Source organism: Variovorax sp. DXTD-1 (assembly GCF_003984625.1).
Taxonomy (GTDB): domain Bacteria; phylum Pseudomonadota; class Gammaproteobacteria; order Burkholderiales; family Burkholderiaceae_C; genus Variovorax.
This window is the reverse complement of the sequence record NZ_RWKH01000010.1, coordinates 110,877-166,652: the sequence shown is the minus strand read 5'-3', so window position 1 is coordinate 166,652 and position 55,776 is coordinate 110,877. Positions and strand designations below refer to the sequence as shown.

The 55,776-nt window shown below is 62.3% G+C and carries 52 protein-coding genes, 3 pseudogenes and 2 riboswitches (1 of these 57 cut by a window edge); of the genes and pseudogenes, 21 read left to right on the top strand and 34 right to left on the bottom strand.

Features of this window, described 5'->3' with window-relative positions; translation table 11 throughout:
• The 5 genes and pseudogenes from hemE to EJI00_RS11900 form a co-directional block, all read right to left on the bottom strand.
• On the bottom strand, positions 1 to 459 hold the 5' end (the start) of the coding sequence (gene hemE / locus EJI00_RS11920; protein ID WP_126747739.1) for a uroporphyrinogen decarboxylase. The gene continues 648 nt to the left of window position 1, outside the view; only the first 459 of its 1,107 coding nucleotides appear in the window; its start codon is at positions 457 to 459; the stop codon falls past the left edge of the window.
• A gap of 177 nt (positions 460 to 636) precedes the next feature.
• A complete protein-coding gene (locus EJI00_RS11915) occupies positions 637 to 2,016 on the bottom strand; it encodes an MFS transporter (RefSeq protein WP_126747704.1) in 1,380 nt (459 codons plus the stop codon).
• A gap of 103 nt (positions 2,017 to 2,119) precedes the next feature.
• Positions 2,120 to 2,812: a redoxin domain-containing protein gene (locus tag EJI00_RS11910; protein WP_185868119.1), complete on the bottom strand. Its 693-nt coding sequence runs from the start codon at positions 2,810 to 2,812 to the stop codon at positions 2,120 to 2,122.
• 94 nt (positions 2,813 to 2,906) lie between these two features.
• The gene (locus EJI00_RS11905) at positions 2,907 to 5,126 is read right to left on the bottom strand and encodes a protein-disulfide reductase DsbD family protein (protein WP_409514015.1); all 2,220 of its coding nucleotides are present in this window, start codon (positions 5,124 to 5,126) and stop codon (positions 2,907 to 2,909) included.
• A gap of 61 nt (positions 5,127 to 5,187) precedes the next feature.
• Positions 5,188 to 5,684 (bottom strand): annotated as a pseudogene (locus tag EJI00_RS11900) (alanine--tRNA ligase-related protein).
• A gap of 139 nt (positions 5,685 to 5,823) precedes the next feature.
• Here EJI00_RS11900 and EJI00_RS11895 point away from each other — a divergent pair.
• Positions 5,824 to 7,188 carry a PQQ-dependent sugar dehydrogenase gene (locus tag EJI00_RS11895; protein ID WP_126747702.1) on the top strand — a complete coding sequence of 455 codons (1,365 nt, stop codon included), beginning with the start codon at positions 5,824 to 5,826 and terminating at the stop codon, positions 7,186 to 7,188.
• A gap of 19 nt (positions 7,189 to 7,207) precedes the next feature.
• Here EJI00_RS11895 and EJI00_RS11890 read toward each other — a convergent pair whose 3' ends face one another.
• Positions 7,208 to 7,792 (bottom strand): GNAT family N-acetyltransferase, encoded by a 585-nt coding sequence (locus tag EJI00_RS11890; RefSeq protein ID WP_126747700.1) that lies wholly within the window; start codon positions 7,790 to 7,792, stop codon positions 7,208 to 7,210.
• 14 nt (positions 7,793 to 7,806) lie between these two features.
• Positions 7,807 to 8,340, bottom strand: a pseudogene (locus EJI00_RS11885) (zinc-binding dehydrogenase); the annotation flags it as partial.
• An 866-nt stretch (positions 8,341 to 9,206) separates the two neighbouring features.
• Here EJI00_RS11885 and EJI00_RS11880 point away from each other — a divergent pair.
• The 9 genes from EJI00_RS11880 to EJI00_RS11840 all read left to right on the top strand — a co-directional run bounded on the left by EJI00_RS11880 (position 9,207) and on the right by EJI00_RS11840 (position 15,203).
• Positions 9,207 to 9,533, top strand: a complete 327-nt coding sequence (locus tag EJI00_RS11880; protein ID WP_126747698.1) for a hypothetical protein — start codon at positions 9,207 to 9,209, stop codon at positions 9,531 to 9,533.
• A 166-nt stretch (positions 9,534 to 9,699) separates the two neighbouring features.
• Positions 9,700 to 10,083 (top strand): hypothetical protein, encoded by a 384-nt coding sequence (locus EJI00_RS11875; RefSeq protein WP_126747696.1) that lies wholly within the window; start codon positions 9,700 to 9,702, stop codon positions 10,081 to 10,083.
• 93 nt (positions 10,084 to 10,176) lie between these two features.
• Positions 10,177 to 10,377 (top strand): hypothetical protein, encoded by a 201-nt coding sequence (locus EJI00_RS11870; protein WP_126747694.1) that lies wholly within the window; start codon positions 10,177 to 10,179, stop codon positions 10,375 to 10,377.
• 11 nt (positions 10,378 to 10,388) lie between these two features.
• On the top strand, positions 10,389 to 10,592 hold the full coding sequence (locus tag EJI00_RS11865; RefSeq protein ID WP_126747693.1) for a major capsid protein: 204 nt from the start codon (positions 10,389 to 10,391) through the stop codon (positions 10,590 to 10,592).
• A gap of 123 nt (positions 10,593 to 10,715) precedes the next feature.
• Positions 10,716 to 12,230, top strand: a complete 1,515-nt coding sequence (locus EJI00_RS11860; RefSeq protein ID WP_126747691.1) for a hypothetical protein — start codon at positions 10,716 to 10,718, stop codon at positions 12,228 to 12,230.
• 2 nt (positions 12,231 to 12,232) lie between these two features.
• A complete protein-coding gene (locus tag EJI00_RS11855) occupies positions 12,233 to 12,532 on the top strand; it encodes a DUF2523 domain-containing protein (RefSeq protein ID WP_126747689.1) in 300 nt (99 codons plus the stop codon).
• A complete protein-coding gene (locus EJI00_RS11850) occupies positions 12,532 to 13,725 on the top strand; it encodes a zonular occludens toxin domain-containing protein (protein ID WP_126747688.1) in 1,194 nt (397 codons plus the stop codon). The genes EJI00_RS11855 and EJI00_RS11850 overlap by 1 nt, the downstream gene beginning before the upstream one ends.
• Before the next feature lie 216 nt (positions 13,726 to 13,941).
• Positions 13,942 to 14,184, top strand: coding sequence for a hypothetical protein (locus EJI00_RS11845; RefSeq protein ID WP_126747686.1), 243 nt, complete (start codon positions 13,942 to 13,944; stop codon positions 14,182 to 14,184).
• Between the two features lie 68 nt (positions 14,185 to 14,252).
• Positions 14,253 to 15,203, top strand: a complete 951-nt coding sequence (locus tag EJI00_RS11840; protein ID WP_126747684.1) for a hypothetical protein — start codon at positions 14,253 to 14,255, stop codon at positions 15,201 to 15,203.
• Here EJI00_RS11840 and EJI00_RS11835 read toward each other — a convergent pair.
• A complete protein-coding gene (locus EJI00_RS11835; RefSeq protein ID WP_126747682.1) occupies positions 15,200 to 15,397 on the bottom strand; it encodes a hypothetical protein in 198 nt (65 codons plus the stop codon). The genes EJI00_RS11840 and EJI00_RS11835 overlap by 4 nt on opposite strands.
• A gap of 145 nt (positions 15,398 to 15,542) precedes the next feature.
• Here EJI00_RS11835 and EJI00_RS11830 point away from each other — a divergent pair, with 145 nt between their 5' ends.
• On the top strand, positions 15,543 to 16,157 hold the full coding sequence (locus tag EJI00_RS11830) for a recombinase family protein (RefSeq protein ID WP_126747680.1): 615 nt from the start codon (positions 15,543 to 15,545) through the stop codon (positions 16,155 to 16,157).
• Here EJI00_RS11830 and EJI00_RS11825 read toward each other — a convergent pair.
• Positions 16,153 to 16,650 (bottom strand): annotated as a pseudogene (locus EJI00_RS11825) (alcohol dehydrogenase catalytic domain-containing protein); the annotation flags it as partial. The gene EJI00_RS11830 and the pseudogene EJI00_RS11825 sit on opposite strands and share 5 nt — an antisense overlap.
• 86 nt (positions 16,651 to 16,736) lie before the next feature.
• Here EJI00_RS11825 and EJI00_RS11820 point away from each other — a divergent pair.
• Complete coding sequence (locus EJI00_RS11820; RefSeq protein ID WP_126747679.1) at positions 16,737 to 17,648, top strand: LysR family transcriptional regulator; 912 nt, start codon at positions 16,737 to 16,739, stop codon at positions 17,646 to 17,648.
• On the opposite strand, the gene EJI00_RS11815 is transcribed toward EJI00_RS11820, so the two are convergent.
• Positions 17,645 to 18,442 carry an SDR family oxidoreductase gene (locus EJI00_RS11815; protein WP_126747677.1) on the bottom strand — a complete coding sequence of 266 codons (798 nt, stop codon included), beginning with the start codon at positions 18,440 to 18,442 and terminating at the stop codon, positions 17,645 to 17,647. The two genes, EJI00_RS11820 and EJI00_RS11815, sit on opposite strands and share 4 nt — an antisense overlap.
• Positions 18,443 to 18,532: 90 nt before the next feature.
• Between EJI00_RS11815 and EJI00_RS11810 the strand changes: the two genes are divergently transcribed.
• Positions 18,533 to 19,360 (top strand): creatininase family protein, encoded by an 828-nt coding sequence (locus EJI00_RS11810; protein ID WP_126747675.1) that lies wholly within the window; start codon positions 18,533 to 18,535, stop codon positions 19,358 to 19,360.
• A 328-nt stretch (positions 19,361 to 19,688) separates the two neighbouring features.
• Here EJI00_RS11810 and EJI00_RS11805 read toward each other — a convergent pair whose 3' ends face one another.
• From EJI00_RS11805 to EJI00_RS11760, 10 genes are read right to left on the bottom strand one after another with little or no spacing between them, the layout of a single operon-like run.
• Positions 19,689 to 20,666, bottom strand: coding sequence for a threonine dehydratase (locus tag EJI00_RS11805; protein ID WP_126747673.1), 978 nt, complete (start codon positions 20,664 to 20,666; stop codon positions 19,689 to 19,691).
• Positions 20,667 to 20,701: 35 nt separating this feature from the next.
• The gene (locus tag EJI00_RS11800; RefSeq protein ID WP_126747671.1) at positions 20,702 to 21,334 is read right to left on the bottom strand and encodes a LysE family translocator; all 633 of its coding nucleotides are present in this window, start codon (positions 21,332 to 21,334) and stop codon (positions 20,702 to 20,704) included.
• Positions 21,335 to 21,339: 5 nt separating this feature from the next.
• Positions 21,340 to 22,032, bottom strand: coding sequence for a VOC family protein (locus EJI00_RS11795; protein ID WP_126747669.1), 693 nt, complete (start codon positions 22,030 to 22,032; stop codon positions 21,340 to 21,342).
• 12 nt (positions 22,033 to 22,044) lie between these two features.
• Entirely contained in the window at positions 22,045 to 22,968 is a 924-nt protein-coding gene (locus EJI00_RS11790) for a PhzF family phenazine biosynthesis protein (RefSeq protein WP_126747667.1), read from the bottom strand.
• A gap of 4 nt (positions 22,969 to 22,972) precedes the next feature.
• Positions 22,973 to 23,614 (bottom strand): glutathione S-transferase family protein, encoded by a 642-nt coding sequence (locus EJI00_RS11785; RefSeq protein WP_126747665.1) that lies wholly within the window; start codon positions 23,612 to 23,614, stop codon positions 22,973 to 22,975.
• A 5-nt stretch (positions 23,615 to 23,619) separates the two neighbouring features.
• Positions 23,620 to 24,294 carry a LysE family translocator gene (locus tag EJI00_RS11780; protein WP_126747663.1) on the bottom strand — a complete coding sequence of 225 codons (675 nt, stop codon included), beginning with the start codon at positions 24,292 to 24,294 and terminating at the stop codon, positions 23,620 to 23,622.
• Positions 24,295 to 24,319: 25 nt separating this feature from the next.
• Entirely contained in the window at positions 24,320 to 24,946 is a 627-nt protein-coding gene (locus tag EJI00_RS11775) for a DJ-1/PfpI family protein (protein ID WP_126747661.1), read from the bottom strand.
• A 33-nt stretch (positions 24,947 to 24,979) separates the two neighbouring features.
• Complete coding sequence (locus EJI00_RS11770) at positions 24,980 to 26,182, bottom strand: PLP-dependent aminotransferase family protein (RefSeq protein WP_126747660.1); 1,203 nt, start codon at positions 26,180 to 26,182, stop codon at positions 24,980 to 24,982.
• Positions 26,183 to 26,219: 37 nt separating this feature from the next.
• Entirely contained in the window at positions 26,220 to 27,176 is a 957-nt protein-coding gene (locus EJI00_RS11765) for a DMT family transporter (protein WP_126747659.1), read from the bottom strand.
• Positions 27,173 to 27,772 carry a LysE family translocator gene (locus EJI00_RS11760; protein WP_126747657.1) on the bottom strand — a complete coding sequence of 200 codons (600 nt, stop codon included), beginning with the start codon at positions 27,770 to 27,772 and terminating at the stop codon, positions 27,173 to 27,175. Before EJI00_RS11760 ends, EJI00_RS11765 begins: the two co-directional genes overlap by 4 nt.
• A 103-nt stretch (positions 27,773 to 27,875) precedes the next feature.
• On the opposite strand from EJI00_RS11760, the gene EJI00_RS11755 reads away from it, so the two are divergent.
• The 3 genes from EJI00_RS11755 (at position 27,876) to EJI00_RS11745 (ending at position 31,465) form a co-directional block, all read left to right on the top strand.
• A complete protein-coding gene (locus EJI00_RS11755; protein ID WP_126747656.1) occupies positions 27,876 to 29,291 on the top strand; it encodes a PLP-dependent aminotransferase family protein in 1,416 nt (471 codons plus the stop codon).
• Between the two features lie 97 nt (positions 29,292 to 29,388).
• Positions 29,389 to 30,135 carry a PhaM family polyhydroxyalkanoate granule multifunctional regulatory protein gene (locus tag EJI00_RS11750; RefSeq protein WP_126747654.1) on the top strand — a complete coding sequence of 249 codons (747 nt, stop codon included), beginning with the start codon at positions 29,389 to 29,391 and terminating at the stop codon, positions 30,133 to 30,135.
• A gap of 49 nt (positions 30,136 to 30,184) precedes the next feature.
• Positions 30,185 to 31,465: an FIST C-terminal domain-containing protein gene (locus EJI00_RS11745; RefSeq protein WP_126747652.1), complete on the top strand. Its 1,281-nt coding sequence runs from the start codon at positions 30,185 to 30,187 to the stop codon at positions 31,463 to 31,465.
• A 16-nt stretch (positions 31,466 to 31,481) separates the two neighbouring features.
• Here the strand turns inward: EJI00_RS11745 and EJI00_RS11740 are convergent, their stop codons facing one another.
• Entirely contained in the window at positions 31,482 to 32,783 is a 1,302-nt protein-coding gene (locus EJI00_RS11740; protein ID WP_126747651.1) for a D-amino acid dehydrogenase, read from the bottom strand.
• A 91-nt stretch (positions 32,784 to 32,874) separates the two neighbouring features.
• Positions 32,875 to 32,980, bottom strand: a riboswitch (glycine riboswitch).
• 34 nt (positions 32,981 to 33,014) lie between these two features.
• Positions 33,015 to 33,113: riboswitch (glycine riboswitch) on the bottom strand.
• 94 nt (positions 33,114 to 33,207) lie between these two features.
• On the opposite strand from EJI00_RS11740, the gene rfbB reads away from it, so the two are divergent.
• The 5 genes from rfbB to EJI00_RS11715 all read left to right on the top strand — a co-directional run bounded on the left by rfbB (position 33,208) and on the right by EJI00_RS11715 (position 41,117).
• Positions 33,208 to 34,290: a dTDP-glucose 4,6-dehydratase gene (gene rfbB / locus EJI00_RS11735; protein ID WP_126747649.1), complete on the top strand. Its 1,083-nt coding sequence runs from the start codon at positions 33,208 to 33,210 to the stop codon at positions 34,288 to 34,290.
• Positions 34,287 to 35,177 carry a dTDP-4-dehydrorhamnose reductase gene (gene rfbD, locus EJI00_RS11730; protein ID WP_126747647.1) on the top strand — a complete coding sequence of 297 codons (891 nt, stop codon included), beginning with the start codon at positions 34,287 to 34,289 and terminating at the stop codon, positions 35,175 to 35,177. Before rfbB ends, rfbD begins: the two co-directional genes overlap by 4 nt.
• Positions 35,178 to 35,224: 47 nt before the next feature.
• Complete coding sequence (rfbA, locus tag EJI00_RS11725) at positions 35,225 to 36,124, top strand: glucose-1-phosphate thymidylyltransferase RfbA (protein WP_126747645.1); 900 nt, start codon at positions 35,225 to 35,227, stop codon at positions 36,122 to 36,124.
• On the top strand, positions 36,121 to 36,669 hold the full coding sequence (rfbC, locus tag EJI00_RS11720) for a dTDP-4-dehydrorhamnose 3,5-epimerase (RefSeq protein WP_126747644.1): 549 nt from the start codon (positions 36,121 to 36,123) through the stop codon (positions 36,667 to 36,669). Before rfbA ends, rfbC begins: the two co-directional genes overlap by 4 nt.
• A gap of 197 nt (positions 36,670 to 36,866) precedes the next feature.
• Complete coding sequence (locus EJI00_RS11715; protein ID WP_126747643.1) at positions 36,867 to 41,117, top strand: glycosyltransferase; 4,251 nt, start codon at positions 36,867 to 36,869, stop codon at positions 41,115 to 41,117.
• An 88-nt stretch (positions 41,118 to 41,205) separates the two neighbouring features.
• Here EJI00_RS11715 and gmd read toward each other — a convergent pair whose 3' ends face one another.
• From gmd to EJI00_RS11650, 13 genes are all read right to left on the bottom strand, one after another.
• A complete protein-coding gene (gene gmd, locus EJI00_RS11710; RefSeq protein ID WP_126747641.1) occupies positions 41,206 to 42,243 on the bottom strand; it encodes a GDP-mannose 4,6-dehydratase in 1,038 nt (345 codons plus the stop codon).
• Between the two features lie 224 nt (positions 42,244 to 42,467).
• Positions 42,468 to 43,907 carry an FkbM family methyltransferase gene (locus tag EJI00_RS11705; RefSeq protein WP_126747640.1) on the bottom strand — a complete coding sequence of 480 codons (1,440 nt, stop codon included), beginning with the start codon at positions 43,905 to 43,907 and terminating at the stop codon, positions 42,468 to 42,470.
• Between the two features lie 35 nt (positions 43,908 to 43,942).
• A complete protein-coding gene (locus tag EJI00_RS11700) occupies positions 43,943 to 44,971 on the bottom strand; it encodes a hypothetical protein (protein WP_126747638.1) in 1,029 nt (342 codons plus the stop codon).
• Complete coding sequence (locus EJI00_RS11695; RefSeq protein ID WP_126747637.1) at positions 44,964 to 46,562, bottom strand: glycosyltransferase family 1 protein; 1,599 nt, start codon at positions 46,560 to 46,562, stop codon at positions 44,964 to 44,966. The genes EJI00_RS11700 and EJI00_RS11695 overlap by 8 nt, the downstream gene beginning before the upstream one ends.
• A gap of 265 nt (positions 46,563 to 46,827) precedes the next feature.
• A complete protein-coding gene (locus tag EJI00_RS11690) occupies positions 46,828 to 48,573 on the bottom strand; it encodes a hypothetical protein (protein WP_148110633.1) in 1,746 nt (581 codons plus the stop codon).
• Positions 48,574 to 48,665: 92 nt separating this feature from the next.
• The gene (locus EJI00_RS11685) at positions 48,666 to 49,394 is read right to left on the bottom strand and encodes a glycosyltransferase family 2 protein (protein ID WP_260590686.1); all 729 of its coding nucleotides are present in this window, start codon (positions 49,392 to 49,394) and stop codon (positions 48,666 to 48,668) included.
• Between the two features lie 113 nt (positions 49,395 to 49,507).
• Positions 49,508 to 49,864 (bottom strand): DMT family transporter, encoded by a 357-nt coding sequence (locus tag EJI00_RS11680; RefSeq protein ID WP_126747634.1) that lies wholly within the window; start codon positions 49,862 to 49,864, stop codon positions 49,508 to 49,510.
• Positions 49,861 to 50,715, bottom strand: a complete 855-nt coding sequence (locus EJI00_RS11675; protein WP_126747632.1) for a sugar phosphate isomerase/epimerase family protein — start codon at positions 50,713 to 50,715, stop codon at positions 49,861 to 49,863. The genes EJI00_RS11680 and EJI00_RS11675 overlap by 4 nt, the downstream gene beginning before the upstream one ends.
• Entirely contained in the window at positions 50,712 to 51,497 is a 786-nt protein-coding gene (locus EJI00_RS11670) for an NAD(P)-dependent oxidoreductase (protein WP_126747631.1), read from the bottom strand. The genes EJI00_RS11675 and EJI00_RS11670 overlap by 4 nt, the downstream gene beginning before the upstream one ends.
• Positions 51,498 to 51,517: 20 nt before the next feature.
• Complete coding sequence (locus EJI00_RS11665; RefSeq protein WP_126747629.1) at positions 51,518 to 52,657, bottom strand: FAD-dependent oxidoreductase; 1,140 nt, start codon at positions 52,655 to 52,657, stop codon at positions 51,518 to 51,520.
• Positions 52,654 to 53,658 (bottom strand): glycosyltransferase, encoded by a 1,005-nt coding sequence (locus EJI00_RS11660; protein ID WP_126747628.1) that lies wholly within the window; start codon positions 53,656 to 53,658, stop codon positions 52,654 to 52,656. The genes EJI00_RS11665 and EJI00_RS11660 overlap by 4 nt, the downstream gene beginning before the upstream one ends.
• A gap of 185 nt (positions 53,659 to 53,843) precedes the next feature.
• Complete coding sequence (locus EJI00_RS11655; RefSeq protein WP_126747626.1) at positions 53,844 to 54,587, bottom strand: ABC transporter ATP-binding protein; 744 nt, start codon at positions 54,585 to 54,587, stop codon at positions 53,844 to 53,846.
• 3 nt (positions 54,588 to 54,590) lie between these two features.
• Complete coding sequence (locus EJI00_RS11650; protein ID WP_126747625.1) at positions 54,591 to 55,394, bottom strand: ABC transporter permease; 804 nt, start codon at positions 55,392 to 55,394, stop codon at positions 54,591 to 54,593.
• Positions 55,395 to 55,776: the final 382 nt, after the last annotated feature.

The following is a 55,776-nucleotide window of genomic DNA, read 5'->3' as shown; positions in this document are numbered from 1 at the left end:
GGCGAGCGTCCAGGGGCTGCCCGAAAAACCGATGAGGGGCACGCGGCCGTCGAGCGCTTTGCGAATCGACGCCACGGCATCGAACACATAGCGCAGCTTGGCCATGTCGGGCACTTCGAGCGCGGCAACGGCGGCTTCGTCGCGCACGGGTCGTGCAAAGCGCGGGCCTTCGCCGGCCTCGAACGAAAGGCCCAGGCCCATGGCGTCGGGCACGGTGAGGATGTCGGAAAAAAGAATGGCGGCATCGAGCGGATAGCGTTCGAGCGGCTGCAGGGTGACTTCAGTGGCGTAGTCTGTGTTGGTCGCCAGCCCCATGAAGCTGCCGGCCCTGGCGCGGGTGGCCACGTACTCGGGCAGGTAGCGACCGGCCTGGCGCATGAGCCAGACGGGGGTGTGGTCGGTGGCCTGGCGCCAGCAGGCCCGCAGGAAAGTGTCGTTTTGCAATGGGGCGAAAGGCATGTCCTGATTGTCGCAGGGGGAGGCGCTGTTGTTCTTGGCGCTGCTGTTCAGGGCGTGTGCCCAGGCCACCGGGTACTCCCCTCCGCGAATGTCCCCCGCCTTCGGCTCCTCCTTTATTTCGCTGCGCGGAGCACCCGATGCCCTGTGCACCGGGGCACGCTGCTCGTGAACCAGAACTTAGACCACCGGCACCCGCCCCGAATCCGCAGGATTCACCTGCCGCCGATACAGCAACAACGTGGCCATCAGCCCGCAGACCGCAGCGGCAGTCATCCATAGACCCGGCGCGCCCTTGTCGCCCGTCATCTCGATCAGGCCGGTGGCGATGGCCGGTGTGAAACCGCCGAAGAGCGCCGTGGCAAGGCTGTAGGCCAGTGAAAAGCCGGCGGTGCGCACGTTGACCGGCATCACCTCGGTGAGTGCCACCACCATCGCGCCGTTGTAGCTCGCGTAGAGGAACGAGAGCCACAGCTCCACTTCGAGCATGCGCGCGAAGCTCGGCGCACCTACCAGCCACTTGAGCGACGGGTACGCGGTGAGGATGGTCAGCGCCGTGAACAGGATCAACAGCGGCTTGCGGCCCACACGGTCGGAGAGCGCGCCCATGATCGGCAGCCAGATGAAGTTGGAGATGGCCACGCAGAGCGTGACGATGAGCGCATCGGTCGTGCTCAGGTGCAGCACCGACTTGCCGAACGTGGGCGTGTAGACCGTGATCAGGTAGAACGACACCGTCGTCATCGACACCAGCATCATCCCTGCGACCACGAGGCCCCAGTTGGCGATCATCGACTGGAAGATTTCGCGCGCATCGGGCCGGTGTTTGCGCGCCATGAACTCCTCGGTCTCTTGCAGCGAACGGCGGATGACGAACAGCACCGGCACGATCAGGCAGCCGACGAAGAACGGAATGCGCCAGTAGAAGTCGCCGATCTCCTGCGAGGTGAAGGTCACGTTGAGCCAGTAGCCGAGCGCCGCCGCCACGACGATCGCGACCTGCTGGCTGGCCGATTGCCAGCTCACATAGAAGCCCTTGCGCCCCGGCGTGGCCATTTCGGAAAGGTAGACCGACACGCCGCCCAGTTCCACACCGGCCGAGAAGCCTTGCAGCAGCCGGCCGACCAGCACCAGCAGCGGTGCTGCAAAGCCGATGGTGGCGTAGGCCGGCACGCAGGCGATAAGCAGCGTGCCGAGCGCCATCAGCGCGAGCGTGACGATCAGGCCCTTGCGGCGGCCCACGCGGTCGACATAGGCGCCGAGAAAAATCGCGCCCAGCGGCCGCATCAGGAAGCCCGCGCCGAAGGTCATGAAGGTCAGCATCAGCGAGGCGAACTCGTCGCCTGCCGGGAAGAAGGCCTTCGAGATCTGCGTGGCGTAGAAGCCGAACAGGAAGAAGTCGAACATCTCCATGAAATTGCCGCCCGTCACGCGCAGGACGGTGGCGAATTTCGAGGAAGAGGAGGAAGAGGACGTCGAAGCAGCGGCTGTGGCGGCGGCGGTGCCTGGAGCGGGGCGGGCGGCTGGCCCCGGTTGCGCGGCGGTGTGCGCAGGATTCATCTCGTTGTCCCCTTGGGCGAAGTAGTTCGCCCAAGGGTAGGCCGGGGTTCCCGACCGCTGCCTGACCACCGCGGTCAGGTACCTGTCATTGCCGGTTTTTACTTCAGGTCTTGTATTTGACCGAGCAGCCGTACGGCCGCGTCGAGGCTGCCGAGATCGGCTTGCCGCCGAAGGCTTCGCCGAGCGCCTGGTTCACGTAGTTGGTCGCGCTCTTGATGTCGTCGGGCCGGGCCGAGGCAATGCTGTCGATGCCGCCCGCGTACACCAGCACGCCCTTGGGATCGATGATGAAGATGTGCGGCGTGGTGCGCGCACCGTAGGCCTGGCCGATCACGCCGTCCTCGTCCATCAGCACCGCGGTGGGCGCGGCCTTTTGCGACTTCATCCATGCATCGAGCGCGGCGGGCTGCAGGTAGTCGCTGGCCGCGCGCTCGGTGGAGTTGACCGACAGCCAGACCACGCCCTGGGCCGTGGCCGATTTTTGCGTCGCGGGCATGTTGCCGCTGTTGTAGTGCTTGCGCACGAAGGGGCAACCGGGGTTGGTCCACTCGAGCACCACGAACTTGCCGGCGAAATCGGAGAGCTTGTGCTTGGCGCCGCTGGTGTCCACGGCAACGAAATCGGGTGCCTGCTGGCCCACGGCGGGCGCTGCAAAGGCGTTGTTGCCCATCAGGAAGGTGGCGCCGAGCGCCACGGCCGCTGCCACGACGGCGCGGCGCGAGGCACGGGTGAGGGCGGCGCGGGCGTGGCGCGCGGCACGAATGGAACGCGAGTCGGACGATGGCGAAAGTGACATGGCCAGCTTGAACTCCAGAATAAAAAAACAAACAACGGCGACAGCTTAGAGCGCTTTGCTCAAGTGCATGTGACAACCCATGTCACGCCGGGGGTCAAAGCGCGGCCAGCGCTGCGCGAACCTCGTCCTTGCCCAGGATTTCGGTCAGGACGACCGGCGGCTTGCCGGGCGCCTGCAGCACATACAGCGGCACGCCGCTGCGCCCGAGCGAGGTCAGGGCGGCGGTAATCGCGGGGTCGCGGCGCGTCCAGTCGGCGCGCAGCATCGCGACCTTCTTGCCGTCGAAGTCGGCCAGCACCTCGGCATCGGCGAGCGTGGCCTTCTTGTTGTACTGGCAGGTCACGCACCATGCGGCCGTGAAGTCGATGAACACCGGCTGCCCCGCGCCCGTGAGTTCGGCCACGCGTTCGGCCGACCAGGGCTGCCAGCGCTGGCCGGTGCTTGATGCGAGCCTGGCCGGCTCCACCGTCTGCAGCACGTTGCGGCCGATGGCCGCGGTGAGCACCGCGGTAAAGGCGACCAGCACCGTGGCAATGACCAGCCGCGTGCGGCCGCGCAGCGTCAGCGCCCAGACGATGGCGGCCATGCACACCAGCAGGGCGAGCAGCGTGCCCGCGCCGTCGATGCCGCTTTGCTGCCCCAGCACCCACACCAGCCACGCCACGGTCGCGAACATCGGAAACGCCAGCAGCCGGCGCAGCGTGTTCATCCACGGGCCGGGCTTGGGCAGCAGCCGCGCAATGGCCGGAACGAAGCCCGCCACCAGGTAGGGCAGCGCCAGCCCGAGGCCCAGCGCCGCGAACAGCAGCAGGGCCTGCGCGGCGGGAAGGCCGATGGCAAAGCCGAGCGAAACGCCCATGAACGGCGCAGTGCAGGGAGACGCGATCACCACCGCCAGCACGCCCGAGAGAAAGTCGTTGGCAATGGGGTGCTTGGCCTGGGCGGAACACACCGACAGCGGTGCCGCGCGGCCGAACTCGAAAACGCCCGCAAGGTTGAGGCCGATGAGCGTGAACAGCGCCGCCAGCGCCGCCACCACGGCCGGCGATTGCAACTGGAAGCCCCAGCCAAGCTGCGCGCCCGCCGCGCGCAGGGCGAGCATGGCGCCGCCGAGCGCGAGGAACGAGAGCATCACGCCCCCCGTGTAGGCCAGGCCCGCCGTGCGGTGGGCGCTGCGGTTGCCCGCCTGCCGCGCGAAGCCCAGCACCTTGATGGCCAGGATGGGGAACACGCAGGGCATGAGGTTGAGCAGCAGGCCACCGAGCACGGCGCCCAGCAGCGCGACGACAAAGGTGCCGGCGGGCTGGGCCGGCAGGTCCGCGGGTGGCGCCGGGGCGGCAACCGCATTTGCCGCATTGGCGGCAAGCGCGGCCTGCAGCGCGGGCGACACCTCGGCGCGCGGCGCGGCGGTGGGCCAGGTGCCGCTGACCGGCGCCTCGGTCCGCCAGGCCACCGGCTGGCCGGGCTGCCTGTCGGCTTCGGCCAGCGTCACCACCAGCGGCAAGGTCGTGGGGCTGGCGCTGCGCTGGTCGGCCAGCGGCAAGGTGGCGGTCCAGGTGCCGCCCTGCCAGCTTTGCGTCCAGTCCTTGCCCGAGACCGCCGCGGTGCGGATCAGCTCGGGCGTTTCAGGGAAGAAGCCAAGGGTCTTGCCCTGCGCGGCCGCCGGCAGGCCTTCGAGCCGCACCTGCAGGTTGTTGCCGCTGACTTCCACGGTGCCCGGCTTGTCGAGCGGCTGCGGCTGTGCGGCCTGGGCCGCGTCGAACTCGGCCTTGTGCAGCGCGGTCGAGCCCTGCAGCGGCAGGGCCAGCGTGAACTCGCCTTCCTCGGGAATGCATTCCTTGCGGCACACCAGCCAGGTGGCCTTCAGGCGGATGTCCAGGCCCGACGCGCCCGTGCCCAGCGCCAGCGGCGGCTTGAAATTGCTCGACACCTCGAGCGGCACCGGCAGCAGCACTGTGCCCTCGTAGCCGTAGTTGGCCAGGTTGCCGATCGGGATCTTCTTCGGCACCGGCCAGGCGATCTCGCCGGCGGCGACGCCCGCCGGGAGTGTCCAATTCAACTCGGTCGGCAAGCCGGAATCGCCGGCGTTCTTCCAGTAGGTGTGCCACTCGGGCTGGTGGGTGATCTGCAGCCCGACCCAGACCGGTGCGCCCGGGGACACGCCGTCGGGCGCATGTGCGACCAGTTCGGCGCGCACGTGGGGGGTGGTGACGACAGCACCTGGCTTGGAGGCCAATTGCGCGGCAGCCGGCATGTAGGCTGCGGCGGTTGCTACCAGAAACGTAGCTAGAAAATGAAAGCGGGAGAGGATCATGCCGATCAGTCGGAGCGGGCGGGCGGTGCGAAGTTCCAGGCGGTAGGGCGGTCTGGGGCGCTCAAGCGGCCCAGCCCAGCACCACGCGGCGGCTGTTGGCGCTCTTTTTCTCGATCTTGGTGACCATCACCGCGCCAATCTCGGCAGTGTTTGCAACATGCGTGCCGCCGCAAGGCTGAAAGTCGATCTGCGCCTCGGGTGGCACAGCAGATGGCTCGCGGTATGAAAGCGCATCAGCCGATGGCGGCGCTCCCAGTCCAAGCGCGCCGTCACGGTGCCGCCCGGCCTCAGCGCGGCCAGCAGTTCGGCTTGCCCGGGCGCCGGCACATGAACGAAGTCACTGGTGGGCTGGCCGTCTTCATCCTTGGCCTTGCGGGTATCGGCGATGACCACTTCGCGGCCGTCGGCCAGCGCCAGCACGCCTGTGTCGCCGGCCTGTCCGCCGCCCAGGGGGTAGAACACGGTGCGGTCCAGCACGATGCCGGTGTCGTCGATGCGCAGGATGCGGGCTTCGCAGGCGCGCAGGTACGCGTCGGCGCGGAACAGGTCGTCGGTCATGTGGCGATGGTAGCGGCGATGCGTGAATGAGGTGCGCCCACGCCAAAAAGCGCCCATGACCGACAGTCCATGCAGGCGCCGTCCGCATGATTTGTCTGGATGCGGCCTGGTTGCCGCACGCAACAACCAAGGAGAGCGAATGAAGGTTCCTGACATCGCCGTTTCCTCGCTGGCCTCCAAGGCCACTGTGACCGCAGCGGCGGCCGCCGCGCTGGCGCTGGCCGGCTGCGGCGAAACCGCCAAGCTGGCGCCCGAAGCCACCGTCGGGCCGCGCCCGCAGCTGGCTGAGCCCAACAAGACGCTGATTCCCACCGTCAACGTAGCCCCCGCCGTCGGCTGGGCCGATGCCGCCGCCCCGAAGCCCGCCACCGGCTTGCGCGTGCAGGCGCTGGCACGCGGGCTGGACCATCCGCGATGGGTGTACACCCTGCCCAACGGCGACGTGCTGGTGGCCGAAAGCAACAAGCCGCCCAAGCCGGAAGGCGCCGACAGCAACAGCGGCCCCATGGGCAAGATCCGCAAATGGGTCATGGACAAGGTCATGAGCCGCGCCGGTGCCGGCGTGCCCAGCCCCAACCGCATCACGCTGCTGCGCGATGCCGACGGAGACGGCGCCGCCGAGGTGAAGCAGGTGTTCCTGTCGAACCTGAGCTCGCCGTTCGGCATGGCGCTGGTCGGCAACGAGCTTTTCATTGCCAACGCCGATGCGCTCGTCAAGGTGCCCTACACCGAAGGCCAGACCTCGGCGAGCGCAGCGCCCACGGTGGTGACGCCGCTGCCCGCGGGCATCAACCACCACTGGACCAAGAACGTGATCGCCAATGCGGAGGGCACCAAGCTCTACGTGACCGTGGGCTCCAACAGCAACATCGGCGAGAACGGGCTGGCCGCCGAAGAGGGGCGTGCCGCCATCTGGGAGGTGGACGTGAAGAGCGGCGAGAAGCGCCTGTTTGCGAGCGGCTTGCGCAACCCGAACGGCTTGGCCTGGCACCCCGAGACCAAGGAGCTCTGGACCGTGGTCAACGAGCGCGACGAGATCGGCAGCGACCTGGTGCCCGACTATCTCACCTCGGTGAAGGATGGCGCCTTCTACGGCTGGCCCTGGAGCTATTTCGGCAACCATGTAGATGCGCGCGTCACGCCGCCGAACCCGCAGATGGTCGCCAAGGCCATTGCGCCCGACTACGCCCTGGGCTCCCACGTCGCGCCGCTCGGCCTCGTCTTTTCGGACGGCCGGGGCATGCCGCCGCAATTTGCGAGCGGCGCCTTCATCGGCGAGCACGGCTCGTGGAACCGCAAGCCGAAGTCGGGCTACAAGGTGGTGTTCGTGCCCTTCACCGGCGGCAAGCCCAGTGGCCCCCCGGTCGATGTACTGACCAGCTTTCTCTCGGCCGACGAGAAGGCGCAGGGCCGGCCCGTGGGCGTGGCGCTCGACAAGAGCGGCGCGCTGCTGGTGGCCGACGACGTGGGCAACGTGGTCTGGCGCGTGTCGGCTGCGAAATAGCGGCGGGCGCCTTTCGCGCTTATCGGCGTTGTTGTTGCGGAGGGCGGCCGATGCGGTAGAGCCGATGCCGGCGCAGCGGGTGCCCCTCGGGCACGGCCGGGTGGTCGAAGGCGCCTGCCACGTCTTCATGCATGCCGATGCGTTCCATCACGGCGGCCGATCGTAGGTTGCCGGCGGCGGTGAACGCCACGATTTCGTCGAAGCCGAGCCGTTCGAATCCGACTTGAAGTGCGCCGCGCGCAGCCTCGCTTGCGAGCCCCTGGCCCCACCACTTTCTGGCGAAGCGCCAGCCGATTTCCACGCAGGGTGAAAAGGGCAGCGTGGCCAGCGGCACGTTCAGGCCCGTGAAGCCTGCAAATTCGCCGGAATCCTTGTGTTCGACGGCCCAGAAGCCCCAGCCGTTCTCATCGATGCGCGCCTTCAGGCGTTCGGCCATTGCATCGCTGTCGTCCCGCGTGGGGAGCGGCAGCAGAAACGCCATGACTTCCGGGTCGGCCGCGAGCGCGGCAAAGGGCGCGAGATCGCTCTCGCGCCACTGCCGCAGCCGAAGGCGCGGGGTTTCGAACTCGATCAGGGGCTGGAGCTGGGTGATTTTGTCGGCCATGCAGCCGATTGTGCTCAGAACCCCGCGAGCACCACCTTGCCCTGCGCGGTGCCGCTTTCGATCAGCGCATGCGCCTTGCGGAGGTTGGCCGCGTTGATGGTGCCGAAGCTCGCGTTTGCCGTGGTGCGGATGCGGCCCGCGTCGACCAATGCGGCCACTTCGGCCAGCAGCGCGCCTTGCTCGGCGATGTCCGGCGTTTCGAAGCGCGAACGCGTGAACATCATTTCCCAGTGCAGCGAGATGCACTTGGTCTTGAGCGGCATCGCGTCGAGCGTCGGCAAGTCGTCGATCACCGCCAGCTGGCCCTGGGGCTTGAGGCTTTCGATGATCTGCGCGTAGTGCTGGCCCGTCTGCGTGAGGCTTGCGACCATGTCGACCTCGCCGATGCCCGCGGCCTTGAGCTCGGCCGCGAGCGGCTTCGAATGATCGATGACCGCGTGCGCGCCCAGCGCTAGGCACCACGCCCGCGTCTCGGCGCGCGAAGCCGTGGCCACCACCCGCAGTTGCGTGAGCTGGCGCGCGAGCTGGATCAGGATCGAACGCGCGCCGAGAGTCGGTTGATCAGCGTGTCGCGCAGTGGGCCTGCGGGCTCGGCCTCTAGGCCAGCAATTGCTATCCAGTCGCGTTCGTCTTCACCTAGCTCATGGGCGATTGATCCTGCGAGTGTTGGGCTGAGCCGACCACGCTTGGCGGCGTTGGTGAGCGCTGAGGGATGGATGTTCAGGGCTCGTGCGAGGTGAGACGCTTTGCGGGCGGTCAAGGCTCGATTGAGTAGTTCGATGGTGTGCGGCATAGGCGAAGTTTCTCACGGGGTGTGAAAAAAGTTGTTGACAGGGTGTGAAAGTCGCAACTACATTAGTTTCACACCCTGTGAAATTAGGAGCCGCCAATGTCCCTGTCTCAAGTCTCTTTCGCTGCGCACGCGCAACGTCTCGTCTGTCCTCCCCCACCTGCTTCGGCTAACGGCTCGGTTCTGAGCTTGGCGGCTCCTGCTGAGCCCGGGGTGGGGGTGGACACCTCTCACGTGCGTCTTAGTGGCACTCAGCAGTGGGCCTATGACTGGCTTCGTTTGGTTGGCCCGGCTGGTGCGAGTCGGCGTGCTTACCGTGGTGCTCGCGTTACTACCGGGACGATGGCTTCTCTTGTCACGCGAGGGCTTGTCGAGCCGTTTCGGGATGAAGACGGTCGGTATTTCTGGCGTGTTGTCGGGTGTGCGTCGTGACCCCCGCTCAACGTTGGTCCCTCATCCGCAGCCGCGAGTTCTGGCTGCAACGCTGGTTGTTCTGACGTGCCAGCGTTGCGCCCTGTGAGGGCTATCCCGCTCACCCACGGAAGGCTTCGGCTGGGGTGCATCGGGCGCAACGCTGGCACGTCGCCGCAACCCGCCGCAAACAGCGGTTTTTAGGAGCCTCTCATGTCTCAATTCAGTTCCATCATTGAAGTCCTCGCCGTCGAAAACGAGGAGCGCAAAAGCAAGCGCACCGGCAACACCTACACCCACTTCGCCGCACGCTGCGTGCTGCGTGACGACAAGGGCGGGGTGGTCACGGTCGGCACGCTGCGTAGCGATCAGATCGTTCCTGAGCTTCGCGACCAAGTGAAGGTTGGCCTCTACGCCGCAACCTTCTCCCTGCGCGTGGCCGACTTCGGCGACCAGAAGGGCGACATTGTGTCGATCCTCACCGGCTTTGTGCCCGCACAAGGCCGCATGCCGCAACCCGTCGCACAGAAGGCCGCGTAATGCCCGCCGCGCTCGCCTTGCTGCTCGCTGGCTTCCTGGTCGGTATGGGCCTCTGTGGGTTCATTTGGGCCGCTGGTGAGCGTGCTGCGCGTCGAGAGCGCATCGAACGCGCCCGCCGTCGCGATCACAGCAAGGTTCCCTCGCTCAACCGTTTGTAGGAGTCGCCATGGCCGCTATCGATATCTCGCCTGTCGCTGATTTCGTTCTGGAGAACATCCAGGCTGTCTCGCTCGTCGGTGTGGCGTGCCTCGGCATCTGGGGTGCGATCAGTGCCTTCAAGGTACTGCGCGAGATGCTGAGCTTGGGCGGTGGTGGCGGTGTTCCCTTGTCTGCTGCGGGGCGTATGACGCGTGCACGTGAGCATGCTGAGTCGCTGGCCGCGATGGGGCACGGGCAATCGGCGGCATATGCCGAGAACGCGGCCGTGAGCGCATATGACGCCGGCTACATGGGGCGTGCGTTCGATGAGTCGTGGGGTGATGAGGCGCGTGAGCGTTACTCACAGGCTCAAGCGGACCGTTCGGGGGATGTGGCGAAAGGCTGGAAGTGATGCGCTGGCTCATCCGAACCTTTGGCCGTAGCTTCGTCTGGAAGCTCGGCGCACTCGCCGCAGTCGCGGTGGTCGGTGTCGTCAAGGCCTTCTATGGCTGATCCCACCGTCATCGATTGCGCATCTGCGTGCACCGTCACCGTGGTGCACGAACTCTCTTTGCCTCCGCTCCAGCTCACGCTGGAGGAAGGCGCACAAATCGCGCTCGCCATCGGCGCGGTCTGGGTCGTTGGATGGGCCGTGCGAATGGTCCTGAAGACGCTCAGTACTTCTGATGGAAATCAACCTGAGTAGGAAAAACTGAAATGAACGCAAACGTCATTCGCGGCCTCGTTGCCGCTGGTTCGCTGGCCCTCGTCGGTGGCGCAAACGCTGCTGCTGTGGACGTCGCTGCTGTCGTTACCGACATCGGCGCACAAGCCGCGCCCGTGGGCCTGATCGGTGTGGCCGTGCTGCTGATCTACGGCGCTGTGAAGGCCTTCAAGTGGGTGCGTTCGGCCCTGAGCTGATCCCCCGCTGAGCGCATCTGCGGGGACGCCTGCAGGTGCCTTGTTCAAAGCAGCCGCACCGGCTGCTTCGCACAGGGCAGGCACCATGGGAATCTTCATCCTCATCGCAATTCTTCCGGCGCTATGGCTCATCTTTACCGCCTGATCATTGCCGTCGTCTTGGCGGCTTTTTCGTTCTCGGCGCACGCGGTGATCCCTACGCAAACGGGGTGGCATGTCGATCTGACGTTGTTTGGTCGTTATGTTGAGGCGACGGGTGTGACTATCGATGAGGCGTGTGCGGCGTTGGTGCCGAAGACGCAAGGTGCGTACGTGGCCGGTGGCGGCGATCCGGCTAACGCCTATACCGCGTCGAAGATTTTTAACGGGGCCTGCTATCAGACTCTCACCCAGAATTCGAATTCAGCGGTGTTGGCTAACTCTTTGGCCAATGGCTATACCGTTGCTGGTGTGTGTCCTGCGAACAGCACAGCGGTCACGGGTGGGTGTCAGTGCACGAGCCCTTACGTCGAGAACGCTGCGCATACAGCGTGCGAGGCTCCGCCTGATTCTTGTTTCGCGTTGAAAGGTGCGATTGTTGGGGAGATTGAATGGGCGTCTACGACGAAGGCAGCTAATTGGGCCTGTCTCGGCGGGGCTGGTGGGAACGCGACGTGCCAGACCGTGGCGGTGTGTGACTACACCTCTCAGGTGCCTGGGCAGACCGGTTGGACGTGTCGCGGCATTGCCTACATGAGCGGCGCTAGATCGTCTGCGTGTACGGGGAATGGTGAGACGGCGGAGAGTCCCTCCCCTGCGCCGGTAGCTGATCCGGTGAATCCTGACAAGGTGCCTGTGCCCGGGCAACCTGCACCGGCGCGTTGTCCTGCAGGTCAGGCGCCGGGCACGGTCAACGGCACGCGTATCTGTGCGCCAGTCGGGCCCGACACTGGCACAAGCACTCCCGCGCCGGGCAGCGGAACCACGACGACGAACAACAGCGACGGTAGCTCTACCACGAGCACGACGACGGGTCGCACTGAGTGCAAGAACGGGCAGTGCACGACGACGACGAACAACACCACCACCACGATCAATGCGCCGGGTAATGGCACCTGCCCTGCGGGTCAGACCTCGGGGACGACGACGGTCAACGGTGAGAGTCGCACGACGTGTACAGGCACGGCGACCAGTGCGTCGACGGGGTCGCAGTCCGGGTTCTGCGAAAAGAATCCGAAGGACAAGCAATGCGGTGGCGATGGCGCTGACACGAGCTTCGGTGGATCGTGCGCAAGCGGCTTCAAAGCAGTAAGCGATGACGCGGTGTTGAACGCCATGGCCGAGGAACAGCACAAGCGCAATTGCGAGGTGATGCGCACCGACACTGAGCCATCGACGTGGGTTACTGCCGAAGGACAGAAGACGGATAACGCCATGAAGGACAACCCGAACAACAGCACCGTGAGCATCGGGCCGGGCAACTTCGATACGAGCGATGCGCTCGGCGGTGGCGGTTGCAATCTGAACAAGACAGTGGTGGTGCGCGGCTACTCGGTCGCGCTGCCCTTCAACGTGCTCTGTGATCCGCTTGCGGTCCTCGGGCAAATCCTCGTCGCCGTGTCTCTGTTGCTTGCGGCGCGCATCGTCACTAGGGGGTAGTCATGCCGGCCATCATTGCGCTATTGCTGCGCGGTCTTCTCTGGGTTTCGGGCAGCATCGCCGGGCAGGTGCTGTTGCGCTTGGGTATCGGCGTGGTGACCTTCACCGGGGCCAATGCGAGCCTTGCGTGGTTGAAGTCGCAGGCCGTCTCCGCACTACAGGGCATGGGTGGTGAGTACGTCGCGTTGCTGTCGCATATGAAGGTGGGCGTGTGCATCAGCATCATCACGAGTGCGATCGTTGCACGTGCTGTCATGCAGGGCATCACGAGCGACATCGTGAAGCGTTGGGTAGTGAAGTAATGCTCTACCTCCGTACCGGTGCCAATGGCTCCTGCAAGTCCCTCTTCACCCTCAAGGACGTGCGCGACAAGCAGCTTGCCGAGCTTCGTCCGGTCTGCGTAATCGTCGGCGATGCCGAAGACCCGACACGGCAGTACGTGAAAATCAAGCCGTCCGTGATGAAGCAGTTCGGTTGGACGACTTGCGAGTTCAAAGATTGGTGGGCGCAACCCGATGGCACGATTTTCCTCGGCGATGAATGCCACAACTACCTGCCGAAGCGGCCCAATGGCTCTGCGGTGCCGCAGTCGGTCAGCAGGCTCGCCGAGCATCGTGCACGCGGCTTCGATTTCTACCTGCTCACGCAGCACCCCAGCAACATCGATAGCTTCGTGACCAAGCTCATCGGCTCGCCCGGTTGGCACCAGCATCTGAAGCGTGCGTTCGGTGCGTCCAACATGACCAGCGTGCTCCAGTGGTCGGCGGTCAACAACACCTGTGAGAAAGACGGCGCGGGCAAGACTGCCCAGGTCGATATGCGGGGCCAGCCGAAGGAGGTCTACGACTGGTATGAGAGCGCCGAGCTTCACACTGGCAAGCGCAAGATTCCGCGTCAGTTCTGGATGGTTGTTCTCGGTGTGCCTGTGGCCCTCGCCATGTTCTGGCTTGCCGGCAAGTTGCTTTGGGACCGTACGGGCGGTAAGGCGCCTGTCACAGTAGCCGCGGGGCCGGTGGCCGGTGGAGCGGTCGCGGGCTCGGGTCAGTCCAGCACGCGGCCGCAGACCACCCTGGAATACGTGTCCGCGTATCGCCCTCGCATCGCGGGCTTGATGCATACAGCACCGGCCTATGACAAGCTGACGGAACCAAAGCGCGTGCCCGTGGCTGCGGCGTGCATTTCGATGCCGTCGAAGGGTTGCAAGTGCTTCACGCAGGACGCCACGCCGTATCCGGTCGATCAGGCCATGTGTGAGGGCTTGGTGCGACACGGTGCCTTTTATGCGTTCGCGGTGGAAGGTGAGCGCCGGGACACGCCGCGCGTCGATACCCCCCGCCATGCCCCGGAAACGGTCTTTCCTGCGCCTTCGGGCATCACGCTGATCGACAGCGGTGGCAAGGCGCCCGGCGCGCCTACGGAGGTCGTAGCGTCCCCGGCCCAGCAACCCCGCGTCCAGCCGGGGTCCAAGTGGTCGTTTCAGACCGCAGGCCAATGAAGCGCGCTCCTACTGCTAAGCGGATGTTCCATGGCGTGCAGCCATGGCCGGTGGATCGCGTGCGGGCCGTAGGCACGTCGCAGGGCGTGGCCGTGTGTGGTCGTGGACGCGATGGGGCACGCGCGGAAGTGGCCGAAGGACCAGCACGCAGTGCGGGCCGAGGCCGCGCGCAGCGCGGCCTAACTTGTTCTTAGAACACTTTGGAACACCACACAAATGCGCCGCTTCTCTGTCGCAGTTTCTGATGATCTTTTTCGCCGCATCGATGCCATTGCGGAGTTCAAGGGACGCTCTGGCCGCTCGTGGAATTACGGTCGTCCTTGGTCTCGTGATCGCACGGCGGCGTGGCTCATCGAGGAGGGCGTTCGTCTGCTCGAGGAGTTGAATCAACTGCCGGCAGATCCGGCGGCAAGTGGTTCATCGCCCAGGTCATTGAATCAGGTGGTTGACAAACGTTGACCAAAAAAAGACCCGGCAACGCGTCAACGTTCCGGGTCGGATCGGCATCGAGAACTTAGGAGAACACCATGCCAATGGAGCGATATGTTAATGGGCTTCTGCTACGCGGGGAAGTTATCCCCGACAAGTGGGTTATCCGCACGTGGGAATGCAATGGCGTCATGGAGCGCAGCGCCGTGCCGTATGTCGGCTGGGAGGTCGTCTACGATCACGGGTTCAAACAGGACGGCTGGGTGCCCGGCGAGGGCTTGGAATACGGTGTGCTTCCGACTTCGTCGCGTTTGGACAGCCGCGAGGTTGAGCTAGCTGCCAAGCGAAAGATCGCCGATGCTGAGGAACAGGCTGAGCGCGATGCCCAGGTGCTTCGCAAGTCGGCCTCGCGCTCCAAAACGACTGCGCGCAGAGGCATCATTGCCGAGCGCTTCAATGAATTGATGACACTCACATACCGGCGTAGTCAGCCTGACCGTGCGCTGTGCAAAAAGCACTTCAAGGAATGGGTTCGTCGCATGAAGCGTGCGCTCGGTGGGGAGTTCCGATACGTCGCAGCATTCGAGCGGCAGGAACGCGGATCGATGCACGTTCACCTAGCCTGTCACAGACTCTCGAGGCACGTTCTCTATGGCGGTGTACCGATTAAGAGCTTTGAGCTTGGTACGCGCATTTGGCGGTCCATCATTGGTGATGACAACGGCCTGTGCTTCGTGGGTGGCAAGGATCGATTTGGCAGGCCTCGCCGTGGGCATATGAGCTTGGCCCGCATGGCCGCCTACGTCTCGAAATACATCCTCAAGGATTACGAGGATGTGCCCTCGGGTGAGAACCGCTTCAGCCGCAGCATCGGTGCGCCAAAGGTCGAGATTGAGACGGTCGTTGTTGATTGCTCCTTTGCCGATCTCATTGGGCTGGTCTACGACTACAGGGAGCGGGATTCGGTGCTTGCTCTTCGCCCTGGGCGCTTCAATGATCGGCTGTGGTTTTGCAAAGAGGCGGGGCAACCTCCGCCCCTCGTGCACTAGTCGGCGCGGAAGTCGGGCAGGTGTGCTGTTGTTGCTGCGCGCTCTCGTGCTGGTTCTCTTCCTGCTCGCTGGCCTTGCTGTGCGTCTCGGATGCCGTCGCGGATGCCTGCGCGGATCGCGTAGTAGAGCGCCATGAAGAGCAGCGTGATAACGATGCTGCTGATGATGATTTCGAACAGCATGGCCTGAGCCATGGCGTTCTCTAGCTGACGTAGTTGCCTATCCATTCCCACTCCTCTTTCGTTACATGTTTGGCCTGTTTTTCGTCCAGTATCGCTGCAAGATTTTGAAGCATCGGTTACATATTGATGGTCGATTTCATACAGGGGGCGAGTCGGGATGCTGATTGGCTATGCGAGGGTTTCGACGACGGATCAGGAAACGCGTTTGCAGAGGGATGCGCTCAGGGCGGCAGGGGTGACCCGCATCTATCAGGAGAAAGGGTCGGGCGTCGGTCCTCGGCCTGAGTTGCACCGGGTGCTCGCTACTCTTCAGCCGGGAGACGTGCTTGTGGTGTGGAAGCTTGACCGGCTTGCTCGCAGCATGAAGCAACTGTGGGACGTGGTTGACCGTGTTAAGGCGCGAGGTGCAGGCTTTCGGTCGTTGACAGAGCCCATTGATACGTCAACCCCTCTCGGGGAATTTGTTCTCTCTGTGCTCGGTGCGCTGGCGCAGTTTGAGCGGTCCTTGATCCGTGAGCGATCAGTTGCAGGGCAGGTAGCAGCGATGCGGCGGGGGGTCCGTTGGGGAGGTCGGAAGCCTGCGCTTGCTGTTCGTGAGGTCAGTGAGCTTTTGAAGCTCTGGGATACCGGGCTGTTCACGATGCAGCAACTCGGTGAGGGATTTGGGGTGTCGAGGTCGACGGTGTCGAACTATCTTAATCCTCGTGGGCCACGTCAGGATCGGAAGCGATTGCCGGTGCTAGGTGCCTATCTTTCGGCGTCGGATGAATAAGGATCGAACCGACGCCGCCCGCGCCGCCGGTAACCAGCAGCGTCTGCCCCGCGCCGCCGCCCTTCGGCACCTTGAGACGGTCGAACAGCAACTCGTAGGCGGTGATGGTGGTCAGCGGCAGTGCGGCAGCCTGCGCATCGTCAAGGCTCTTGGGCGCGAGGGCCACGATGCGCTCGTCGACCGCATGCAGTTCCGAATTGGTGCCGGGTCGGACGATCGAGCCGGCGTAGTACACGCGGTCGCCGACCTTGAAGTTCTTCACCCCGGTGCCGATGGCCTCGACCGTGCCCGCGGCGTCCCAGCCCAGCACCTTGGCCTGGCCGGCTTCGGGCGCCATGTTCTTGCGCACCTTGGTGTCGACCGGGTTGACGGAGATGGCTTTCACACGCACCAGCAGGTCGCGCGGACCGACCGCGGGCGTGGGCAATTCGATGTCCTGCAGCGACTCGGGGTTGTCGACGGGGAGGGACTGGTAGTAACCGATGGCTTTCATGTCGAAGGACCTTTCTTGAACGATGGCTCGACTGTAGGATGGCAAATGAAAATTGATAAGACTGCCAGCTGAAGCAACACCTTCAAATGAAAATTGAAAATATCTCGGACCTGCAGGTGCTGGTGCAGACCGCGCGCGGCGGCACCCTGACGGCGGCCGCCCATGCGCTGGGCATGACGCCTGCCGCCGCCAGCGCAACGCTCAAGCGGCTGGAAATACAACTCGGCGCCCGCTTGTTCGAGCGGTCGACCCGCGCCATGCGCCTGACGTCGCAAGGCCAGACGCTGCTCGACTACGCCGTTCGCGCCTTCGAGCTGCTGGACGAAGGCGAATCGCTGGTCACTGCGGACCGCGGCGAGTTGGTCGGCACCTTGCGCGTGGCGGCCCCCTCGGACCTCACGCGCAGCACGCTGCTGCCCTGGTTCGACGAGTTCCTGGCGCTGCACCCGGGCGTGCAGCTGTCGCTTTCGGTCGGGGACCGGCTGCTCGACGTGACCCGCGACGAGGTCGACCTGGCGCTGCGCTACGGTGCGCTGGCCGATTCACGGTTGGTGGCACGGCCCTTTGCGCTCACCAACCCGCTGCTCACCGCATCGCCCGGCTACCTGCGCCGCCATGCCGCGCCCAAGACGCCGCAAGACCTGGTGCACCACAACTGCCTGACCTTCGACCGCGGCGGGCGCCGCCACCGCACCTGGCGTTTTGCGCAGAACGGCCAATGGACCGAAGTGCGCGTGAAGGGCGACCGCAGCGTGGACGACGCCTCGCTCGCGCGCGAGTGGGCCGTAGCGGGGCGGGGCATCGTGCTGAAGTCGGCGCTCGACGTGCGGGACGACCTGCGCAAGGGCACGCTGGTGCGCCTGCTGCCCGAGTGGGAGACCGAGCCCTATCCGCTGCACGCACTGCTGCCGAGCGGGCGCTTTGTGCCGGCGCGCGTGCGGGCGCTGGTGGATTTTCTGGCCGCCAAGTTCGACGCGCTGGCACCGATGCCCGGCTAGATCATCGGCGTGACGGCGCCGTCCATCGCCACGATGGCGCCGGTGATGTAGCTCGCCTTCGGCGATGCCAGGAACACGACCGCATTCGCAATTTCTTCAGGCGCTGCAATGCGCCCGAGCGGCAGCCTGGCCTTGGCGCGCTGCAGCGCCTCGTCGCTGCCGATGCCTTGCAGCTTGGCATCCGCCTTCATGCCTTCCTGCAGCCGCTCGGTGAGCGTGAGGCCGGGGTTCACCGCGTTCACCCGCACGCCCTTCGCCGCATAGGCCGACGCCATGCCGGCACTCACCAGCATGAGCGCCGCATTGGCCGCGCCGCCCGCCATGTGAACGGGGCTCGCCACCTTGCCGCCCTGGCCGATCACGTTGACGATGGCGCCGCTCCCGCGCTGACCCATGCGCTTGACCACCGGGTCGATCATGTGGATGTAGGTGAAGTACTTGGCGTCCATGGCGTCGTGCCAGGCGGCGGCGTTCAGCTCGTCGGGCGGCGTGCGGCGCGCGGCGCCGGCGGAATTCACCAGCACGTCGACCGGGCCGAAAGCCTGTTCGGCGGCGTCGAGCGCGGCCACGGCGCCGGCCGAATCCTTGAGGTCGGCGGCGTGCACCGAGACCCGGCCCTCGGCCTGCGCAAACGCCTCGACCAGCGTCTTGCGGCCCTGCTCCAGGTTCTGCAGATCGCGCGAGACAAGGCTCACGCGCGCGCCCTCGCGCAAGAAGCCCAGCGCGCAGGCCAGGCCGATGCCCTTGCTGCCGCCGGTGATGAGAACGTGCCGGTCCTGGAGCTGGAGATCCATGTGAGAGTCCTTGACTTGAATCGTGAATTAGAAAGAAAGAGGCCGCGGCGCGGGGTCGCGTGGATTGAATCACCGCTCTAAGATCGGCGGATGAACGAATCCTCGGTATCCCTGCCCCGCTACTGGTCTCAACTGACGACGCGCGACTTTGCCGCGCTCGATGTGGCAGCCACCGTGGCAGTGCTGCCGCTCGGCGCGACCGAGCAACACGGGCCGCACCTGCCCTTGGGCGTGGACACCGTGCTGGCCGACGGCATCGTTGCCGCGTTGCTGCCGCGGCTGCCGGCCGACCTGCCGGTGCTGTTCTTGCCCACCCAGCAGATCGGCCTGAGCCCTGAGCACGCGCGCTTTGCAGGCACGCTCACGCTTTCGGCCGAAACCGTGATCCGCATGTGGAAGGAAATCGGCGCCGGCGTGGCGCGGGCCGGCGTGAAGAAGCTGGTGCTCTTCAACGCGCACGGCGGGCACGTGGGCGCAATGGACATCGTTGCCCGCGAACTGCGCGCGGAGCACGGGCTCATCGTCTACAGCGTGAGCTGGTTCAACCTGCCGCTGGGCGATGCGGGCGCGCAGTTCGGTGCCGGCGAGCATCGCTTTGGCGTGCATGCCGGCGATATCGAAACATCGATGATGCTGGCGCTTGCGCCGCAGCAGGTGCGCATGGCCGAGGCGAAGAACTTCCGCTCCACCTCCGAGCAGCGCGCGGCGGACTACGCGATTCTCGGCAACGGCAAGAGCGCGAAGCTCGGCTGGGCCATGGAGGACTACAACCCGCAAGGCGCGGCAGGCAATGCGGCCGCGGCTACTGCTGCGCGTGGGCAGGCTGTTGTCGATGCGGCTGCGGAGCAGCTCGCGTTGTTGTTGGCTGAGGTGTCTCGGCTGCCGTTGGATACGGCCAATACGGGGCCGTTGCCTTAGTCGTCATTGGTTCGCTTGTCTGGCTGCCTTGTTCAGGGCGGCGCACCCGCCGACGGGGTACCTTTCTCCGCGAATGTCCCCCGGCCTGCGGCCTCCTCCTTTATTTCGCTGCGCAAGGCACCCCATCGACGTGTGCGTGATCCAGAGCGGTCGTTGATCAGCGGTACACCGGCAGCGTGCCCCAGTGCACAGGGCATCGGGTGCTCCGCGCAGCGAAATAAAGGAGGAGCCCGAAGGGCGGGGGACATTCGCGGAGGGGAGTACCCGGTGGCCTGTGCACGCACCCTGAACAACAGCGCTCGCACAGACGCAACCTAAAACCGCACCCCTAGGCCTTCGCGCCACCCCGCCCCAGAACCCCCGCGAACATCTCCGAATCGACATTGCCGCCGCTCACGCTGATGCCGACCGTCTTGCCACGCCAGCGCTCCTGCTGCTGCAACGCCCCCGCGAGCGCCGCAGCGCCCGCACCTTCGGCGACGTTGTGCGTGTCGCTGATGAGAATGCGCATGGCCTCGGCAACCTCGTCGTCGGTGACGGTGATCACGTCGTCGGCCTCGCGCAGGATCACCTCCACCGACTCGGGTACCGGCGTGCGGCAGGCCATGCCGTCGGCGAGCCGAGTGCTGGCCGGGGATTCGACCGGCTGCCCCGCACGGAAGGAGTCGCGGTAGGCCGTGGCATGGGCTGAGACCACGCCGACGAGCCTGGTCGACACGCCGCAATGGGCCCGCGCCGCGGCCGCCGCGGCAAAGCCCGAGCCGAGGCCAATCGGCACGAAGAGCACGTCGGGCGGGGCGCTCTTCAGTGCGCTGAAAAATTCGACATACGCCGTCGACACGCCACGCACCAGTTCTCGGTGGAACGATGGGACCCGATGCATGCCGTCTCGCTCGGCAAGCATGGCGGCATGCTCCGCCGCTGCCTGAAAGTCATCGCCATGCTCAACCAGCTGCACGCCCAGCGCGCGCATTGCGGCGTTCTTCTCGAGCGAGTTGCCGTGCGGCACCACGATGGTGGCTGCGAGCCCGTGGCGTCGGGCGGCAAAGCCTACTGACTGGCCGTGGTTTCCGCGCGTGGCGCTGATGGCATGGCGCACGCCTGGCTGCTCGCGCGCCAGGGTTTCGAAGTACGTCAGCCCGCCGCGAATCTTGAAGGCGCCGGCCGGCGTGTGGTTTTCATGCTTGGCCCACACCGTGGCGCCGAGGCGTTGCGCGAGCAGCGGCCATGCATACTGCGGCGTGGGCGGCATGGCGGCGCCGACGGTGCGCTGCGCGGCTTCGATTTCTTCGCGGGTGAATCTCACGAGCGGCCTTTGCTTCTTGAGTTTTCTTCTTGTGTTTACTTGCGTTCCGTCAGCGCGACCCGCACCGCCAGCGCCGCCAGCACGCTGCCCATGATGTAGCGCTGCGCGCGCAGCCAGCCCGCGCTTTGCGACAGCACGGCCGTGATGCTGGCGGCGCCCAGGATCATGACGGTGTTGACCGCGGCGCTGCTGGCGATTTGCGCAGCGCCCAGTTGCATGCTCTGCAGCAGCACCGAGCCGCGCTCGGGGTGGATGAACTGCGGAAAGAACGAAAGGTAGAACATCGCGACCTTGGGGTTCAGCAGGTTGGTGAGAAAGCCCATGCGAAACAACTTGCCCGGCCGGTCGGCCGGCAGTGCGCGTGCTTCAAAGGGTGCATTGCCGCCAGGCTTGACCGCCTGCCATGCCAGCCACAGCAGATAGGCCGCACCGGCAAGGCGAATGGCGTCGAACGCGAGTGGCACGGCCAGCAGCAGTGCGGTGAGCCCGAGCGCTGCGGCAAACAGGTGCACCAGAAAGGCCATCAGCACGCCGCCCAGTGAAATGAGCCCCGCGCGGCGACCCTGGATGAGCGTGCGCGACACGCAATAGATCATGTTCGGCCCCGGCGTGAGCGCGAGCAGGATGGCGGCGAGCGCGAACCAGGCGATTTCGGTCAAGGTCAGCATGACGGTCAGAGTCCTTCGGATTGGAGCGTGACGGGGCCGCGCGGCGTGTCGAGCACGGCCACGAGGTTGGGCGCGCCGGGTTGCACGGCCATGCCGGCCATGCCGATGGTAGACAGCGCAGCGGCCAGGTCGGCCGCGCGCGGGTGCGTGGCCTGCAGCGATTGCAACGCAAGGCCGGAGGCCGGCATGGCATCGGTGGGATGCACCGGGCCCCACTGGATCAGCGTGGGTAGCGCGCCGTAGAAGAGCCGCTGGCCGTCGTCGCGCACCGTGATCTGCCATTCGAGCCGGCCGGCGGGTGTGTCGCGCGAGGCTTCGAGCAGGTGGCCGCGATCGATGTGCGCGCGCTCGTCGTGCGCCAGCGCCTGAAGGGCCGCATTTGCATTGGGCACGCGCGCAACGAAGTGAACCAGCCGCGGTCCGCGCCGCACAAGGCCTGCCTGCAGCACGGCGTCGTCCAGGTCGAACCAGCGGCGCGTGCCCGGGCGCGAAGGCCGCTTGTCGGGTTCGATGGCAATGATTTCCAGGTACGCCTGCGGAAACGCCTCGCTTGCGATGTTCAGCAGCCGGTTGTGCGTGCCCATCAGCGGATGCGCGCCGCCGGGGCCGGGCGTCACGCCCAGGGTGGCCTCGCACCACGCCACGCCTTCGGCCAGCGAGGCGGCGGCGATCACCAGGTGGTCGAGTTGTGCGGCCATGGTGCCCCGCCCCTACAGCGTGACCTGGCCGTCGATGCAGGTCACGGCGTCGCCGCCGACCCACACCATGCCGTCGCTGTCGCGCTCGATGTACACGCGCCCCGCGCGGCCGAGGCACTGGCCCTGCGCGGCCACATAGCGGGCGGGCATGTGGCCGTCGGCAATCAGCCATTCGGCAAGGCCGGCGTTGAGGCTGCCGGTGACGGGGTCTTCTTCGACGCCGATGGGCGCTGCGAAAGCGCGCACCTCCAGGTCGATCTTCTGGCCGTCGCCTTCTGCGGCCTGAGCCTTGCCGCCGAAGGCGCGCGCCTCGCGGTTCGACCGGCCGATGAGCATCGACGAACCCTCTGCCGCGGGCACGCCCGCCACGCCGGCCTTGACGCCGAGTTCCTTGAGCATGCGATGGTCGGGCACGAGCCGCAGCACGGTGTCCGCATCGCTGAGCAGCAGGCCGAACCAGACCGGGCCGTTGTCCAGCACCTGCGCCGCAACGATCTGCTGCGCCTTCAGGCCCAGCGCGCCCGCCACCTTGGCCAGCAGCGTGGGGCTGGGCGCACTGCGCTTGAGCGGCGGGGCCGAGAAAGCCAGGCGCTCGCCTTCCAGGCGCAGCGGCACCAGTCCCGCCGCGCATTGCTGCACCACACGGCCCGCTGCCTTGGGCTTGCCGCCGGCCTGCAGCCAGGCATGGCAGCTGCCGATGGTCGGGTGGCCCGCGAACGGCAGCTCGCCGCCCGGCGTGAAGATGCGCACGCGGTAGTCGGCCGTGGGCTCGGTAGGCGGCAGCAGGAAGGTGGTTTCCGACAGGTTGGTCCACTGCGCAAAGCGCTGCATGGCGGTGTCGTCGAGACCGGAGCCGTCGAGCACCACGGCAAGCGGATTGCCGAGGTAGGGCGTTGCGGTGAAGACGTCGACTTGTTTGAACGGGCGGGGTTTCATGATGTCATTCGAGCGGGAGATCGAGCACGCCGCGCGTGCCCGGACGGGAGAGGAGTTCGCCGTACCAGCGTTCGAGGTTCGGCCAGCTGGGGCGCTGGTATTCGGCCGGCGGCAGGCCGAACCAGCGGTGCGCCTCGCAGCCGATGGGAATGTCGGCCATGGTGAAGCGGTCGCCCGCCATGAAGGGCTGGCGCGCAAGGTGCGCATCGAGCATTGCGAACAGCGCTTCGCTCGCATGAACCGACGCCGCGATGAGCGTGGGCTCGCGTTCGGCCGGCACCGTGCGCACCCACTGCACGAAGGCATCGCGGCTCGCGCGGTTGAGCGTGGTCTGCTGCCAGTCCATCCAGCGCTCGGCGTCGAAGCGCGCGGGCAGGTCGCTCGGGTAGAACTTGCCGTGCGAATGCTTGGCGCACAGGTAGCGCACGATCACGTTCGATTCCCAGAGCGTGACGCGCTCGCTGCCTTCGCCGTCGTCGATGGTAGGCACCATCGCGTTCGGGTTGAGCGCCAGGTATTCGGGCGTTTGCACCACGCCGAAACGGCCGCCGGCTTCGGTGCGTTGAAAGTCGAGCCCGAGTTCCTGCGCGCACCAGACGACTTTGCGCACGTTGATCGAACTGATGCGGCCCCAGATGTTGAGCATGGTGTTCAGCTTCCTTGAGCAGGTGTGGCGGACAGGGCAGAAGGCATGGAAGGACGGTCGAGCAGCAGCAGGCGGATTGCCAGGCCGACCATCACCAGTGCCAGAAGTCCGCGCTGGAATCTTTCAGCCCCCGGGCGGCGCTGCAGCCAGCGGCCGACCTGCCCGCTGCATGCGCCGAGCAGCGTGTTGAATGCGAGCGCGGCAGCCGAGAGCATGACGCCGAGCTGCACCAGTTGCAAGGGCACGCTGCCGCGCGCCGGGTCGACAAACTGCGGCAGGAACACCATGAAGAACAGCAGCGCCTTCGGATTGACCAGGTTGTTGAAAAAGGCCATGCGCACGATGCGCCCGAAGGCGGAGGGCTGCGCGCGTGTGCCGCCGGGCAAGCTGCCGTTGTTGCTGCGCAAGGACTGCACTGCCAGCCACAGCAGGTACAGCGCGCCCGCATAGCGCAGCAGGTCGAAGGAAGGCGGCCATGCTGCGACCAGCGCCGTCACGCCGGTGGCGGCAAAGAGCGTGTGCACCAGGTCGGCCGACGAAATGCCGAGCGCCGCCGCAAACCCGCCGCGCGGCCCGTGCGCCACGCCGTGCGAAAGCACGAAGGCCATGTTCGGCCCGGGCGACAGGAACAGCGCGAGCACGGCCAGGAGGAAGAGCGCGAGCGTGGCGAGGCTGATCATGGCGTGACCTGCAATGCTTCTTCTTTCAGGCGGCCGCGGCTGCCGCAACCTGAGGGAGGTAAGGCTCGATGTTGCGCATGGCTCGCGCGACGTAGTCGTCCTTCTCGCCGACCGGCGCGACATAGTGCAATGCGCCCTTCGCAGCCTCGACGCCTTCGCTGCGCGCGATGAGCCAGGCCGCGAGGTAGGGCGCCGACAGGCATCCGCCGGCGGTGGCCACATTGCCGCTCGCGAAGAAGGGCTGGTTGAGCACCTCGACGCCAGCCTCCTGCACCCACGGCTTGGTCGTGAGGTCGGTGCACGCCGGCACTGCGCCCAGCAGGCCCAGCTTGGCGAGCAGCAGGGTGCCCGAGCATTGCGCGCCGATCAGCTGCCGCTTGCCGTCGAGCCGGCGCAGCACGCCCATGATGGCGGGATCGGCCGCGATCTCCCGCGTGCGGATGCCGCTGCCGACGAGCACCGCCTCGGCCTCGGTGGCGGCCTCGAGCGTGGAGCTCGCATGCACGGTGACGCCGTTCATCGAGGTGACCGTGGCGCTGGGCGCGGACAGCGTCACGCGCCAGCCCGGCTTCTTGATGCGGTTGAGCACCCCGAGCGCCACCAGCGAATCGAGTTCGTTGAAGCCGTCGAAGGTCAGTATGGCGATGTGCATGGTGGTACCTTTCTGTATGGCGTCTATCGCGGCTCAGGCGGGTTCGGGCGCGAGCTTGCGTTCGGCCAGCAGCGCCAGCTCTTCGCGCAGCGTCAAGGCCAGCGCGGCGATGGCGACATCGATCTCTTCGACGCTGGCCGTGACGAACGACAGGCGCAGCGTGCGCGGATCGCCTTGCCCCGCGTAGAACGGCGCGCCCGGAACGAAGGCCACGTTGCGCTCCACCGCCTTGGGCAGCAGTGCCACCGTGTCGATGCCCTCGGGCATGCGCGCCCACAGGAACATGCCGCCCTTGGGCGCGTTGAACTTCACGTCCAGGCCAGCCATCTCGCGCTTGAGGGCGGCGATCATCGCGTCGCGCTGGCGCTTGTAGAGCGCGCGGATGGTGGGCACGTGGCTGTCGAGGAAGTTGTCTTTCATCACCGCCGAAACCATGCGCTGCGTGAAGATGGGCGTGTGCAGGTCGACCGCCTGCTTGGCCTGCAGCAGCTTGGGATAGATGGCCTTGGGTGCGACCAGGAAGCCCAGGCGCAGGCCGGGAGCCAGCACCTTCGAGAACGAACCGAGATAGATGCAGCCTTCAGGGTTGCGCGCGGTCAGCGGCAGCGGCGGCGCTTCGTCGAACCACAGTTCACCGTAGGGGTTGTCCTCGACGATCGGCAGGCCCGCAGCAGCGGCCGCGGCGGAGACGGCGGCGCGGCGCTCTTCGGTCATGGTGCGGCCGGTGGGATTCTGGAAATTGGGCAGCAGGTAGATGAAGCGGGCATCCTTCGCCTTGGCCACCAGGTCTTCGACGATCACGCCGTCGTCATCGCTTGCCACGCTCACAGGTTCAGGCTCCATCGGACCGAAGGCCTGCAGCGCGCCAAGGTAGGTGGGCGTTTCGACCAGCACCTTGCTGCCCGGGTCGAGCAGCACCTTGGCGACAAGGTCCAGGCCCTGCTGCGAACCGGTGGTGATGAGCACCTGCGCGGGATCGACGTTCCACGGCAGCATGTCGGCCACGGCCTGGCGCAGCGGCGCATAGCCTTCGCTCGCGGCGTATTGCAGGGCCGCCTGGCCGTCCTTGTGCAGCAGCTCGGCGCAGGCGTCGGCAAAGGCCTGGATCGGAAAGGTCTTGGGCGAGGGCAGGCCTCCGGCCAGGCTGATGATGCCGGGGCGCTCGGTGACCTTGAGGATTTCGCGCAGCACCGACGGGTTCATCTTGGCGGCGCGGGCGGCGAGTTTCCAGTTCATGGTTCTTCTTTCAGGCGGGTGGGGTGAGGGGCGAATGTCAGGATTGTTCGGCGCGCGCAGGGTGCGGCGAAACGGCAGGAGCGGGCTGCGGCTGGGAGAGGCGCTTGCCGAGCACCACGGTGCAGACCACTGCGCCGGCAAAGCCCAGAGTGACCACATCGAGCGGCTCGCCCAGCAACGGAATGGAGGCAAGTATGGACAAAAACGGCTGCAGCAGCTGGGTCTGGCTCACGCGCAGCGCACCACCCATTGCAAGGCCCCGGTACCAGGCGAAGAAGCCGATCCACATCGAGAACACGCCGACGTAGACGAAGCCCGCCCAGGCCGTGGTGGCGATGGGTTCCTGCGGCCACAAGGCAAATGTGGCCGGCAGGGTGACCGGCAGCGCCATCACGCACACCCAGCAGATCACGCGCTCCGCGCCGAGCGATGGCGTGACCTGCGCGCCGTAGATGTAGCCGAACGAAGCCGCGATGACCGCGCCGACCAGCAGCAGGTCGGCCCATTCGAAACCGAAGCCGTGGCCGTTCTGGCTTGCGCGCAGCAGCGAGAACAGCACCACCAGCACGCTGCCTGCAATGGCGCACAGCCAGAAGCCGAGCCGCGCGCGCTGGTGCAGCACCAGGGCTGCGACCGCGGCGGTCACCAGCGGCAGCAGCGCGGTGACCACGGCCGCATGGCTGGCCGTGACCACGCGCAGGGCATAGCCCAGCAGCAACGGATAGCCAATCACATTGCCGAGCACCGCCATGCCGAGCGGCTTCCACTGGTGCGGCGCGGGCCGGGGCGAACGCGTGGCCAGCAGGAAAATGGTCGAGAGGATGCCGGCCAACGCGGCGCGGCCCAGTGTGACGAACCACGGCGAAAGCTGCGGCGCGTCTTGCGTGCCGGTGGCCAGACGCGTCATCGGCAGGGTGACGGCGAAAAGCGCCACGCCGATCACGCTCAGCCACATGCCCATGGTTTCGTCCTTGATCGTGAGTCGGCCGGTCATACGCTCAGCATCCACCAGGCCGTGAGCACCAGCACCAGCCCCATCGCGCGGTTGAACCACAGCAGGCGCTTGCCTTTGGACAGCCATTCGCGCAGCAGCGCGCCGACCAGTGCATAGGTGAAGTTGCTGGTGAAGGCGTAGACCAGCATCACCGGAGCGACGATGGCGAAGCGGCCGAGCGCATTGGGCTGTCCCGCAATCCAGCCGGCCACCAACGTGAGCGCGAGCAGCCACGCCTTGATGTTGACGAACTGCAGCATCACGCCTTGGACAAAACCGATGTGGAGGCTGGCGCTGTCCGCACGGCCGAGCGTGGCGCTGCCGCTCAGCTTGTAGGCGAGCCACAGCAGGTAGCCCACGCCGAGCGCCTTGATGGCCAGGCGCAGCGATGGCACGGCCACCACCAGCGCGCCGATGCCGGCCGCGCACAGCACGAGCAGCAGCGTCCAGCCCACGGGAACCGCGACCACGAAACGCATGGCGCGTGGCAAGCCGCCGTTGGCGGCCAGGGCGGTGGAGAGCGTGGTGTTGGGACCGGGCGAGAAGCTCATCGCCGTGGCCAGCACCAGCAGCGCGGTGAATTCTTGCCAGTTCATTGCATACACTCTAAACTTTGGGACCATTACAGTTCCAATACAGTTGATCGAACATATTCGAAAACTGTATTGGCCTGCCATTCGACACAGAAGCGCAACGCCGATGCTGACACGAACCTCCACCCAGTCGCTCACAGGGCAATTGGCCGACCGGCTGGCGGAGCGCATTCGCACCCGGCTGCTGCCGCCCGGCGCGCGCCTGCCCTCGGTGCGCGAATGCGCGCGCCAGCAGGGCGTGAGCCCCTACACGGTGGTGGCCGCCTACGACCAGCTGCTGGCGCAGGGCCTGGTCGAGGCCCGCCGGCAGCGCGGCTTCTACGTGCGCGATGCGGCGCCCGCGCCGGAGGGCCGCCCGGCCAATGCGGCGCCCATGGTGGCGCAGATGATGGCGTCGCGTGTACCGGCCGACGCGAGTTCGCTCATCCGCAGCATGTTCCACAGGCCGAGCGACAAGCCGCAGCCGGGCATGGGCGTGTTTCCGCCGGACTGGATGTCGTCGACCTTCATGCCGACCGCGGTGCGCCGCATGACCAATACAGCCGCGCTGCAGGAGCTGTCGCTCCAGTACGGCGAACCCTCCGGCGACGCGGCGCTGCGCCGCAGCCTGTCGAACAAGCTCGTGGGCATCAACGTACCGGCCGCGCCCGACCAGATCGTGACGACCGTGGGCGCCACGCATGCGCTGGACATCGTGAGCCGCACGCTGCTGCGCGCGGGCGATCCGGTCATGGTGGAGGAGCCTGGGTGGGCGCTCGAATTCGCGCGGCTTGAGGCGCTGGGCATGCGCATCCTGCCGGTGCCGCGCCGCGCCGACGGACCCGACCTGGAAGTGATGGCGCAGTACTGCGCGCTGCACAGCCCCAAGCTCTTCGTGAGTGTGAGCGTGCTGCACAACCCCACAGGCTACAGCCTGACGCCGGGCAGCGCGCACCGCGTGCTGAAGCTGGCCAACGAGCACGACTTTCACATCGTTGAAGACGACACCTACAGCCATCTCGCGCCCGAGCACGCCACGCGGCTCAGCGCGCTCGACGGGCTGCAGCGCACCATCTACGTCAGCGGGTTCGCAAAGATCCTCGCGCCCAATTGGCGCATCGGTTTTCTCGCCGCTTCGCCGGAGCTGAAGGAGCGGCTGCTCGAAACCAAGCTGCTGGCCACGCTGACCACGCCCACGCTGTTCGAGCGGGCGCTGTCGTGGTGCATCGACCAAGGGCAACTGCGCCGGCATGCCGATCGCATACGCATCCGGCTCGACGGTGCGCGCAGCCGCGCGGTCAAGCTGGCCATGGCGCATGGCTGCACCTTCGCCTCGGAGCCCGCGGGCCTGTTCGGCTGGGTCGATACCGGCGTGGACACCGACGCGCTCACGCAGCGCATGCTCGATCAGGGCTACCTGCTTGCGCCGGGTTCGCTGTTCCATGCGCGGAGGCCGCCGAGCACGATGATGCGCATCAACTTCGCGACCTCGCAGGACGCCGCGTTCTGGAAAGTGTTCAGCAAGGTTCGCGCGGAGCTTTGACAGTTCCGGGCAGGTAAACGCGAGGGCCGCAGGCCCAAATTGCCTGGGCGTTGGAGTAAGCTGGCATCACAAGAAAACCCAACCCGGAGACCCCTGCATGAGCAACGCCAGCCAGCCTTTTGACTTCAGTCAATTTGTCCCCGGATTCGACTTTCTGAAGAACCTCGCAGGCGGTGCCGCCGCCGGATCGGGAGGCGCCACGGCTGCGGTGCCCGGCTTGCCGAGCTTTGCGAGCTGGGTGGCGCCCACGCTCAGCGTGGAAGAAGTCGACAAGCGCATCCAGGAGCTCAAGACAGTGCAATATTGGCTGGAGCAGAACGGCCATGCGCTCAAGGCGACCATCCAGGCGCTCGAGGTGCAAAAGATGACACTTTCGACCTTGCGCGGCATGAACGTGCGCATGGAAGATATCGCCAGCGCATTCACCAAGCAGGCGGCCGCCATGGCGCCTGCTTCCGCGCCTGCGCCCTCACCGGTGGAGGCTGCGTCGGTTGAGCCAGAGGCCGAGTCCGAGGAAACCCCGGCGCCCGCAAAAAAATCGCGCAGCAAGCCGGCCTCGCCCTCGCCCGTTTACGGGCCGGGTGGCGACGGCGGCGTGGTCGATCCGATGCAATGGTGGGGCTCGCTGACCGAACAGTTTCAGCAGATCGCCAGTTCGGCGCTGCAGGATGCGGCCCAGCTCAAGGTGCCTGCCATGGCCCAGCCGCTGGCCGACGCCGTGGAAAAGGCCATGGGTAAGCCGGCTGCGGCTTCGAAGCCTGCTGCCAGGAAGGCAGCGGCAGCGCCGGCCGCCAAGAAGAAGGCGCCAACCGCCGCGCGCAAACGAACGACCGGCCGGCGCTGACACCAGACACACACATATATTCTTTGAAGAGAACGGGTTGGCACGCATCATGAAGCTGTTTCCTTCCGGTCACGCCACCCACCCGCAATGGCGCATGGCGGCCGGCCTCGTGCTGGCCCAGTTGCGCGCCCAGATGGCGCTGCCTGACTACGCGTCATCGCCGACGCTCGGGTTGCTCTACATCACCGACCACTACGCGTCGGATGCGCAAGACATCCTCGACCACCTGAGCGCGGAGCTTCCCGAGGTCACCGACTGGTCGGGCACGGTCGGCATCGGCGTGTCGGCCAACAACGCCGAATACTTCGACGAGCCCGGCCTGAGCCTGATGCTCTGCGCGCTGCCGAGCGACCAATACCGTGTGTTCTCCGGCGTGGCGCCCTTGGGCAATTCGGAAATGAGCGGCTTCGAGGCCCACACGGCGCTGGTGCATGCCGACCCCGCCACCCCCGACCTGACCGAGTTGATCGGCGAAATGGCCGGCCGCACCGACACCGGCTATCTGTTCGGCGGGCTCTCGTCGGGCCGCGCGGGCGCGTTGCAGTTCGCGGTGGGCGGCAACGGCAACATTCGCGGGCACGGCGCCGCAGGCGGCGTGTTCTCGGGCGGCTTGTCGGGCGTGGTGTTCGGCGAAGGCGTGCGGCTGGTGTCGCGTGTCACGCAAGGTTGCCAGCCCCTGCGCTCGGGCGCGGGCCGCGAGCGCGAGATCACCGAAGCCGACGGCAATCTGCTGCTCAAGCTCGATGGCGAACCCGCGCTCGACGTGCTGCTGGCCGACCTGCAGGTGTCGCTCGAGCGCCCGCAGGAAGCCATCGATGCCGTGCGCGCCACCCTGGTGGGCCTGGCCGATGCCGGCAGCGATGGCATCCGCCGCACCGGCGACCTCGGCGCCGACGTGCTGGTGCGCCACATCATCGGCCTGGACCCCACGCGCCGCGGCATCGCCATTGCCGACGTGGCCGAGGCCGGCATGCGCCTGACCTTCTGCCGGCGCAATGCACAGGCCGCGCGCGCCGACCTGATGCGCATCTGCGCTGAAATCCGCGAAGAACTGGAGCCCGAAGAACAGACCCTGGCCACCGCGCGCGCCGTGGCGGCCGGAGAGGCCGAAGCAGCCCCGCACCCGGCGCGCCGCATTGCCGGCGCCGTGTACGTGAGTTGCTCGGGGCGCGGCGGGCCGCATTTCGGCGCACCGGGCGCCGAACTGCAGATCGTGCGGCACGCGCTGGGCGACGTGCCGCTGGTGGGCTTCTTTGCGGCGGGGGAGATTGCCCGGCATCACCTGTATGGGTATACGGGGGTGTTGACGGTGTTTACCGGAAACGACTGACCGCTGCCACGGCCAGTCAGGCCGGCTGGAGCACGCGCGCTGCTGGTGCAGGCATGCCGGCAAACGCGAAATCGACTTCGGGTGCAAGCCCGCTCACGATCCGCGCCACCGACTTGCCCGAGCCGCACGCATGCGTCCAACCCAGTGTGCCGTGCCCGGTGTTCAGGTACAGGTTCGGCAGCTTCGTCTTGCCAATCAACGGCACATTGCTCGGCGTCGCGGGGCGCAGGCCGGTCCAGAACTGCGCCTGGGTGGTGTCGCCGGCGCCCGGAAAGAGCTGCTCGACGCGCCGCACGATCGCCTCGCAGCGCACGCGGTTCAAGTCGCGGTCGTAGCCATTGAGCTCGGCCGTGCCGGCAATACGCAGGCGGTCGCCAGAGGCCGACGTGTACCGCGAAAACACGAGCTTGAACTCGTCGTCGGTCAGCGACACCTGGTGCGCCTTCGTCGCGTCTTTGACCGGCAGCGTGACCGAATAGCCTTTGGCCGGATAGATCGGCAGGCGAATGCCCAGTGGCGCGGCATACAACGGGCTCAACGAGCCCATCGCAAGCACGAAGGCATCACCGCGGATGCGTTGGAAGCGGCCTTCGTTGTCGGTGGCTTCCACGTGGTCGATGCTGCCGCCCGCTTCGCGCAGCGCGGTCACCGTGTGGCTCATGAGGAACTTCACGCCCGCCGCTGCCGCTAGGCGCGCCATTTCACGGGCGAAGAGGTTGGCGTCGCCGGACTCGTCTTCTGCCGTGTAGGTGGCACCGGCCAGTTGCGGACGAATGTGCGCGAGGGCGGGCTCGATCTTCATGGCTTCGTCCGCTGAGATGACCTGCCGTTCGCATCCGAGCGCGCGCATCTGCTCGGCGGGCGCAAGGGCGCTGTCGAACTCTTTCTGCGTCGTGTAGAAATGCAGGATGCCTTGCGTGCGCTGATCGTAGGCAATGCCGGTGTCGCGGCGCAGTTGCTGCAGCACGTTGCGGCTGTAGGTGCCCAGCCGCACGATCTGCTCGATGTTGTGCTTCGTACGAGCGGGGGTGCATTCGCGCAGGAATTGGAGGCCCCAGAACCATTGGCGCATGTCGGCGCGAATGCGAAAGAGCAGGGGGGCGTCTTCCTTGCCCAGCCATTGCAGCACCTTGAGCGGTGCACTCGGATTGGCCCAGGGCTCGGCGTGGCTGACGGAGATCTGCCCGCCGTTGGCAAAGCTGGTTTCGGCGGCCGGGGTGGCTTGCCGGTCGATGACGGTCACGTCATGGCCGAGTTGCTGGAGATAGTAAGCCGAGGTCACGCCGAGCAAGCCGGCGCCAAGAACGATCACGCGCATTTCAAGTGCCTTTGAGGTTGAAGCGCTTGAACCGCGGGCGAGATCTGCTATTGAATAAATAGCAAGCAACCGGACGACCGCCGTCCAAGTTGCCGCTCCCCCTGTCCTCGATACCTGAGAGATTCACCCGCTGCGCCCGCAGCGGGTTTGCTCCTTCGGTGCATCACGCGAAGTGATGGCTCTCCAGACGGCGTGTCAGTTGGTGCAGTACATGCCACGAAACTCTTTGAAAGAACTTCAACGGTTCGTTCGGCCGACCTGAGCGTTTATGGGAGTTTGCGCCTTCGGTGGAGTAGTAAAAAGAACTACTCGCTCTCCTGCAGTGAGCCGATTGTAGGCGGAGTCCGCAACCGCGCCAAACATGAATTTTGACGATTCGGACCGATGGGATAATTGTCATTGATTCGAAACTTCGGGGAGACTCATGATCCTGGTAACCGGCGGCGCGGGCTTCATTGGCGCCAACTTCGTACTCGACTGGATCGCGCAGAGCGATGAGCCTGTCGTCAATCTCGACAAGCTCACCTATGCGGGCAACCTCGAGACGCTTGCATCGCTCAAAGGCAACCCGAACCACATCTTTGTGCAGGGCGATATTGGCGACAGCGCTCTGGTCGATCGCCTGCTGGCCGAGCACAAGCCGCGCGCCGTCGTGAACTTTGCCGCGGAATCGCACGTGGATCGCTCCATCCATGGCCCCGAAGATTTTGTGCAGACCAACGTGCTCGGCACCTTCCGCCTGCTCGAATCGGTGCGCGGCCACTGGAGCGCGCTACCGGCGGAGCAAAAGTCCGCCTTCCGTTTCCTGCACGTGTCGACCGACGAGGTCTACGGCTCGCTCTCCAAGACCGACCCTGCGTTTACCGAAGAGAACAAGTACGAGCCCAACAGTCCGTATTCGGCCAGCAAGGCCGCCAGTGACCACCTCGTGCGCGCCTGGCACCACACCTACGGCCTGCCGGTGGTCACCACCAACTGCTCCAACAACTACGGTCCGTTCCACTTCCCCGAGAAGCTCATCCCTCTGATGATCGTCAACGCCCTGGCCGGCAAACCCCTGCCCGTGTACGGCGACGGCATGCAGGTGCGCGACTGGCTCTACGTGAAGGACCACTGCAGCGCCATCCGCCGCGTGCTCGAGGCCGGCAAGCTCGGCGAGACCTATAACGTGGGCGGCTGGAACGAGAAGCCGAACATCGAGATCGTGAACACCGTGTGCGCGCTGCTCGACGAACTGCGCCCGCGCGCCGATGGCAAGCCGTACAAGGAGCAGATCAGCTACGTTACCGACCGCCCCGGCCATGACCGGCGCTACGCCATCGACGCACGCAAGCTCGAGCGGGAGCTGGGCTGGAAGCCCGCCGAAACCTTTGACACCGGCATCCGCAAGACCGTCGAGTGGTACCTTGCCAACGCCGACTGGGTGCGCAACGTGCAAAGCGGCGCGTACCGCGAGTGGGTCGAAAAGCAATACGACGCCGTGCCAGCGGCCAAGGCCACCGCATGAAGCTGCTGCTGTTGGGCAAGGGCGGACAGGTCGGCTGGGAGCTGCAGCGCAGCCTTGCGCCGCTGGGCGAGCTGGTGGCACTCGATTTCGACAGCACGGATTTCAGCGCCGACTTCGGCCGTCCCGAGCAGCTCGCCGAGACTGTGCTCAAGGTGCGGCCTGACGTCATCGTCAATGCCGCGGCCCACACGGCCGTCGACAAGGCCGAGAGCGAGCCCGACTTCGCGCGCAAGCTCAACGCCACCTCGCCCGGCGTGGTGGCCCAAGCCGCCGGTCAAATCGGCGCGCTCATGGTGCATTACTCGACCGACTATGTGTTCGACGGCAGCGGCAGCAAGCCCTGGCATGAAGACGATGCCACCGGCCCACTCAGTGTGTATGGCCGTACCAAGCTCGAAGGCGAACAGTTGGTGGCCAAGCACTGCGCCAAGCACCTGATCTTTCGCACCAGTTGGGTGTTTGCCGCACGCGGCGGAAACTTTGCCAAGACCATGTTGCGGCTTGCCAAGGAGCGCGACAAGCTGACAGTTATCGACGATCAGTTTGGCGCTCCCACTGGAGCGGAGCTGCTGGCGGACATTACAGCGCATGCCATTCGCGCGACGCTGCAAGACCCCGCGAAGGCGGGGCTCTATCACGCGGTGGCCAGTGGCGTAACCACATGGCACGGCTACGCGCGTTTTGTGATTGAGCAAGCTCGCCAAGCCGGCGTAGAACTCAAGGCCGGCCCCGAGCAAGTCGAAGCCGTGCCCACGAGTGCCTTCCCCACGCCCGCCACGCGGCCGGCCAACTCGCGCCTCGATACGCGCAAGCTGCAATCCGCCTTCGGCCTGGTGCTGCCGCCATGGCAACAGGGTGTGGCCCGGATGTTGCGCGAGACCCTTTGAACGCGCGTTGCGCAGCAAGCAGAGTAAGCAAGAAAGAAATACAAACGATGACCACGAAGACCACGCAACGCAAGGGCATCATCCTCGCTGGCGGCTCGGGCACCCGGCTGCACCCCGCCACGCTCGCACTCAGCAAGCAACTGCTGCCGGTATACGACAAGCCGATGATCTATTACCCGCTCAGCACGCTGATGCTCGGCGGCATGCGAGACATCCTGATCATCAGCACGCCGCAGGACACCCCGCGCTTCCAGCAACTGCTGGGCGATGGCAGCCAGTGGGGTATCAACCTGGAGTACGCCGTGCAGCCGAGTCCCGACGGGCTGGCGCAGGCCTTCATCATCGGCGAGAAGTTCGTAGGCAATTCGCCGAGCGCGCTGGTGCTGGGCGACAACATCTTCTATGGCCACGACTTCGCGCACCTGCTGGCCGATGCCGATGCGAAATCGGCGGGCGCCACGGTGTTCGCCTATCACGTGCATGACCCAGAGCGCTACGGCGTCGTGGCCTTTGATGCACAAGGCAAGGCCAGCAGCATTGAAGAAAAACCGGCCAAGCCGAAGAGCAGCTACGCCGTGACCGGCCTTTATTTCTACGACAACCAGGTCGTCGACATCGCCAAGGCCGTGACGCCCAGCGCGCGCGGCGAGCTGGAGATCACCGCCGTCAACCAGGCCTACCTGGACCTCGACCAACTCAATGTGCAGATCATGCAGCGCGGCTATGCGTGGCTGGACACCGGCACGCACGAGAGCCTGCTGGAAGCGGGGCAGTTCATCGCCACGCTGGAGCATCGGCAAGGGTTGAAGATCGCTTGCCCCGAAGAGATTGCCTGGCGCAATGGTTTCATCGACCGGGAGCAGCTGGAAAAGCTTGCAGCGCCGCTGCAAAAGAACGGCTACGGCAAGTACCTGAATCATTTGCTCGCCGAGGAGGTGCGCTCGTGAAGGCCACGCCAACCGCGATTCCTGAAGTGCTGGTCATCGAGCCGAAGGTCTTCGGCGATGCACGCGGCTTCTTCTACGAGAGCTTCAACAGCAAGGCGTTCGACGAGGCCGTTGGAAGGCATGTCGAGTTCGTCCAGGACAACCATTCGCGTTCGGCCAAGGGCGTGCTGCGGGGCTTGCACTACCAGATCCAGCAGTCACAAGGCAAGCTGGTGCGTGCGGTCCGGGGCGCGGTGTTCGATGTGGCGGTCGACATTCGCAAGTCATCGCCGACGTTTGGTAAATGGGTGGGCGTCGAGCTCAGCGAGGACAACCACAGGCAGCTATGGATCCCAGCAGGATTCGCGCATGGGTTCCTGGTGTTGAGCGAAACGGCTGAGTTTTTATACAAGACTACGGATTACTACGCGCCGGCCTATGAGCGCTGCATTGTATGGAATGACACCGTCTTGAATATCCAGTGGCCAGACATTGAGATCGCGCCGAAGCTATCGATCAAAGACGAAGCAGGGGCTGTCTTTGCCAGCGCAGAAGTGTTCAATTGACGACTGAGCAAAGTCTTGCGCGGATCAAACGGCTGATCTTGGAAGACTTCGGGATGGCAAATAGTCAAAGCCAGTCCGCTCGCAGCTCAGTCGATCGTTAATGCTCGTCGCTGGGGCGCAGGCGTGGCCATCATTTTTGTGCTGGCCAAGCCATCAGAGATGCCTTGGCAGGCCCGCTTGGAAGCGGAGAGAACATCTTGGCTCCTGGCTTACTCGCTCTGGTCAGCGAGAAGCACAGGAAAAGCGTTGCTGGTTTAATTCGCGCAATCCTTTGGCAAGCAGGCAGAGAAGGTTTTTTCTTCTTTGAGGCCAGTTCCCACGGACGCTTACTGCGAGCGACGCCATGGCTGAGCGGCGCATCAACAAATAACGATATGGCACCCGGAACACTCACAGCACTCTATTCCAGTCACCAGGGCAAGCTCTCGGACAAATGGTCGAGCTATATCTCTATTTATGAGCGGCTGTTCTCCGAACTGAAAGATAAGTCCTCGCGGATCCTGGAGATTGGTATTCAGAACGGTGGGTCTCTGGAAATCTGGGCCGGATACTTTTCGCGCGCTACCGCTATTGTCGGATGCGATATCAACGAGGCGTGCAGAGCGCTGACGTACGACGACCACCGCATACATGTCGTTGTGGGAGACGCAAACACTGATCAGGTCGAGGAGGCTGTCGCATCTTATTCGCCAAGATTCGATCTCATCATCGATGACGGCTCGCACCGGTCCGGTGACGTCATCCGTTCCTTCGGGCGTTATTTTCCACGCCTTGAGGACGGAGGCTTGTTCGTCGTTGAAGACCTGCATTGTTCCTATTGGGCTGAATTCGAAGGCGGCTTGTTCAATCCGGCGTCTTCGATGGCCTTTTTCAAGCGGCTTGCAGATGTTGTCAATCATGAGCACTGGGGCCTTTCCGAGACACGGACTGTGTTGCTCGAATCGTTCGCTAGAACCTACGGCGCAACATTCGACGAAGAGTTGCTTGGGCATATTCACGCAATCGAGTTTCTGAACTCGGTTTGCGTGATTCGCAAGAAGACATCGGCGGAGAACCGGCTCGGTACGCGTGTGATCTCGGGCCAGGAAGCGATCGTGGATTCGGGCCTGCTCGCATTGCACGGTTCTGGCCCGTTACGATCCGACCAATTAGGCAATGCTTGGTCGAAGGTTAGGCCCCTGCCGGAGGATGAACTTGCGGCCTTGCGTGTTTTGGCTCGAGACCTCGACGCGGCCCTGGCGGCACGCACCGCGGAGTTGCGCGACGCTCGCAAGGCGGCCCTCTACGCAGATATTCGATCGAATGTTGTTCAGAGCCACGTCCATCAATTGAGGGGAAAGTCAAGCGAGGCCGCGAGGGAAGTGCAGCAGCTCTTCGAAGCGCTTCAGACCCTTCGCACGCATACGAGCACGCTTGAGAGCGTGTTGAACTTGCGTCAGTCGCAGGTTGATGAAATATTGAACTCCACGAGTTGGCGCGTTACCAAGCCGCTTCGCTGGGTTGGTCTTCAAAAGAGGCGGGTCGCTCGTGCAGCCAAGCTGCTACCCGCGCTCTCTCAACGTGCCGGCGGATTCTCAAATCTTGCTCGCCGCGGTGTTCAGGTGCTGAGCGAGTCCGGCTTGCGCGGCGTGCGCAGCTCCATTCGTGCCGTTGAAGCGGAAGAACTCGGTCTGATAAGCTCGCCTGCACCAGACACGTTCAATTTGGGCAGTGATCCATTCGAGGATATTGCTCGCCAAATCTACGCCGGCCAGCAAGCGGAGTTTGCTCCTCGCGAAATCTTTGAATCCATCAATAGATTCGAACAAAAGCCGATGATCTCCGTGATCATGCCGGTCTATAAAACTCCAGTGCAATGGTTGGCTCGCGCCATCGAGTCGCTGCAAGAGCAGTTTTATGACAACTGGGAACTATGTGCCGTGGACGATTGTTCGCCGACGGCCGATCAACGAAAAGTCCTTGAGCAGTATGCAAGGAACGATCCTCGCGTGCGCTATCGCATGCTCGAGAGGAATAGTGGAATCGCTGCGGCGTCCAACGCCGGACTTGAGATGGCACAGGGCGAATTCATCGCATTGCTGGATCATGACGATGAGTTGCCGGGAGATGCGCTCTTCTGGGCCGTGGATGCCATCAACAAGAATCCACATGTTGACTTCATTTATACCGATGAATGCAAGATAGACGATACATCGGAGCGCCGACTTTTCGATTTCATATTCAAACCGGATTGGTCGCCCGAGATCTTGTTCAACTCCATGTTGACCGGACATCTGACGGTCTACAAGAAGGACGTCGTCAATGCGCTGGGGGGCTTCCGCAGCCAATATAACTTTTCGCAAGATTACGACCTCGCCTTGCGCATGGCCGAAGTAGCGCGAGAGATCGTGCACATTGAGCGCGTGCTCTATCTTTGGCGCTCTATACCGGGCTCTGCGGCAAGTGGCGGCAAGGATTTTGCACGCGAGTCCAACATCGCAGCGCTTGACGATGCGCTTGTCCGGCGTGGCATTCAAGGAAAGGCGAAACCTCTTCCCCACGCCAACTATGTCGAGGTCGTGGTGCCGAAGGCGGTCAAGGTGTCCATCGTCATTCCGTCGGATTCATTCAAGAATCTCAACCTTGCATTGAATGCAATCTTGGAGAAAACCGACTACCCAAACTACGAAGTGGTGGTCGTCTGCAACGGTCCGCTGGCCGAACAACTTGAAGAGGAATTCCGCAGTTCGCCGCATATTGGCTTTCTGCCGTACAACAAGAAGTACAACTTCTCCGACAAGTGCAATGAAGGAGCGCGCGCCGCCAGTGGAGAGATCGTGGTTTTCTACAACGACGATGTATTTCCCGCCCAAGCCGACTGGATCGAAAAACTGATCGAGTACCTTTCGATAGCCGGCGTCGGAGGCGTCTCGCCCAAGCTGCTTCACGAGGACGAGACCATTCAATATGCGGGCATGATCTCGGGGACCCCAGGCCTTTGCGGCACTGCATACAACAACCTCCCAAGAGAAGCGACCGACTCATTCCTGTCCATGCACAAGTACGTGCGCAATGTGTCCATCCTGTCGGGCGCGTGCTGTGCGCTCAAGACCGAAGTGTTTTGGCGTATCGGCGGCTTCGATCCAATCAACACGCCCGATGGCCACTCGGACATGGATCTGAGCTACAAGCTGCTGGAGGCGGGGTACCGCTGCGTCTACACGCCGCACGCTGTTCTTTATCACATTGGGAATCATTCTTGGGGTGCAAAGGCTGTCAAGTACAAAGCGGACATTTACGCGCTAAAACGTTGGGGCGCATACCTTTCGAAAGATCCGAATTTCACGGATTCGATGAAGAAGGTGCTCTACCGTGATTTCCGCTTCACATACAAGATTTTTGCATCGCACATCGATGCAAGTGCCACATACACAGGGCCGGACGTCCTGTTCGTGTCGCACGAGCTTTCGCTGACCGGTGCACCGCGCATGCTTTTGTGCGCGGCGGTCGCGGTGCTGCGAGGTGGTGGTTTTCCCGTCGTAGTGGCACCTGAAGATGGTCCGATGCGAAGGGAGTTGGAGCAGGCGGGCGTGGTGGTGATCGTGGATGAATCACTTTGCGAAGGACATTTCCTGTTCGAGCGTTTCGCAAGGAACTTTGACGCGGTCGTGGTGAATACGATGGCGGTGAGCGCTGTCGTCCGCCAAGTTGAAGCCATCGACGACCTTGACGTGATCTGGTGGCTGCACGAAGGGCGGGCGCTTCAAACCGTGTTGGAAGCAGAGTCGGGAATCGACAGAACACGCGTGCGGCTGCTTTGTGTCAGCGAATATGCTCGCGCTCACCTCCCGGCTGATTTTCGAGCCGATGTGCTCTACAACGGGATTCCGGACCGCAGCGGCAAGGTTCAGAAAAAGCCTCTGGCTGAACGATGCACCTTTGTGCTTGCGGGAACTGTAGAACATCGCAAAGGACAGGACCTGTTCGCTGAGGCCATTCTTCTATTGCCAGAGGATGTGCGTGCTTCCTGCCGATTCTTGTTGACGGGCAAGCTCTCTGAGCAAAATATGCCGTTCTGGTCAGGTGTGCGCGAGCGAATGGGAACCGCATCGGCGCTCGAATATCTTGGCCTGTTGAACCATAGCGAATTGCTTGATTTGCTGGCTAGCGCCGATGCGGTTGTCTGCTGCTCGCGTGACGAGGCATTTTCGCTCGTGGTCGTTGAAGCGGCGATGCTATCTAAGCCATCGATCATCAATCCAAATGTAGGTGTCGCGGAGATACTGCAGCACAAAAAGTCCTGTCTTCTCTTTGAGGCAGAGAATGCAGCTTCATTGGCCGAACAGATGCTTGCGGTTTTCCATGATCGAGGCGGAATGTCGAATCTCGGGCTTGAAGCGCGCAAGGTCTATGAAGAAAGATTCACTATCGATCGCTTCTCGGAAGAGTTTCTTCGACTCGTGAGATAAAACTCATGAGCGAAGAGTCGGACCACGTTGGCCTTGGCATGCCAGCAAGTGAACCGCAACTCTTTCTCGGCGCCGGCGAGCAGTATCTTCAAAACGATATGCTTTGGGCATTCCGCCGAAGATCGGCCTCCACCATCATCTGACAAAGTTGCTCGAGTGTGGTGGTGGGCTCCCACCCAAGCTTGGCCTTGGCCTTGGCGGGATCGCCGATCAGAAGCTCCACCTCGGCTGGACGATGGAATTTCGGGTTGATGCGCACCACGGTTTTACCCGTCGCCGTGTCAACTGCAGACTCCGCTTCGCCGGAGCCCCTGAACTCAATGGCTATTCCGGCGGCCTTGAACGCCATACCGACGAAGTCACGCACGGTTTCTGTGCGATTTGTGGCCAGCACGTAGGTATCGGGTTCCTCCGCCTGCAGCATGCGCCACATGCCTTCGACATACTCCTTCGCGAAGCCCCAGTCGCGCTTCGCGTCAAGATTGCCGAGCTCCAGTACGTCCATCTTGCCCAGTTTGATTTTCGCGACCCCATCGGTGATCTTGCGGGTCACGAACTCCCGGCCGCGCAAGGGGCTCTCGTGATTGAAAAGAATGCCGCTGCAGCCGAAGATGCCGTAGCTTTCCCGGTAGTTGATGGTCATCCAGTGCGCATAGAGCTTTGCGACACCGTAGGGACTGCGAGGATAAAAAGGCGTTTCCTCGACTTGGGGAATAGCCTGCACCTTGCCGAACATCTCCGACGTGGAGGCTTGATAGAAGCGGATTTTCGGATTGACGAGGCGGATGGCTTCGAGGAGGTGCAGCGCGCCTACCCCGGTGATCTGCGCAGTGGCCACGGGCTGATTGAAACTGACGCCCACGAAACTCTGTGCAGCGAGGTTATAGACCTCGTCCGGCGCGGCGTCGCGAATCAGTGTGATTGAACTGCCCAAGTCGGTAAGGTCGTACTCGACAAGATGCAGGTCGGGATTTTTTTGAATACCGAGTTCTTCGATGCGCCAGAAGTTGACGGAACTGGTGCGGCGGTAAGTGCCGTAGACGACATATCCCTTCGCCAGCAGCAACTCCGCTAAATAAGCCCCGTCCTGTCCAGTGATGCCTGTAACCACCGCATGTTTCTTCATGGAACCCTCATAAGAGAAAGCGTAGAGCTTTGGCACAGCATTTTGCCAAACGACGATATCTATTTAACACATGTACGTCATTTTGTAACCTGCTCCTTTTGAAGCGCCCGCAGCCCTAAAAAGATGCAACAACAATATGAAACTCTAGGTTCCAGTCATTCGAAATGGTCCAACGGGAGAGATTCCACCCAAAGGCAAAAATGAAGCTGTCGGATGATGCTGCTTTATCGCAGCACGCGGTAGGCTGCAGAAGCGATGCGGCGCAAACCCTTACGCAACTGTCCATGCCGGGTCAAAAAGCGGCGCAGTGGCCCGCTGATCCGCCAGTATGGACTGCGTTGGATCTGTAATAAAGCTTGCTCGGCCGTCACAGTTTGGTACTTTTGCATTTCAAGTTGACGCGCCACTTCGTCCTTTTGCCGCGCCACTTCGTCCTTTTGCCGCGCCACTTCGTCCTTTTGCCGCGCCACTTCGTCATTTTGCCGCGCCACTTCGTCCTTTTGACGCGTCACACCGTCTTTTTGATTCGTGATTTCCCGTGCCAGGGTTTGTAGGTCGGCATTGATCTGCCGCAACCCTTCGGCTTGTGCCAACCGCTTTTCGGCATGTTCGAGTAGCGCGCGAAGTGCTCGAGCCTCCGCTTCCGCCTTACTCTGGGAGAGACGAGACGACTTCAATTGAGAGACCAAGTCGGGCAAGGAAGTACCGGCGATCTGTACCTCGACTTGGGGATCGACGAGGAATTTTTCGAACCGTTCCCCAGAGAGTGCGTGGGTTGCTTCTGCGATCAATTCGGCTCTTGCTGCTCTCTGCCAATCCGACGGTCCCCAACGCGGAGTCTGCCATAGCGCGTGTCGAAGCTCCTCGCGAGTTTGTACGCACCTGAGAATGCACTCGTGTTCACGCAATACAGACGAAAGAATCGGTGCCGGTCCTCGACTCGCCCAAAGACCCGCCTCATAGGCCCAGGGAAATATCGGCTCAGAGTTCTTCAGGAAGTTGTCAGGGGCAAATGAGGGGAACGCGAAATAGTGAACTTGTAGTCCGCATTCGCGGAGCAGTTCGAACAGTGCGAGCGACTGGCGCGAATCGTTGCACTCCAACCAGAATGCTGGCCCGCCCGCGCCCAGAAGCGATCGATTCGCATCAAGAATAGCGTACTCAAGTCCCTCGACATCCATTTTTATCAGATCGACGTCGCCTGCTTGGGTGACGATCTCTGCCATATTGACGAAGCGCATCGGTTTCTTGAGGTGCACGCGCGCTGCGTCATCAACAGGTGCAAAGGATAGAGACCCAAGATTCAACGAGTCGTATGTTGCATCCATCGAATGACCGTCTGGAGTGACTGCCGCTTCGATTACGTTGGATTGGCCTCGAGCGTTGCGGATCGCATTGCTGATCAAGAGCGGAGAAACCGCAGCATTGGCTTCAACAAATGTCGTAGATGCCACATTTGCTGCTTGAGAGAGTCCAATGCCGAAAGTACCAACAAAGGCGCCAATGTCTATAACCTTTAAGGGCTTGTCCTTTGGTAATGCGGCGGCTACAAACCGCACTTCATCATTGGCCCATTCGCCATAGCGGGCCAAGAAGCGACCGATCAAATCGTGCTCGACGTCCGGAACTTCTAGATAACCGTAGCGAGTTTCGAGGATTTTCATGTGGAGACTGTACTTGTAATGGTGCGTGGTCAGCGCTAGAGCAAATGCTGCATGCACCACTGCTGAAATGTACCGGGGCCGCTCGCGAAGGGATTATCGAAAGCTCGACGCAAATCGCCCCTTTCTCGCCAGACAAGTCGATCACGTCTTTGAACAGGCATACCGTCTTCGTAGCAGCTGTAGTGCCACCATCGGCCCGGCAAGCCGATGGCAGCATGGTGGTTGAGACGTTCACGATACCAACGCAGGAGTTCGAACACCTCGACATGGCCGCCAGCAGCCCTGTCCAAGCTCATCTCCCCGACCGAATTAACCTTAGTGAAATGAAAGAACCGAAGGGGGACGTCCGCAGCCATGACTTGGCCATCTCGCGTGATAGTCAAAGGCCGTCGGGAGAGGTTCCAACTGGCGACGTTGTAGCCCGCATCGCGCAGGATGAAAACACCGTCAAATAGCGCGGGAGCGAGATCGCACCATCGCTGGTCTGTGAACAAACCAGCCGGGATGTCGTCGTAGCAGAACTCGCGAAGACGGTCTCCCCACCATTGGGCAAATTGGCGTCCATTCTCATCATTGCGAACCGCCAGGAAGCCGAGGTTGTAGGTTCCGTGCTTGAGGCAGGAAATCTCGTTGTCTAGTACACCTTGGCGATCCAGTTCCTTCGACACGAGATGTGGCGTGAGCACTATGGAACTGGTTTCCAGCGCGGCTTCGACGTGCACGAGAGGTTGAAACACAGCAATGTCGGGATCGATGTAATAAACCCGCTCGGCGCCTTGCGCCAGGATGTGCTGCAGCATGGGGCCTTTGACAGCCGTGCACAGTTCAACGACGTCGTGTTTGAACACCCATTCGTGATGAGACGGAACGTCAAGCTCCCAAACACGCACGATGTGGTCAAAAAGTTCGTTTGCAAGATCAAACTCAAAGCCATCCGGTTCCAGGTCGGACATGCACAACCACAGGGTCCAATCAGGATGATGCTGTTTGATCGTCTCCGCCAGTACACGCGCGCGATCTAGGTAGCTGAAAGAAATGCTCGTGAAGCAGTGAGTCTTAGCCATGGCGTCTGTTTTCCTCGAGCAACAAGTCGGCGGTGCCATGCGTTCGAGAGAGTTTTCCGTGGGACCGCGGTCGCTTCGCCAGCTTGATCATTTGATCGCCCAAGAAGAGAGCGCGCAGCTCGGCTTCACTATGAAGCGCCAGCCCTCGCTGGCCTGGCGCTGAAGCAATCGCCGGCCAGACATTGCCTGCCTCATAACGCGTGACGACAAACGCACCCGCAGCCATTGCTTCATGGGTCGAAAACGAAAAAGTTTCGAAGCAAGAGTACCAGTTGACCACCACATCGATGGCGTGATCGCGCAGCGCTTTGATCATCGCGTCGGGATTGTCAGCATCCACTTCGGTGTAGATAGAGCGCACGCCATTCAGCGTGCTTTCGCCAACTCCAAGCCTGAAAAATTCATACCGCGCATCTTCTCGATGTCGAGTCACCAATGTTGCAAAGGCGGCCCAACCTTTGTGTGCTGCCGGTGGACCGATGAATGCAACTCGAACGGGCCCGGAAGTGCGAGCAACAGCGGCGGCTTCAAACTCCAAAGATGCTGGCGGGACAACATAAGTCCCACTCATCGGCAAGTCGGTGTGCGCACGCCAGAATTCAAATGCACTTAACGACGGCGCAAGAACAACAGGGCTGAGTGCCTCGAAGATTTGCCTCATAGCGGACAAATGCGCCGGGCGGACTTGTCCGTTGCTACACACCATGCACGCGGTCGACTCTGGCACTGGTGCACCGCAGAAGCTCCGATTGTTGCGAAGCAGGAACGGATTGGTACAGAGAGAAAAGAAGTCGTGCGTCCAGATGTAAGAAGGCGAGGGCTGGCAAGTTTTCGCAAGCGCGACCACGGTCGTCGGTGCGAATCCCATCGCGTGGTGCAACACGAAATACAGCGCCGGGGCGGTAGCTCCGGATGGACGCAGAACCTGCACCAGATCTGCTTCCAGCACTACACCCTGTCGGCGTCCATTCAGCGTCAGCACCAAACGCATTTCGGACGGGTGCTGCGACTCGGCCAGCATTGGAACTGGCCAGGCAGGGCTCAGATGAATATAAGTCCAACCCTGCTGTTGGAGCGCCTTTGCTTCCGACGCGACAATGCTTTGTACCCCGCCCACGTTCTTGACGTATTGGTCATGGCTCAGCGACAAGACTGCTTTCCCTGAGCCGATTGCAAATGCGTCTTCCAAACACCTGCGCAGATCGTCAGCGGTGAGCGGCATATCCTCATCAGCAGGCTGCCAATGCAACGCCTGCTGACGCACCGACGTTGCCCCGAGCACAAGGGCCTTGTCGTTGAAATGCACTTCCGGTGGTCGGGGGTGGCGTCCCTCGAAAATTCCCGTATTCGCGTAGTGAAGCAACGGATCGATGCCGGCTGCGGCGACGTCTGGATTCGAATCTAGGTAATAGTTGGTGCTGAATGTACGGCTGGGATCCCGGCGCTCCCGCCATCCATGGGACCTATAGTGTGCGAACGGGTCTACTCCCGCCTCGCGCACATCAGGATAGGCTTCAAGATAAAAGTCTGCATCAAACAGTGCGGCACCGATGTCTTCAGCACTCGTGCGAGAAAAGTCTTTGTTCGTCATAGGTTCCCTGTGCACGCCAGTCTCAAGGTCGAAGGGATACTTATTTTTAAAGTGTTATAGGAAAAAGCCAAGTGCGGCCCCTTAGGGTCGACTATGGAATAGTAGCTGCTTATCGGCTGCTGCTAATGTGGAATGAAAGAAGGAATCCTCATTGGGAAGGAAATTTGTCCTTCAATGCCCAACCATTTAAGAAGTCGCTAAATCCAGATTCGCCTAAGCTCCGTGCGGCAGCTTTGGGGCCTCCCCGCGTCTGAGGCGCGCACGGTCAAGGTGAGCGCGGAACCCAGTGCACAACCCCGATTCGTAAGAACGCGCAGGCGTCGTTCGGATCGAGATCGACGCGGAGATGAGCAAGGCGGCCGACATCGGCCCAGCCCCTAAGGAATCTCGTGGAAATTACGTTCATCCCCGATGCGGGAGTGAACGTGGTGCTCTGCTCTTCTCGAGCTGCAGGCTGATTGTCGTTCCACCAGAAAAGCTGAACCGAGGGAATCGCTCGCTGTCCCTCGCAGTGAAAATCAAAGGCTAAGTAGTCCACATCTTTTGATGCAACAACTTGCGTATGAAGGTCGTAGATCAAGTGCGGGTCAGGGCCCGTAATTCGGTATAACCCATCCGAGGCCGGAGCAAAGCCAACGAGTCGTGGTGTACCGCTCACCGGAATGCTGTGGTCACGGAACTGACTCCAAAGCTGCCGGTCGATCTTGAGATCGAAAGCGTTTTGCGCGTTCATGTAGAGGGCAACAAGAGCCACGCAAAGCGATATCGGTATCGCGAGCAACCACGGCCGCAGTCGCCAAGAGGGGGCGGCAGGCTTTCCCCAGCCAATCAACACGAGAACGGCCGCCAGCGAAATCGCCAAGACGCTCCAGTAAACGTATCGAAAGTCCGCCATCGGTGTAGCCGGAATGTAGCCAAGGATGTATAGCAAGGCAGAAGAACTCAACGCGAGCGCCGCGTTCGAATTCTTGCCTCGTGCCTGAACCAAGCTCGCAGTCAGCACCGCGATTCCTAGAACGAACCAGATGAAAGGCTTGAACAGCAGGGGGGCCAGTCTTGCCGATGCATCGACCCACCAGTGCACGACCCTTGTCAGCGTGTTGTTAGTCTGCGCCAAGCCTAAAGAATTGGCATCGATGCCTGGATGCCAGATGTAATAGGGAGAGTCCTGCGCTGTGCGCAGCAAGTAGACAAATGCAGCCGTCCTGAATTGAAGATAGCGCAAAGGATGGGAAGCGACGGCATCCAGCCAGATCTTGCTCAACTCTGGCGTGTTCAGCGGGTTCCTGTTCGAAAAGTTGCGCCCCTCCGCCAAGCAGAAAGAACGTCCAACCAAACGATTCTGACCAATGACACGCCCTGCGCAATGCTGGATGTTCGAGAACGAAATCCCGGGCATGAGACTCCTGCCTTCGCGCAGCGACAGATGAAATAAGTCATCTACCATCATGTAGCTTGATGGAGAGGTCTTCTCTGCCTTCAGCACGCTGTAGTTCACCACATTGGTTGCAAGGAGCATGGCTGCAAGTGTCAGCATCGAGATCGCGATGGTTTGCCAAGCCTTCGCATCGGGTCTCCAGCGGCTCCATAGGAAGATCAGGAGAGGAGGCAGCGCGAACAACGCGTTGTAACGCAGACTCAGCGCATAGAAGAGCATGAAAACGCTCGTGGACACGGTCACGAATCTCGTGGTTGATAAGCCAAGCGCCACTGCCAGGGCAAGTGCGAAGGCCATTCCTACATCTTTCCAGATGACGCCTGCAAAGTTGAGCACCCAAGGCAACAATCCCACGGCTAATAGCGCCCATGCGCCCCGGGAGGCGGGAAGCAGGCTCGAATACCAAAGAAAAAGCGCGATCCATAGCAGACCAAGTTGCCAAAGAAGCATGCCTTGCGGTCCGTCGGACAGGGTATTGAATAGTGACCAGACCCAGCCCATCACGGGCGGGTGCCAATCCGTGAATTTCAACGTCTTGGACGACTCGTACTGCGCTAGCGAGTCTGCGGACATGAATCCCGGATAGAACGCTACTGCCGTCAACGCGTAGCCGAGCACAGAGGCCAATGCTCCCCACACAAGTGGCCGCCGTGTCCCGCACGCTTTCATGGAGAAGATGCCGAAGTGTCGTAGCAACCTAGACACGCCTTGAATAGGACGCTAAGTACGGTCAGATTGCCTCTGATTGCGGTAATTTTTGTAGGCGTTTCGCCTGTCGGATAGCGCCGGATGGTGGGAAGCTCGACGCAGCGAAAGCCTAGTTTGGGCGCTCTGTGCGAAAGATACGCGAGGAGTTCGTATCCGCTGAATACGTCTCGGAAGACGGCCAATCTTGAGTCCTGCAACATGCGCCGGCTGTAGCCGCGGAATCCCTGCGTGGTGTCCGTCCAGTGGAATCCGGACGACAAGCTCAGCAAAGGCGCATGGATGAGGCGAATCGCGAGGTCGCGTGATTTGGGCGTGTTCTCCGCTTGGCCTCCGGTCACGAATCGAGACGCCTGTACGAAATCAGAGCCATTTTCCAACGCACCGATGAAGCGCTCGATGGCCTCGGGATCATCTTTGTCGTTGCCGTCGATCGTGACAAGATGATCGTATCCTTCCGACAAGGCAAACGCATAGGCGCAGCGTAATTGAGCACTGAGTTTTCCGGGGCCAGTTTTCACCAGCAAGGCTCGAATACGATGCTCGCTTAGCAACGCTGGCTCCAGTGAGCCGTCCTTGCTGCCGCCATCGATGATCAGGATATCCGCTCTCCGGGCGATACCCAGCTTGCTCATTCTGGCCAACAAACGAGCGATCCGCTCGCCCTCGTTGATGACGGGGATGATCACGCATGCACTTTGACTCCTTCCATGCCAAAGCGGCACGTCATAGGATGGAACTTGCCATTGAGAAGGAGCGGGATGCGGTTTGGTTGGATCGGACTGCATAGATTCAGAGGACATCAACGCACTTGGGTCGTAATAAGCGCGACACCCGCAACCACCAGCGCGATACCGACCAGCGTCGTCAAACTCATCGGCTCGCGAAAGATGAATACGGAGCAGAGCGCCACTGCAGCGACGGACCCGGTGGTCAGTGTCGGGTGGGCCACATTCAGTGGCAGCCTCGACAACGAAGACGCATATAGAACAAATGCAATGCCATACAGTCCCAGTCCGAGCCAGAACGGCCAATTGGACAGCGCGGCCAGTGGCGTCGACAAGGACGGAAACCGGCGCGGGGGCTGCATGGCGAGCTTAACCATCACGCTCGCCGAAGCGTTGGCCGCGATACCGAGCAAAAGAATGACCCACTTCATCGGTGGGCGTCGAGCGGCGAGCGTCTGGGGACGCCAGGGGTTCGATATGCAGAAATGGCAGTCTCTAGGGCGCGTCCGATCGAGCTCAGATGGGGCTCACTTTCGGAAGCGAGCATCTCGATGGTCACAATACGATCCGGCAGATGTTTGCAGAGAGCGTCGTGGACGCGCTGGTGAGGCGTTGTCCCGTCTCCAAGGGTTTTCAAATCCGGTTCACTCGCGTGCACGTGCGCAATCAGGTCGGCATGTTGCCTGATCACTTGGTCGACGTCTTCGGCATTGACGGTAATCGCGCCAGTATCCAATTGCATGCGCACGTTTGCATGGCCGACCTCGGTGACCACGCGGGCCGTTTCTTCAGTGGAGGTCATGAAGTTTGCTCCGTAGCGTATTGGATTGGGCTCCAAACATATCGTCACCCCCGAGTCTGCGGCAACATCTCCCAAGCACCGAAAAAAACGAATGGCAGTCTCAAGGGTCTGTTGATCCGTGAGCCCGGAGCGATCGCGGTTGCGCGGTGAACCGAAAACAAGCCGCGTTGCGCCGAGTCCCGCTCCGATGCGTGCGACCGCCGCCAGTCGCGAAAGCATGGCTTTCTGGGACTGGTCGGACCCGAACATGTTCAGGCCGCTTGTTCCGAACAACAGCGATTGCATACCGACAAGCTCCACGCCGCGATCATTCCACCAGCGACGTACGCGAGCGATCTCACTGTCACTGGCATGCATCGGATCAGGGAAGTACTTGCTCGGAGCTACATCGATGGCGTCGACAGCGTGCGCTTTAAGCAATGCAAGAACGGCCTCGTCCTCGGCAGGATCCCAGGCAATGTTGGATATGGAGAGTCTCATGCCTCGTCCTTGGTGTACAGGGTCTTGGGCTCGGACTGCGCATAAGCGCGAATAGCCTGAATGCTTTCACGCGCACTGTACTGATAGTCTCCTGTGCCTCCGAATAGATCTGCATGTACGGTCCGCATGTCGTACCGCGCTGGTTCACCGCTGCCGACATGATCGAAAGGGGTGCCGAAGCCTTGCTCAAAAGCATCTGCAATCCGAAGTGGTGCAGCGGTCAGATGCACGAGCCGCAATTTCGCAGCTTGGGCGAGCCTCAGGTCATGCCATAGGTTGACCATTGGGTAAAACTGAAAGACGCTGCGACCGTCGATCGCATCCACGTTGTTGTCGTTGAGCCGGTCGAAGATCGCATTTTTGCGCAACCCCGGCCCTACCAGTCCTGGCAGTCGTACGACCAAGTGATTGCTGAATTGAGCCGCTACAAATTTTTCCAGCAAGCGGCGATGCAGCCCATACGCACCTAGTTCGTGTTCGGGCACCGGTGAATGTTCCGTTACCTCCGATGGAGTAACAAAAACATCGACGGTGCTGATGAGTACAAAACTTGCGCACTTGATCTTGCTGAGATGCGAGATCAATTTCTCGATCTTGGTCCTGTCTTCCGATGGATTGCGATTGGCAATCCATTTTTGCGCTGGGGCTCCGGCGCAAATCACCAAGTCGAACTCCTTGTCTTCAATATCCTCGATATTGGTCGAACGGTAAAAGGCGTCAAAGTTCGCCTGCCGCATCAAGGTGTTGCCAACAAATCCGCTGTGCCCGATAAGTGCTTTCATGGAATGAGTGTGTAGGGCCTTCAACAGGCGTTGTATTTGCTCAACTCGTCGTCTAGCTTTTCAAGGATGTCATAGATGTTGTCGAGCTTGCCCCCGAGAACTGAATAGCAACCTGGCAGCGACGAATGTTTTTCGAACACGATGGGGCGGCCGTCATCCCCTTCGCTCTTGGTCAAAACGGTTTTAATTTCGAAGATCGACTCCACGTACTGCGCTCCTCTGATGGACGGCATATAGCGGGCAACGTCGCGTACCATTCTGTCTACCCTCGTTTGGCCTTTGTACGCGTCCAAGCGTGCATACGGATTCACTTCGACCGTGTCAATCCAATGCAGATGCGGTGTGAAGCGCACATGCGAAAGCGTGTGCAATCCCCGCGAAGGGTAGGGCATGGTAGAGAAAAACGGACCGTCCATCACCGTAACCCCTACTTGAGCAAGCTCTGGAGGCATTTGCATCAGGGCCATTTCCGTAATCTCCTGCTTCAACGGGAGCTTCAATGCTGGAAAGTCTCCGCCGAGCTGATTCAGCCCGCTGTAAGTACAATTGAATACAAGTTTGGACGTGACTTCTGATGCTCCTGATGCGGAATGATCCAAGGCAATTGTCAGGCGTCCGGCTGTATTTCTAAAAATCTTTTGCGCCTGCGCACTCGTCACGAGTTCGATATCGAGGTCGTGCAATTGTCGAACGGCCCAAGCGTGAAGGCGATTAACGTTGAAGGCATATTCCTGTACTAGATATGTCGCTTCGATGAGGCGCGGATCAAAGAGGCGGGAAAGAGAGGCTGGAGCAGGTTGGATAGAGGCGCCGATTTCTCGGCAAAAGCGTTCGAACTGGCGTGTCGTGACTTTTGAATGCTGGCGCGCGATTGCATATACCTTGTCAAACTCGCTGCAAATTGAGTCTGGCCAATCATTAACGAAACGGGGTAGATTCACACGGCTGCGAAATGCAGTGGTAAGACTGCGCGGATAGTGATAGCCGTTGTGAACCCGCGCTTGATTGCGTCGTGAGGCTCGACTCAGGATTGTCGGCTCGCGTTCAATAATGAGAACCCGGTTCAACCCTCGCTGACGACGAAGGTGTACCGCAATGTTCACTCCGTAAAAGCCTCCACCCACTACGATTGCGTCGTAGATATCGCCCGAACTGTTCATTCCTGTCGCGGGCCGGATGTGGCTGAGGCAATTTCGATGTTCAGCTTCTCCTTGCGGATTATGCGGGCGCTAGTGAACTCCTGTGCGACATGATAGGCTGGGCCCTCGCTCGAAAGCCTTGCCATGTGCAGGATGTACTCCCCCAATACGAGGAGCACCATCGAGATAAGAAAGAACATCCCGGATTGCTGCAAAGACAAACTGACCCAGCCCGGCGCGACATCGGGCTTGAGCAGCCAAACGGCTAAGACATACATCGAATACAACAGATTCGCTGCGGCGCCCAGCAAGGACATCGAAGTAACGAGCCGCATAGGTGCTCGGGTCGTCGACACCAGCAGTCGCATCCCTCTGTCGATGCTGTCCCTCAGCTCCTTGCGCTGTCCGCACTGAGGTCTTGAACTGTAGTTCAAAGTGGTGCGAGCAAAGCCTCCGCTTAACGACAAGTGCCGATATGTAATTGCAGGATGTGGATGTTGAAGGATGAAATTCACTACGCGCCGACTGAGCATTCGATATTGAGGGGCTTCGCTGGCGAGATGAATTCCGTGAAACGACTTGTACAACCAGTTGAAGATCGCATTAGCGCCGCGGTAGGCGAAACTCCGCGCGGGCTGCTGTGTATTTCGAGCGAAAACAACGTCGATGCCGTCAGTAGCTTTTTCGAGCATGGCGCTCATCATTGAGACGTCATCAAGCAATGGGTCAACCACGCCGATGAAGTCACCCAGCGCGTTCTCCAGCCCTATCCAAGCGGCAGTGTCGGAGTCAACCTCTTTTGTCAGCGCAAACACCTGAAGATTCGGCAATCCATCTTCTTGGGTGAGTCGCTTGATGACCTGAACACTTTCATCCGTGGAAGCGTTGTCGATCACTATGAGCTCATAGTCGCTCGCTGCTTCACCTAGTCGAGCTGTAGCCTCGTGCAGGATTGCCTCTACGTCGGCAGCCCGATTGCGAAGTACTAAAACTGCTGACAGGAAAACTGGAAAACGGGGCATTGCGCCAAGGAGTGTGCGTCAGCGAGCAACACACTGTGTATGAATCGAAAAGCCGATTCTAGGCCAGCACCTAAGTGAACTAACCTTCCTGTTAGCGCCAAGCTGCAGTTCGCCGCAGATAAACTGCGCAACGGAGCATCCTCACTCGGCATAGCGCTGCTTGCGGAGCGCGTCTGTGAAAGCGACTACGGCCGATCGTCGACTACCGCAGTTTCCAAGAGAGAGATATCGTGAGGGTCCAACCGGCCGTGGCTCAGCTTGACTACCATGTTGCATTCCTTCGCGATTAGCGCGGGCGAGTGGGAGGCAAGCACCAGAATGCCCGACTTCGAGACCACGTCCCGCATTCGCTTCTCGGCCTTTTCGGTGAATTCGGCGTCACCGACGGAGAGCCATTCGTCCATGAGAAGGATGTCCGCTTCCACGCTGGTAGAGATCGAAAAAGCAAGCCGCATCATCATGCCGGTCGAATAAGTGCGGACCGGCATGTTGACATACTGCCCAAGTCCGCTGAACTCGCAGATTTCAGGCGTCAGTCGGTCGATTTCCTTCTTGCTCAGCCCCATGACCAGGCCGCGCAGCATGATGTTCTCGACGCCCGTTGCATCGGGCTCGATGCCAAGGGATGGGTCGATCAGGCTCGATACGGTGCCTTCGCGCCGAAACTCGCCGGCGGACGGCTCGTAGACGCCCGCCAACGTGCGTAGCAGGGTAGATTTGCCCGCGCCGTTGTGCCCGATCAGCCCCAGCCGGTCGCCGCTTTTCAACTCGAGATTGATGTCGCTCAGCGCTTGAACGACGGTGACGCCGGTTTCCTTTCCAAACCTGCCACCGGTAACGGATGCCGCCAATGTCTTTTTCAAGGACGCAGCCCCGGCACCGTAGATGGGGAAATTGACAGCAACGTTTTTAAGTGAAATGGAAGCCATGTATCAGAGCCAGTAGACGACACGTCGACGGTATTTCGAGAACAGGAGCATGGAGGCGACGAGCGTCAAAGCAGTCCACCCCAGAATGCCCAGCCAGCTGTGGGAGGTGGCGACTCCTCCCATCAAGGGAGTCCGCAGCAAGTCGAGCATCTGGGCAAACGGATTCCAGAGGATGTACTTGGCGCGGTCGGGCAGACTCTCAGGGAGCCAGAACACAGGCGTCAGAAACATCAGCATCTGCATCACGCTGCTGACGATCTGCGTCACGTCCCGGAATCGGGTGCAGACGAGGCCGAGCAGCAGTCCAAGTGCATGGGCATTGATGATGGCGATGGCCATTGCTGGAATGATCAGCAGCGCAGACGCTGAAAGAGAGATTCCCGCCCAAAGCGCCACTGGAACGTAGAGGACGATCTGGTGTGCAAATTGAATCAGATTTCTGGCGATGCTTCGCCAGACGAACAAGCTGATTGGAAAATAGCCCTGCTTGAGGTAATTGGAAGAGCCCACAAAGGCATTGCACGACTCCGTCACCACGCTGGAGAAAAAGCCCCAGAAGATGATTCCCAGCGCAAGGTGGGGAAAGAACTTGGAGAGTTCTGTACCAAACAGCGAGCTATAAAGGGGCCCCATGCCGCCGATCATCGCCCCCATGCTCAGCGTGAGCCATAGAGGGCCGAGCATCGAGCGGCGGTAGCGCAGCACAATGTCGAACCACGCAAGCGTCCACCAGATGTCTGTGCGGCGGGTGCCTTCCCACCAATCAGCCCAGGCATTTCGATGTAAATTGGAGTGAATTTGGCTCATACGCTTCCGAAAGTGTCTGCCAGGCCGGCGATATAGTCGCCACCGAGATATTCGTCACACTGGATTGCGATGAGCACCAGTTTTTCGTTGCCGATGTTGGTCAAGCTTTATTTCTCTTCAATGGGTATGGCGCAATATTGCCAGACGCAGCTTTATTCCCTGGCACCGTCGGTTTGCAAAGGCGCCGCACGCGCCAACAGTCCAGTGCTCTGCGCTGGGCCGCCAGTGGTGATCGAGCGATTTTACGGGTAGCTCTTGTGTGCTTCTTGGCATGGCAGCTGCAAGTCCCGCCACTTGCCTCGAAGAGTTCCGAAGATAATCGTCCGCCGCCCGCGTGCCTGGTGGGGTGATTCCCTCCCTAGCCTCGCTTACCTGTTCCAGT

What these genes read in the sequence shown, in the direction of transcription:
- EJI00_RS11915 (WP_126747704.1), bottom strand. Translation starts at nt 2,016, where the DNA reads ATGAATCCTGCGCACACCGCCGCGCAACCGGGGCCAGCCGCCCGCCCC.
- EJI00_RS11910 (WP_185868119.1), bottom strand. Translation starts at nt 2,812, where the DNA reads ATGTCACTTTCGCCATCGTCCGACTCGCGTTCCATTCGTGCCGCGCGC.
- EJI00_RS11905 (WP_409514015.1), bottom strand. Translation starts at nt 5,126, where the DNA reads ATGATCCTCTCCCGCTTTCATTTTCTAGCTACGTTTCTGGTAGCAACC.
- EJI00_RS11895 (WP_126747702.1), top strand. Translation starts at nt 5,824, where the DNA reads ATGAAGGTTCCTGACATCGCCGTTTCCTCGCTGGCCTCCAAGGCCACT.
- EJI00_RS11890 (WP_126747700.1), bottom strand. Translation starts at nt 7,792, where the DNA reads ATGGCCGACAAAATCACCCAGCTCCAGCCCCTGATCGAGTTCGAAACC.
- EJI00_RS11880 (WP_126747698.1), top strand. Translation starts at nt 9,207, where the DNA reads ATGTCTCAATTCAGTTCCATCATTGAAGTCCTCGCCGTCGAAAACGAG.
- EJI00_RS11875 (WP_126747696.1), top strand. Translation starts at nt 9,700, where the DNA reads ATGGCCGCTATCGATATCTCGCCTGTCGCTGATTTCGTTCTGGAGAAC.
- EJI00_RS11870 (WP_126747694.1), top strand. Translation starts at nt 10,177, where the DNA reads ATGGCTGATCCCACCGTCATCGATTGCGCATCTGCGTGCACCGTCACC.
- EJI00_RS11865 (WP_126747693.1), top strand. Translation starts at nt 10,389, where the DNA reads ATGAACGCAAACGTCATTCGCGGCCTCGTTGCCGCTGGTTCGCTGGCC.
- EJI00_RS11860 (WP_126747691.1), top strand. Translation starts at nt 10,716, where the DNA reads ATGGCTCATCTTTACCGCCTGATCATTGCCGTCGTCTTGGCGGCTTTT.
- EJI00_RS11855 (WP_126747689.1), top strand. Translation starts at nt 12,233, where the DNA reads ATGCCGGCCATCATTGCGCTATTGCTGCGCGGTCTTCTCTGGGTTTCG.
- EJI00_RS11850 (WP_126747688.1), top strand. Translation starts at nt 12,532, where the DNA reads ATGCTCTACCTCCGTACCGGTGCCAATGGCTCCTGCAAGTCCCTCTTC.
- EJI00_RS11845 (WP_126747686.1), top strand. Translation starts at nt 13,942, where the DNA reads ATGCGCCGCTTCTCTGTCGCAGTTTCTGATGATCTTTTTCGCCGCATC.
- EJI00_RS11840 (WP_126747684.1), top strand. Translation starts at nt 14,253, where the DNA reads ATGCCAATGGAGCGATATGTTAATGGGCTTCTGCTACGCGGGGAAGTT.
- EJI00_RS11835 (WP_126747682.1), bottom strand. Translation starts at nt 15,397, where the DNA reads ATGGCTCAGGCCATGCTGTTCGAAATCATCATCAGCAGCATCGTTATC.
- EJI00_RS11830 (WP_126747680.1), top strand. Translation starts at nt 15,543, where the DNA reads ATGCTGATTGGCTATGCGAGGGTTTCGACGACGGATCAGGAAACGCGT.
- EJI00_RS11820 (WP_126747679.1), top strand. Translation starts at nt 16,737, where the DNA reads ATGAAAATTGAAAATATCTCGGACCTGCAGGTGCTGGTGCAGACCGCG.
- EJI00_RS11815 (WP_126747677.1), bottom strand. Translation starts at nt 18,442, where the DNA reads ATGGATCTCCAGCTCCAGGACCGGCACGTTCTCATCACCGGCGGCAGC.
- EJI00_RS11810 (WP_126747675.1), top strand. Translation starts at nt 18,533, where the DNA reads ATGAACGAATCCTCGGTATCCCTGCCCCGCTACTGGTCTCAACTGACG.
- EJI00_RS11800 (WP_126747671.1), bottom strand. Translation starts at nt 21,334, where the DNA reads ATGCTGACCTTGACCGAAATCGCCTGGTTCGCGCTCGCCGCCATCCTG.
- EJI00_RS11795 (WP_126747669.1), bottom strand. Translation starts at nt 22,032, where the DNA reads ATGGCCGCACAACTCGACCACCTGGTGATCGCCGCCGCCTCGCTGGCC.
- EJI00_RS11790 (WP_126747667.1), bottom strand. Translation starts at nt 22,968, where the DNA reads ATGAAACCCCGCCCGTTCAAACAAGTCGACGTCTTCACCGCAACGCCC.
- EJI00_RS11785 (WP_126747665.1), bottom strand. Translation starts at nt 23,614, where the DNA reads ATGCTCAACATCTGGGGCCGCATCAGTTCGATCAACGTGCGCAAAGTC.
- EJI00_RS11780 (WP_126747663.1), bottom strand. Translation starts at nt 24,294, where the DNA reads ATGATCAGCCTCGCCACGCTCGCGCTCTTCCTCCTGGCCGTGCTCGCG.
- EJI00_RS11775 (WP_126747661.1), bottom strand. Translation starts at nt 24,946, where the DNA reads ATGCACATCGCCATACTGACCTTCGACGGCTTCAACGAACTCGATTCG.
- EJI00_RS11770 (WP_126747660.1), bottom strand. Translation starts at nt 26,182, where the DNA reads ATGAACTGGAAACTCGCCGCCCGCGCCGCCAAGATGAACCCGTCGGTG.
- EJI00_RS11765 (WP_126747659.1), bottom strand. Translation starts at nt 27,176, where the DNA reads ATGACCGGCCGACTCACGATCAAGGACGAAACCATGGGCATGTGGCTG.
- EJI00_RS11760 (WP_126747657.1), bottom strand. Translation starts at nt 27,772, where the DNA reads ATGAACTGGCAAGAATTCACCGCGCTGCTGGTGCTGGCCACGGCGATG.
- EJI00_RS11755 (WP_126747656.1), top strand. Translation starts at nt 27,876, where the DNA reads ATGCTGACACGAACCTCCACCCAGTCGCTCACAGGGCAATTGGCCGAC.
- EJI00_RS11750 (WP_126747654.1), top strand. Translation starts at nt 29,389, where the DNA reads ATGAGCAACGCCAGCCAGCCTTTTGACTTCAGTCAATTTGTCCCCGGA.
- EJI00_RS11745 (WP_126747652.1), top strand. Translation starts at nt 30,185, where the DNA reads ATGAAGCTGTTTCCTTCCGGTCACGCCACCCACCCGCAATGGCGCATG.
- EJI00_RS11740 (WP_126747651.1), bottom strand. Translation starts at nt 32,783, where the DNA reads ATGCGCGTGATCGTTCTTGGCGCCGGCTTGCTCGGCGTGACCTCGGCT.
- rfbB (WP_126747649.1), top strand. Translation starts at nt 33,208, where the DNA reads ATGATCCTGGTAACCGGCGGCGCGGGCTTCATTGGCGCCAACTTCGTA.
- rfbD (WP_126747647.1), top strand. Translation starts at nt 34,287, where the DNA reads ATGAAGCTGCTGCTGTTGGGCAAGGGCGGACAGGTCGGCTGGGAGCTG.
- rfbA (WP_126747645.1), top strand. Translation starts at nt 35,225, where the DNA reads ATGACCACGAAGACCACGCAACGCAAGGGCATCATCCTCGCTGGCGGC.
- gmd (WP_126747641.1), bottom strand. Translation starts at nt 42,243, where the DNA reads ATGAAGAAACATGCGGTGGTTACAGGCATCACTGGACAGGACGGGGCT.
- EJI00_RS11705 (WP_126747640.1), bottom strand. Translation starts at nt 43,907, where the DNA reads ATGAAAATCCTCGAAACTCGCTACGGTTATCTAGAAGTTCCGGACGTC.
- EJI00_RS11700 (WP_126747638.1), bottom strand. Translation starts at nt 44,971, where the DNA reads ATGGCTAAGACTCACTGCTTCACGAGCATTTCTTTCAGCTACCTAGAT.
- EJI00_RS11695 (WP_126747637.1), bottom strand. Translation starts at nt 46,562, where the DNA reads ATGACGAACAAAGACTTTTCTCGCACGAGTGCTGAAGACATCGGTGCC.
- EJI00_RS11690 (WP_148110633.1), bottom strand. Translation starts at nt 48,573, where the DNA reads ATGTCCGCAGACTCGCTAGCGCAGTACGAGTCGTCCAAGACGTTGAAA.
- EJI00_RS11680 (WP_126747634.1), bottom strand. Translation starts at nt 49,864, where the DNA reads ATGAAGTGGGTCATTCTTTTGCTCGGTATCGCGGCCAACGCTTCGGCG.
- EJI00_RS11675 (WP_126747632.1), bottom strand. Translation starts at nt 50,715, where the DNA reads ATGAGACTCTCCATATCCAACATTGCCTGGGATCCTGCCGAGGACGAG.
- EJI00_RS11670 (WP_126747631.1), bottom strand. Translation starts at nt 51,497, where the DNA reads ATGAAAGCACTTATCGGGCACAGCGGATTTGTTGGCAACACCTTGATG.
- EJI00_RS11665 (WP_126747629.1), bottom strand. Translation starts at nt 52,657, where the DNA reads ATGAACAGTTCGGGCGATATCTACGACGCAATCGTAGTGGGTGGAGGC.
- EJI00_RS11660 (WP_126747628.1), bottom strand. Translation starts at nt 53,658, where the DNA reads ATGCCCCGTTTTCCAGTTTTCCTGTCAGCAGTTTTAGTACTTCGCAAT.
- EJI00_RS11655 (WP_126747626.1), bottom strand. Translation starts at nt 54,587, where the DNA reads ATGGCTTCCATTTCACTTAAAAACGTTGCTGTCAATTTCCCCATCTAC.
- EJI00_RS11650 (WP_126747625.1), bottom strand. Translation starts at nt 55,394, where the DNA reads ATGAGCCAAATTCACTCCAATTTACATCGAAATGCCTGGGCTGATTGG.